Source organism: Stenotrophomonas sp. STEN018, from assembly GCF_056760235.1.
In genome coordinates, this window is the sequence record NZ_JBRREK010000040.1 from 1 (window position 1) to 42306 (window position 42306).

Genomic DNA, 42306 nt, shown 5'->3' on the forward strand with positions numbered 1-42306 from the left:
GGGCGGGGGGGGGGGGGTGGTTTTTTTGGGCGCGCCCCCCCCCCCCCACACCGCCTCCACCCCAATTTTTTTCCGGCTGGGGCCCACCCCCCGCTCCTACAACAGCCGGGTCTTGTTCAGGCAAAGTGACGCTGTCACGCCAGCCCGCCCTGCGTCGTCCTGCCCGTATGAACACCGAAACCATCTTCCATACCCATCGCCCGCGCCTGCTGGCCCTGGCCTATCGCATGCTGGGCAGTCGCGCGGACGCCGAGGACGTGCTGCAGGACGCCTGGCTGCGCTGGGCTGGCAGCGACACCAGCGACATCCGTGACGCTGAGGCCTGGCTGGTCACCGCCACCACCCGGCTCAGCCTGGACCGCCTGCGCGCGGCCAAGCGGGAGCGCCAGCGCTATGTAGGCCCATGGCTGCCAGAACCTTTGCAGGTCGAACTGACACCAGACACCGGAGCGGACCCAGCGCAGATCCATGCCGTCGCCAACGAAGTCTCCTTCGCTTTCCTGACCTTGTTGGAACAACTGAGCCCGGACGAACGCGCCGCCTTCGTACTGAAGGAGGCCTTCGACCATGATTACCGCCAGATCGGGAGCTTGATCGGTCACAGCGAGGCCAATTGCCGGCAACTGGTACGCCGCGCCAAGCAGCGCTTGCAGGCTGGCGCGGCGCGCTTCCAGCCTGAGCCGGCGCAGCACCGGCAGCTGCTGCAGCGCTTCATGGAAGCGGCGCAACGCGGCGACAGCAGCACCATCCAGGCCCTGCTGCATGCCAACGCCACTGCGGTCTCCGATGGCGGCGGGCTGGTTACCGCCACCGTTCGCCCCTTGCTTGGCGCCGAACGTATCGGTCGCCTGTACTGGGCTATCGCCCGTCGTGGCGCCGCGCTGCCCGCGCAGCTTGGCTACGTCAACGGCGAGCCGGCGATCCTGCGCTTCGCCAGAGGAAAACTTGCTTCATTCACCACCATCGAAGTGGTGGATGGACGCATCGCAGCGCTGTACAGCGTGCTCAATCCAGAAAAATTGCCAGCGCTTGTCACGAGCAACCCCGCTGGTGCGTCCTTGTAACGAAAGACGGCCGTGGTGGCCGCCTGGAGAAACCTGATGTCCGCAACCACCTTCCCCCGCGTGCCCTATACCCGTCTGGCCGCCGACGCCTTCAAGGGCCTACTGGCCACCAGCAAGGCCGTGCATGACAGCTCGATCGAGCAGGAACTGCAGGAACTGTTGTTCCTGCGCGTATCGCAGATCAATGGCTGCGGCTATTGCATGGACATGCACGCCACCGCCCTGCGCAAGGCCGGCATCGAGCCGCGCAAGCTCGACACGCTGCCAGCATGGCACGAGAGCCGCTTCTTCGATGAGCGCGAGCGCGCTGCCCTAGGCTGGGCCGAGGCCATGACCCGCCTGCCGGACGGCGCGCCTTCGCAGGCTGCTTTCGACGCATTGAGGCCGCATTTCGATGACAAGGGCATCAGCGACCTGAGCATGGCCGTGGCGGTGATTAACGCCTGGAACCGACTCGGTGCCAGCCTGCTGCCGCCGTTGCCCTGAGCAACCCGGCAGTTGAAGGCCAGCACTCCGAGACCGGACTGATGGCCGCAGCCCGCGCCACACCGCACAATACGGCGCATGGGAACCCTTGTACTGATCCTCGACCTTATCGGCACCTTCGTCTTCGCCCTGTCCGGGGCGACCATGGGGGTGCGTCGGCGGCTGGATATCTTCGGCGTGCTGGTGCTGTCTTTCGCGGCGGCACTGGCCGGCGGCATCACCCGCGACCTACTGATCGGCGCTACCCCGGTGGCGGCAATCAGCGATTGGCGCTACCCGGCGATCACCTTGGCCGCAGGCATCGTCACCTTCTTCTGGGCGCCACTGATCGAGCGCATGCAGTACCCGGTGCGGATGTTCGATGCGATGGGGTTGGCTCTGTTTGCCGTGGCCGGCACGCAGAAGGCGCTGGCCTATGGCATTGATCCGCCGATGGCGGCTGCGCTGGGCATGTTGACCGGCATTGGCGGCGGCATTGCCCGTGATGTGTTGCTGGCGCAGGTGCCGCTGGTATTGCAGGCCGAGTTGTATGCAGTTGCTGCCCTGGCCGGTGCTGCCGTGGTTGCGGTGGGCTATTGGCTGGGGTTGCCGCCATTGCCTTGTGCGCTGGTTGGTGCCGGACTATGTTTTGGCTTGCGGATGATGGCGATGCATTTTGGTTGGCATCTACCGGTGGCACTGCAGTCGTCTGAACCGCCTCCGCCGGAAGGGCCACGCAGTTGAGGTAGAGGACTGGCGGTTGGCGCCTGCCTTTTGCCTTTTGCCTCCCGCTCTTATGCCGTCATTCCCGCGAAGGCGGGAATCGCTCCTGCATTTGAATTTGCCGTTGCCGTTGCCGTTGCACTTTCCTGCGAGTCCCCGCCCATTGCCGGGATAGAAGCAGTGCAAGAGCGATTCCCGCCTTCGCGGGAATGACGGCACAAGCAGGAGCACAAGCCAAAGCCATAGCACCCCTCCCCGGCCCTCCCCTTGCCTTCGGCAAAGGGAGGGAGCGAAGCCAAGCCCCCGGTAACGCCAAACTCACACTGCATCGGCGATCTTGAGAGTCCCGCTTCAACAGGACCTAACCATGTCCGCAGAACGCTCCGATACCCTGATCGGCGATGAAGTCGTCCGTACCCTCGGCCAGCAGGCCCAGACGTCGCAGGTACTGGCTCAGGTCAAGGATGGCCAGGTGACCTTGTCCGGCGATGTTCCCAGCGCCGAGGTCAAGCACAAGGTCGAGACCGTTGTCGCTGCCATTGAAGGCGTGCGCAAAGTGACCAGCCACCTTCATGTAGACAGCGGCAAGCGTTCCTTCGGCGTGCCCGGCGAAGCAGTGCGCGACAACCCCGACGGCCGCGATGACGCGCAGATGGGCGATATCGATCTGGGCAAGGACGGTTGAGTACGCCAATACACCGGGGCCAGCGCATTTGCAGGTAACCTGAACCCGCATTTCGCCGCTTGAGTCATCCATGCCACACCCCGAGCCAGCTCCCGCCAAGAAACCCAGCTTCCGCGAGCGCGTGGACGCCATGCGCAACCTGCCTCCATTCCTGCGGCAGGTGTGGCAGACCAGCCGCTGGCTGACCATCACCAGCCTCGGCCTGCGCCTGATCCGCGCACTGATGCCGGTGGTGATGCTGTACGTGGGCAAGCTGATCATCGATGAAGCGGTGCGGCTTGCTGGCGCCGGTCCGATGCCGCCGCTGGGCGAGGCGTTCTCCAGCGGCCACCTCAATACCTTGCTTGAGCTGCTGTTGCTGGAACTGGCCATCGCGATTGGCTCTGATCTGCTTGGCCGGCTCATCAACTACGCCGATTCGCTGCTCTCCGAGCTGTTCACCAACGCCACCAGTGTGCGGTTGATGGAGCACGCCGCTGAACTCGATCTGGAGGACTTCGAAGACCCCGACCTGCAGGACAAACTGGACCGCGCCCGCCGCCAGACCATGGGCCGCATGAGCCTGATGAGTCAGCTGTTCGGCCAGGTGCAGGACACCATCACCGTCATCAGCTTTGCCGCAGGGTTGATCGTCTACGCACCGTGGCTGATCGTGCTGTTGGCGATTGCCTTGATCCCGGCCTTCATCGGCGAGTCGCACTTCAACACGCTGGGCTATTCGCTCAACTTCAGCTGGACGCCCGAGCGCCGCCAGCTCGACTACCTGCGTCAGGTCGGCGCCAGCGTGGAAACGGCCAAGGAGGTGAAGATATTCAACCTCAACCGTTTCCTGATCGACCGCTACAAGCTCCTGGCCGAGCGCTTCTACAAGGCCAACCGTGCGCTGGCCCGCAAGCGTGCGATCTGGGGCACGCTGCTGGCCGCGTTGGGCACCTTGGGCTATTACGCCGCCTATGGCTATATCGCCTGGCGAACCATCCGCGGTGACTTCAGCATCGGCGACCTGACCTTCCTGTCCGGCAGCTTCCTGCGCCTGCGCCAATTGCTGGAAGGTCTGCTCACCGGCTTCTCGCAGGTCGCCGGGCAGGCGCTGTACCTGGATGACCTGTTCTCGTTCTATGCCATCGAGCCGGAGATCCGCTCGCGTCCGGATGCCATCGCCATACCGCGGCCGATCCGCGAAGGCTTCGTGTTCGACAACGTCGGTTTCCGTTACCCCGATGCCGAGCGCTGGGCGGTACGCAATCTGAGTTTCCATCTGCAGGCTGGCGAAGTTATTGCACTAGTTGGCGAGAACGGCGCCGGCAAGACCACCCTGGTCAAGCTGCTGGCACGCCTGTACGACCCGGACGAAGGCCGCATCCTGCTCGATGGCCGCGACCTGCGCGACTACGACCTCGACGACCTGCGCGCCAACATGGGCGTGATCTTCCAGGACTTCGTGCGTTATCACCTGTCCGCTGGCGAGAACATCGGGGTCGGCCTGGTCGAGTCTATGTACGACAAGGAACGCATCCAGAATGCAGCGCGGCGCGCCCTGGCCGATGAAGTCATCGACGCACTACCCAATGGTTATGAGCAGCTGATCGGCCGTCGCTTCAAGACTGGTGTGGACCTGTCCGGGGGCCAGTGGCAGAAGATCGCCATCGCCCGCGCCTATATGCGCGATGCGCAGGTGATGATCCTCGACGAACCGACTGCCGCACTGGATGCGCGTGCCGAGTTCGAGGTATTCCAGCGTTTCAAGGAGCTCTCGGACAACCGCACTGCCGTGCTGATCTCGCATCGTTTCTCGTCGGTACGCATGGCCGATCGTATTCTGGTGCTGGCTGACGGCCGCATTGAAGCCAGCGGCACCCACGAAGAGCTGATGATCGAAGGCGGCCGCTATGCGGAGCTGTTCGAGCTGCAGGCAGCGGGATATAGGTAAGCAACTGTAGTGCCGAGCCATGCTCGGCAGGGGCTTTCCCAGCAAAAAGCCCCCCCTCCCCAGCCCTTCCCTTGGCCTGCGGCCAAAGGGAGGGAGCGTAGTGGGGGGGGGGGGGGGCCGGGGGGGCGGGCGCGGCAGGCACGACCCCCCCCCCCCCCCCCCCCCACCCCCCCCCCCCCCCCCCAAATACGACACCTCGGTCAAATGAGATTCATTCCCATCTAATGGAAATCGGCTAGAATAGTCGAGTCTCCAATCTACGAATCACGGCATGTCTTCCGCTTTTGGCGCCGAAACGGTGCTTGAAGTCCGTCATTGGACGGACGCCTACTTCAGCTTCTCCACCACCCGTGACAGCGGCTTCCGCTTCGAGAATGGCCAGTTCGTGATGATCGGGCTGGAAAACGAAAACGAAGGCGCCCGCCCGGTGTTGCGTGCCTATTCCATCGCCAGTGCCAACTGGGAAGAGCAACTGCACTTCTTCAGCATCAAGGTGCAGGAAGGTGCGCTGACCTCGCGTCTGCAGCACCTCAAGCCCGGCGACAAGGTATTGGTCGGCAAGAAGCCCACCGGCACCCTGCTGATCAGCGATCTGCACCCGGGCAAGAACCTCTATCTGTTGGGCACCGGTACCGGCCTGGCGCCGTGGTTGAGCGTGGTCAAGGACCCGGAAACCTACGAGCGCTTCGACAAGGTGATCGTCTGCCACGGCGTGCGCTACGAGAAGGACCTCGCCTACCGCGAGTACTTCGAGCAGGAGCTGCCGAACGACGAGATCCTCGGCGATATCGTCCGCGACAAGCTGCTGTATTACCCGGCCGTCACCCGCGAGCCTTTCCCCAACCAGGGCCGCCTGACCTCGCTGATGGAAAGCGGCCAGATGCAGGAGGCACTCGGCTTGCCGCAGCTGGACCCGGCCAACGACCGCTTCATGATCTGCGGCAGTCCGCAGATGCTGGCCGACCTGCGCACCGTGCTGGACGCGCGTGGCTTTGAGGTCTCCACGCGCATCGGTACCCCGGGCCACTATGTGTTCGAGCGCGCCTTCGTCGAGAAGTAAGACCTGTAGGGGTTTTACCGACCATTGGCCGCTATGAACCCTGACCCTGATGGCGTAGCGTAACGGCCGGATCGCACTGATCCGGCCGTTTTCAGTTCAGGGGAAAGGATTCATGGTTTCAAGTAGTTCCCGCAGCAGCTTCATCGACAACCAGCGCAGCGTGCTGCTCGACGAGCTGGCGCAATGCCAGCAACGTACCGAGACCGCAAAGCAGGCGATGGGCGCTGCCTACCCCGCCGCATGCCAGGCAGCGCAGACGATGCGCCCAGTGTTCGAAGAGGGTCTGGCGCAGGCGCGCCGCACTACCCTGCAACAAGGCCGCAAAGGCAGCTGGGGCCCAGCACTGAGTCTGCGCGCCACCTTGGGCACCGGCGGTATCCGCACCGTGGCCTGGTTGCTACTGCTCGGCAGCCTGGTGCTGTACGGGCCGGTGCGCAATTTCTGTGGCCAGCTGTCGCAGAGCCTGCCCTTCCCGGTCAGCCTGCTGTTCCTGTTGTTCGTCTTCATACCGCCGGGTTTGGTGCTGTACGCAGCGTTGGTCTGGCTGGGCCGCTACCGTGTATCCAAGCGCAATGCCGCAGCCGGCTTGGCCTCGATCGATGCACTGGGCAAGCGTCAGCTGCAGCTGCACGCCTTCGGCAAGAAGCACGACGATGGCCGAAGCCACCCCTACCCCGTCGTCCGCGCGCCTGCACCTTCGGTGGAAAAGATGGGCAACAAATGGCAACTCGGTGACAAGCACGACAACTCCAATGCGGTGATGGTCGGCATGAACACCGATATCGCCACCGATAAAGATCCGGACTTCTTCATACGCCTGCCGATCAACGGCCACCCCGCTGGTTTTGTGCGGGTGCGCGCCGACGTCGACGAGCACTTCAACACCTGGAGCCCGCTCGCTGCCGAGCTGGCACCGATGCTGACGCCGCTGGCCCAGCCCATCCTCGACCTGCAGGCACTGAGCGCGCCCTATGAGCGTGAGTTGCAACTGCAGCAGTCGCTGCTGACCCGGCTGGCCTCGCTGGACAAGCTGGAAGCCAACTGGAAGGACGTCGCCATCCCGGAGCAGACCCTGGAGCAGGTGATCAAACTGGTGGACCGCTTTGCTGCCGGCACCCCGCCGCTGCCCAAGGGCATGTTGCTGTGGGGACCACCCGGCACAGGTAAAACCCTGATCGCGCGCAAGCTGGCCGAGCACGTGGACTGCAACTTCGTCGCCGTGACCATCGCCGATCTGAAAGGCGAACACATCGGCCACACCGGTCCCAAGGTCAAGAAGATCTGGGAAGACGCGCGCAGCAAGGGCCCAACCATCCTGTTCGTGGACGAATGCGAAAGCGCCTTCGCCCGCCGCGGCAGCCGCGACACCGACAATTTCGGCAACGAACTGGTGCAGACCTTCATCGCCGAATGGGATGGTTTCAACCAGGGCAGCGGCAACGTGCTGGTGATTGGTGCCACCAATCGCCAGGAGTTGATCGATGATGCGGTGCTATCGCGCTTCACCGTCTCCATCGAGCTGGCCGCGCCCAATGCCGAGGCGCGCGAGCGCATCCTGCTGGCCGAGTTCGGCAAGGCCCAGCTGGCATTGCCGGTAACCGAAGCATTGGTGCGCGAAACCGCCGGCATGTCCGGCCGCGACCTGTCCACCCTGATCACCAGCGTGGTCTCCACCCACCCGGCCGGGCGCCCTGCGCAAAGCGACTTCAGCGCTGCCATCGCACGCCTGCGCGGCAAGAGCTCCACCTCGGTGCAGACTCTGGGCTGGGACGATGTGATCGTGCCAGCGAGCACCCGTGCCGAGTTCGAAAGCCTCGGCAAGGAACTGCTGCACGCCGAGGAATTGGCGCGGATGAACATCCCGGTGCCACGCGGCATCCTGCTGTACGGCCCACCCGGCACCGGCAAGACCCAGATCGCACGCGTACTGGCCAGCCAGTCCGGGCTGTCCTTCATCGCTGCCTCGTCGGCGGAGATCAAGGGCCAGTTCCTCGGCGACGGCGGCGCGCGGGTCAAGCAGCTGTTCGAGAAAGCCCGTGCACAGGCACCGTGCATCGTCTTCCTCGATGAGATCGACACCATCGCCCCGCCGCGTGGCAGCGGCAACTCGGACAAGTTGAACGCCGAGATCGTCGCCCAGTTGCTGCAGGAACTGGACGGCATCAGCACCAAGCAAGGACAGGTATTCCTGCTTGCCGCCAGCAACCACCTGGACGCCATCGACAGCGCCCTGCTGTCGCGGTTGGAGCGCAAGATCCAGATCGGCCTGCCCGATGTGGACGCACGCGCGGCAATCCTGCGCCTGCAGCTGGCCGGCAAGCCGCTGGATTTTGCCGTGGACGAGGTGCTGGGCACTCTGGCGGCCGCTACCGAAGGCAGCTCGGGCCGGGACCTGCAGTCACTGGTCACCGCCGCCACCCGCCGCGCCCTGCAACGGGCCATGGCCGAACATGGCGACCCAACCAAGGTGCAGCTGCAACAGAAGGACCTGTTGGACGAAGCGGAGACTGATCCGGTCTAATTACCATCGCCCGGCGCCAATCAGCGCCGGGCACTCTTTGACACCTCAGCAACAAGCCAAATGCCTTGTGCGCGATTTGAGATCGTCCATCTGTCAGCTGGGGTACGAGCATGAATCCGCGACTATTTCTGATCTTGCTTGGTTTATCCGCTACCAACACCTGCTTTGCGGAAGACCCTCCGCCTTTCGTCAGCGCACTGATCAAACAATTTGAGTCAGCCGCGCCCAGCGCGAGTCCCGGCTCGATCTGGCGCTATCAGTACGGTCGGCGCACGGTGTACTTCGTACCCATGGGGCGCTGCTGTGACTATCCGAGTGAGTTGTACGAGCGAAATGGGCAGCGAATCTGCTTCCCCAACGGCGATTTGTCAGGCAGCGGAGATGGTAAGTGCCGCGACTTCTTCCAGCAGCGAACTGCCGGCGCCAGGATCTGGCATGACCCACGAACAGTCCCGGTAAACGCAGCACCGGTGACGGTGCGCCCATGACTCGCCGCCCGGAAACCTCACCAAGCAAGGCCCGCTTCTCAACTCAAACTGATCCCGACACCATTCTTCAGCCCAGCGCTGCCCGGATATCGGCTTCCAGCGCCTCCGGGCGCGCAGTTGGTGCATAGCGGGCAATGACCTGGCCGTTGCGGCCAATCAGGAATTTGCTGAAATTCCATTTGATCGCGGCAATGCCAAGCGCGCCGCGCTTCTGCCGCTGCAGCCACTGCCATAGCGGATCAGCGTCGGCACCGTTGACCTTGAGCTTGGCCGACAACGGGAAGCTGACGCCGTAATTGATGCTGCAGAAATCCTGGATGGCGGCCGCATCGCCCGGCTCCTGATGGCCGAACTGGTCGCAGGGGCAACCCAGCACCACCAGCCCCTGCGGGCCCAACTGCTGCCACAGCTGCTCCAGCCCTTCGTACTGCGGGGTGAAACCGCACTTGGAAGCGGTATTGACGATCAGCAACGCCTTGCCGTCAAACGCAGCCAGCGGCAGCGGACGGCCGTCCAGCGCGGTCAGCTCGAAATCAAAGGCATTGGGCATGGCGCGACTCCTGACAGAAGCGTCAGCGTACGCCATCACGGCGTCAACGGCATGCAAGATGTGGCCTTTCAGCGCAACCATGCCATTCGACACACCCATGCGGGCGCGCCTGCAGGTACCCTGAAAGATCAGTCTTTTTTACCGGAGTTTCCGCCTTGAACACCCGTCTCGCCCTCGCCCTTGCCGCGACCCTGGGTCTTGCCCTGCCGGCTTACAGCCAGGCCGCAACCGCTGCGACCACCCAGTCGGCCCAGCAGGCCAATCCGTTCTTCGCTGAGAGCCCGCTGCCGCTGCACTACCCGCAGTTCGACAAGATCAAGGACGCCGACTTCGCGCCTGCTTTCGACGCCGGCATGGCGCAGCAGCTGCAGGAAGTGGAAGCGATCGCCAACAACCCGGCCGCGCCCACCTTTGAAAACACCCTGATCGCGCTGGAAAACAGCGGCGCCGTGCTCGACCGCGCCACCACTGTGTTCTTCTCGCTGATCGGCGCCGACACCAACGACGCACGCAAGAAGCTGCAGGGCGACTACTCGGCCAAGTTCGCCGCGCACAGCGACGCCATCAACCTCAACGGCAAGTTGTTCGCTCGCATCGAGACCCTGTACAACAACCGCGCCAAGCTGGGCCTGGATGCTGAGAGCCTGCGTCTGGTCGAGAAGTACCGCGACAACTTCGTCCGCGCCGGTGCCAAGCTGGGCGACGCCGACAAGGCCAAGCTCAAGGCGATGAACGCCGAGCTGGCCAACCTGGGCACCAAGTTCAGCCAGAACGTGCTGGCCGAGGTCAACGCTTCCTTCATCGTGGTTGATGACGTCAAGCAGCTGGACGGCCTGTCGGCCGAGCAGATCGCTGCCGCTGCCGAAGCCGCCAAGGCCCGCAAGCTGGATGGCAAGTACGTCATCGCCCTGCTCAACACCACCGGCCAGCCGCCGCTGACCAACCTGGCCAACCGCGAACTGCGCCAGAAGATCTACGAAGCCTCGGTCTCGCGTGGCAGCAAGGGTGGCGAGTACGACAACACCGCACTGGTGTCGCGCATCATGACCCTGCGCGCCGAGAAGGCCGCACTGATGGGCTTCCCGAACTTCGCTACTTATTCGCTGGGCAACCAGACCGCCAAGACCCCGGAAGCAGTCAACGCGATGCTGGGCCAGCTGGCTCCGGCCGCCGTCACCAACGCCAAGCGCGAAGCAGCTGACCTGCAGGCGATGATCGACAGCGAGCAGAAGGCCGCCGGCAAGCCGACGTTCGAACTGCAGCCGTGGGACTGGGCCTTCTACAGCGAGAAGGTGCGCCAGGCCAAGTACAACTTCGACGAATCGCAGCTCAAGCCCTACTTCGAGCTGAAGAACGTGCTGGAGAACGGCGTGTTCTTCGCCGCCGGCAAGGAATTCGGCCTGAGCTTCAAGCAGCGCACCGACCTGCCGGTCTACCACGACGACGTCACCGTCTATGACGTGTTCGATGCCGATGGCAGCCAGCTGGCCATCTTCATCTTCGATCCGTATGCACGCGAATCCAAGCGTGGCGGTGCATGGATGAATGCCTATGTGTCGCAGTCGGGCCTGACCGGCGACAAGCCGGTGGTTGCCAACCACCTCAACATCCCCAAGCCGCCGGCCGGCAAGCCGACCCTGCTGACCTGGGACGAAGTGACCACCACCTTCCACGAGTTCGGCCATGCGCTGCACGGCATGTTCTCGGACGTGAAGTACCCGTACTTCGCCGGCACCGCGGTGCCGCGTGACTTCGTCGAGTTCCCCTCGCAGGTGAACGAGATGTGGTCCGACGAGCCGACCATCCTGGCCAACTACGCCAAGCACTACCAGAACGGTTCGGCGATGCCGCAGGCGCTGCTGGACAAGGTGATTGCTGCGTCCAAGTTCAACCAGGGCTTTGCCACCACCGAATACCTGGGCGCCGCGATGCTGGACCAGAACTGGCACCAGATCGGTGTTGGCCAGATCCCGGCACCGAAGGACGTGATGAAGTTCGAGCATGAAGCGCTGGTCAAGGACGGCATCTATTACGCGCCGGTCCCGCCGCGTTACAAGACCCCGTACTTCAGCCACATCATGGGCGGCTACTCGGCTGGCTACTACGCCTACATCTGGTCGGAAGTACTGGATGCCAACACCCAGAAGTGGTTCCGCGAGAATGGTGGCCTGTCGCGCGCCAACGGCGACCACTTCCGCAAGACCCTGCTGTCCAAGGGCGGCAGCGTCGATGCGATGGAGCTGTTCCGCAACTTCGCCGGCCATGAGCCGCAGATCGAGCCGCTGCTGGAGAAGCGTGGTTTAACCACCGGTGCTGCAGCCAAGTAAGCGGTCGCTGGTTTTGATGGAAAGAAAACGCCCGGCTTTGCCGGGCGTTTTCTTTTGCTTCGTGCAACCAGATCAAGAGCTCCCCTCATCCGCCCTTCGGGCACCTTCTCCCGCACGCGGGAGAAGGGAGCATGCCGGTGCTGCGGGGCTCTGACGCATTGCTTGTGCTCACGCATTGCGCGGCGAGCCATCAGCGCAAGCAAAAGCCAGCAGTCCCTTCTCCCGCTTGCGGGAGAAGGTGCCCGGAGGGCGGATGAGGGGGCCTTGCGCTTCTGGCTTCTGGCTTCGTGCTTCTGCTTTGTGTTTCCAGCTTCCGGTCAGCATAAAGCCCCTGCCCAATCCCTACCGCCCACGCTCCACAATCACCGTAGCGGTCATGCCATTGGCCAACACAACACCCTTCGCAAGCGAACCCGCATCCAACTTGATCCGCACCGGAATCCGCTGCGCCAAGCGCACCCAGTTGTAGGTTGGATTTACATTCGCAAGCAGATCACTGCCGGTCGGACTATCCGCGTCGGTGATGCCGTGCGAAATGCTTTCGATATGCCCATGCAGCTCCTGCCCGCTCATCAGCTGCACGCGCGTACCGTCACCCACATGCAGCTGCGCCAGCTTGGTCTCTTCGAAATAGCCGTAGACCCAGAACGAATCGGTATCGATCACCGCCAGCTTGGCCGCACCAGCTGTGGCGTAATCACCCTGCCGCACTTCCAAATTGGTCACATAGCCATCCACCGGCGCACGCACCTGGGTGCGTTCGAGATTCAACTCGGCCGTATCCAAGGCCGCCTGCGCTTGCTCCACCGCGGCCAATGCCTGCTGCTGCGAGGCATTGGCTTGTTGGCGACTGGCCTGCGCCTGCGCCACACCGGCACGCGCAGCCTGTGCGGCACTAAGCGCATCGGTACGCGCTTCTTCGGAGATCAAACTGCCAGTGATGCGCTGACGACGTTCGTACTGCTGCTCGTAGCGACTGGCGTTGGCGCTTTGCTGCGCAGCACCGGCTGCTGCAACCTGGATGCTGGCACCCGCTGCGCGTGCTGATGCCTGCGCGGCAGCCAGATTGCCGCGTGCCTGATTCAAGGCGTTCAGGTAGCGCGCCGGGTCGATCTGGTACAGCACATCACCGTGCTTCACCAGTTGGTTGTCGCGCACCGCAACCGCGCTCACCGGCCCGGATACATCCGGCGCTACCCGCACCACTTCGGCACGCAGGCGGCCTTCGCGGGTCCACGGCGAATACATGTAATGACGCCACATCGCCATCGCGATCAGGGCGGCAATCACCACTGCAACCGCAGTGATGGAGAAACGAAGAATGGATTGGACTTTGGGGGTCATGGGAAGTTCTCAGAACAGCAGCAGGCCGAAGCCACCAAACAAGCAGATGAAGATCGCGGTACGGAACAAGGCCGGGTGCCAGACATTGCGATACCAGCCACGACGACCGGCCAGCGTGTCCAATACCCACAGCACGATGCAGACCACGGCGAACAACAACAGCAGGCCGGGAAACAGAGTTCCCGCGAACGCGATTTCAATGGGCATGACGCGGGGTCTCCTGGCTTGATTCAAGTGACGTGATATAGGTCGCCATCACCGAGCTGTCATCCACCATGGCCAGGCGCACCAAGCGCAGGTGCAGCAGCACGCGGGCTGCAACCCCGCCCTCCTTGGCCTCGCTGCGGGCTAGCTCGATGGCAGCAGTCAGTACACGGTCGGCGCGCTGCCATGCCTGTGCACTGGGCGCTGCAAAGAATCCAGACAGCGCCAGCACCACCTCGTCCACACGCTGATGCAGCTGTGTAGACACCGGCTCGTGGGCGACGTCCTGGCGCAGATGGATCACCGCACGACCAGTCTCATTGACCGCCAAGGCCCATGCCAGCTGGGCGCGTGATTCCTCGCTACCCGCAGCGGTGTGGGCGACGATCTGGTGCAACAGGTCGCTACTGATGCTTTCAAAGCGATGTTGCAGGCCCCGCAGCGGCGCCTGCGCAGCCATGCCTACCTGCGCGCGCAGACCGGCCATCTGTCGCCGCCGTAACCAGGCCGTGCCTACCAACGCCGGTATCAGCGCGAAACTCAGCACCGCCGCCCCCATCCCGATTATCAGTGAGGTTCCCTCATTGAAAAACCGCACCGGATCGAACACATGCACGCTACCAATGGCCAGGACGTTGACCAGGCCCATCGTGTAACCCAACCCGAATACCGCAAGCTTGGGGCGGCTGGTCATGTAGGGGCCAACCACGAAGAACGGCAACAAGCCGGCGACCAGCAGGGTGAAACCCTCCATCCGGGTCAACACCATGTAGTCGCAGAAATAGGCCGCCAGCACACCGACCAGAAACCCCCACGCCACCTTGCCAGTCATCTGCGCAGCATTGGGCATGGTCGCAAACAGGCCCGAGAATATGGTCGCCAAAAGCATTACATTCACCGCCATCGCCCAACCGCTGGCGGCCCACAACGCGCCCAGCACCAGCATGGTGATGGCAGTGCGGGTGAACGCCACCGCGGCACCGAGATAATCATTGCCACGGATGAAGTGCGCACGCGCATCTTCCTCGGTCGGCGCCACCTGTAGAGTCAGCTGCCGACGTGCATGCACGTACTGTTCAAGCTCCTTGACGAAGCGCCGCAACAACTGTGCACCTACATCGAAGTCCTCTACCGGTGCAGCACCGCTCAGTTCTCTGCGCAATTGGGCAGCACGCGCCGCCAGGCTTTTACGCACCTCGTGGATCTGCTCGGCCAGCTGCGCGGGCGACCGCTCGCTCGACTGCAGGGCCGCACCCAGCGGCTGGTACAACGTCTGCAAGGCCTGGCCGGCAGCTGGATCTGGTTGACGCAGCAGACGATTGATCAGATGGTGCAGTGACTGGAAGCTGGTCGATGCCGCCATGAAACGCTGGTTGAAGCGCTGTAGATGCGCACTGCGCGCTCGCGCTTCACCGTCCTCGAAGATCACCGAACTGCGCAGATCCTCCAGCGCCACAGCGTCACGCACCACACGTAGATGGGCCTGCTCCATGCGCTCACGCGGCACCTCGCCAAGCAGGGCGCCACGCATGAAACCCAGGAAATTCCCGTACTGATTGTTCACCGCTGTACGCAAGGTGTCGCGCAGGCGCACTGGAAACATCGTGTCACTGATCACCGCAGTCACCAGCAGGCCCAACAGCACTTCGCTGATGCGTGCCACCGCCGAATCGAAGACCTGCCCCGGATGGGTGGAGATCACCGGCAAGGCGACGATGGCCGCGGTGTAGCCTGCCAGCACGAAGGCATAGGATTTGAAGTTGCGATGCAAGGTGGCCCCGGCAGTACAGCCGGCAATCCACAGCGCCATCAGCAGCAGGAACGGCTCGCGCTGTTGTGGAAACAAGCCCACGATCAACAGCGCACCGGCCGCACCTACAAAGGTGCCAAGTACTCGGTAAAAGGCCTTTGCCAGCACCATGCCGCTTTGCCGGTGCATGACGATGACCGTGGTCATCATTGCCGTGCCCGGCTGCGGCAACTGCAGGCGCATCGCCAACCAACCGGTCAGGAAGAACGCCACGGTCGTGCGCAGCACGAACAGCCAGGTATCGGCCTCGCCCTTGAGGAAGCCGCGCATGCCTGCGTACCAAGGCTCTGCAAGCTGCGGGCTTGCTGATGTCGGGGTTGCTGACATGATGTATTCAGCCCGCCTCGATGCCGTCCAGCATCTTTTTCAGCAGGCGCTCGAGCTGGTGCTGCTCGCCCTCGTCCAGGCCTTGCACCTGCATGACCAGCAGCTCCGCCATCTTCGGCAACAGGTTCTGTATGCGGGCAAGACCGGCCGCGGTCAGGTGCAGGCCCAACTTGCGCCGGTCAGTGGTGTCGGGAATCCGCTCCAGCAGGCCCTTGTTGCACAGCTGATCGGTGAGCCGGGTGATGTTGGCCGACTTTTCGGTGGCGGCTTCGGCCAGTTCCGACGGCGTCAGCGGGTGATCCGGCGTGCCGTACAACATCATCAGGATGTTGTATTCGGCGTGACTGAGATCGAAATCACGCAGCACTGCATTGGCGCGATCGTGGACCGTCTTGTAGATACCCTTGACCAGACGCACCAGTACCGCCGGTTCACGCGGAAACCCGGGCCAGCGGGCGCAGGTGGCATCAATCCGGGTTTCGGTCGCGTCGAAGCTGCTCATGGGCTATCCGGCTCATCCAAGAATGAGGCAGATAATACACATGTGTAATATAAACTTATAAAACAGTTTTGCGGTTACAGCGTTCCATGTTCAGCGTGGCGCCAGATAACCCTCCCGAACCCCGCGCGGCGACAACAGCAATTGCCACAGCTGCGAGTGGCGGGTGCGGAAGGTCGCCATAGAGGCGGCCAGGTAGAAGCGCCACATGCGCCGAAAGCGCTCGTCGTAACGCGCGTCCAGCTGCTCCCAGGCTGCTTCGACGTTGTCACGCCAGGCACGCAGGGTGCGGTCGTAGTCGGTGCCGAAGTTATGCCAGTCCTCCAGCACGAACAGCCCTTCCATCGCATGGGTGATCTGCGCGGCCGAAGGCAGCATGGAGTTCGGGAAGATGTATTTGGCGATCCACGGGTCGGTGCGGTCGCGGCTGACGTTGGTGCCGATGCTGTGCAGCAGGAACAGGCCCTGTTCGCCCAGACAGCGCCGGGCAACCTCGAAGTAGCTGCGGTAGTTCTTGACCCCGACATGCTCGAACATACCCACCGAGAAGACGGCGTCGAAGTGCTCGTCCAGCTCGCGATAATCCTGCAGGCGTACCTCCACCGGCAACCCGGCACACAATTCGCGGGCAAACTCAGCCTGCTCCTGCGAGATGGTCACGCCCACGCCCTGCACACCGTAGCGCTCGGCCGCGAACTTCAGTGCCTCGCCCCAGCCACAGCCGATATCCAGCACGCGCATGCCCGGCTGCAGGCCAAGCTTGCGGCAGATCAGCTCGAGCTTGGCTTCCTGTGCGTCATCCAGATTGCCGGCATTGCGCCAGTACCCACAGCTGTAAACCAGCCGCTTGCCGAGCATGGCCCGGTACAGATCGTTGCCAAGGTCGTAATGACGCTTGCCGACCTCGTAGCTGCCCTGCCCGCTCTGCAGGTTGAACAGCTTGGCCTTGAGCGCATCCCAGACCTCGCCACCGCCATGCACGCGCTCATCAAGCCGCGCGTCGAGCAGGTGGGTGAGCAGGCCATCCAGCGAATGCGCCTGCCACCATCCTTCCATATAGCTCTCGCCCAGCCCGAGCGAGCCGTCGGCCAGCACCCGCGCATAAAAGCGCGGGTCGAGGATGTCCAGGTCCTGCGCCCTATCACCACCCGGGGTGATATCGGCCTCGTGCAGCAGTGCTTCCACACGTCGTTGCAGCCCTGCATCCATCACTGACCTCCTGTGTATCAGGGGTGTGCGAACAACCCCTGGTAAGCCGCCGCCACATGCGGCAACAACACCGCCGCTGGCACATCCACCGTCTGCGTGCCATCCGAATACGGCCCCACCTGATAGGGCGGGAACACGAAACGCAGCGCCGATATCTTGCCCGCCGCATCCAGCACCGGCTGGAACTGGCCGAAGTTGGTGGCGTCGGCGGTGGTGCCTTCGTCGATCATCTTGGACAGGTTGCGGACCTGGGCCTGCTGCTCTTCCGGCGACATGTCCTCGCCCTGGGCACGCACCGTAGCCTGCTCCAGCAGCTTGTCCTCGGTGAAATCACTGATCGCCTGCCAGCCCTTGGCCGAGGTGATCAGGTCTTCAGCCTTGAGCAACTGCTGCTGCTCGGGCAGCCATACAAAACGGGCCACCAGCGGCTGGCCGTGGGCGCCACCGGTATAGCTGCTGCCATCGGCGGAAACAGCGACCACCGCAGGCGATTCCACCAGCATGTCGAAGGCCAGTGACAGTTCATACGGTGCGGTCGGCTTGTCGTTGCCGAGCTCGGCAACCGACTTCAACAGGTCGGCCTTGGCGTGGCCGGCATAGTCACTCAACGCATTGGCCAGGCCCGGGTACTTGGCGGCAGCCGGCGGGTAGCTGATACCAATGACGTAGCTAGGGGTGTTTTCAATCACATCGCGCAGATCGGCTGCCGCAGGAGCGACCGCAACCGGTGCCTGCACCGGTTCCGCGGCCGGTGCGCCTGGCGCACCTTGCTCATCCTGCTTGCAACCAGCCAATGCCAACAGCAATACCGCTGCAGCAGACGATCCCCGTACCAACCTGTTCATGCCCTGTCATCCCTTGGATTTTGTGCGGCCGCCCGGTCGGGCTTGGCCATGCCAGCGGAATTATCCCAGCAGGTCCGCGTATTCGCCATGCCGTTGCATGAAAGTCGCGGCATAGGCGCAGGCCGGTATCACCTTCCAGCCAACTGCACGCGCATGCTCCAGCGCGAAGCGGGTCAATGCTGCGGCAATGCCGCGGCCGCCGATGGCCTCGGGCACCCCGGTATGGGTGATGACCATGACCCCATCGTCCAGCTCGTAATCCAGTACGGCGCGCTGGCCATCGACCAGGGTCTGGAACCGGCTTGCGGCTGCATCATGTTCGATGTCCGGGACTGACGGCGTGTTCAAGCTCATGGCTACTCCTGCGGAACGCGGTGGATTCGATGAAAGCGGCGTGATGACGCGGCCGATTAGTCAGAAGCGCCGCTTTACGTCACTTTCCGACATCGGCGCCGTCAGCGCCACCGCAATCACAGCATGGACTGCGTCTCAAAAGCTGGCACGGGTTTTGCTGTGTACATCTGCAAACAACAGACAGCAGCCGAGGTGTCCCATGTTCGACAACGACCGCACGATGCAGATCCCGTCCAACGACCATGACTCCACCCTGCTGGAAGGCCTGTTCCAGCTGGCTGTTGCCGGCGACACCAGCGGCTGGGAATTCAAGAAGATCGATAGCGAAGTCTATTCGCGCCTGCTCGACAGCTACGCCGCTTGAACCAGCTCCAAGCGTTGACGCGCGGCACGCCCACGGCGCAGCTGCCGTAAACGAAGCAGGGCCGCGACGACACAATGCGCGCGGCCCCAGGCCTGATGGGCAAACATTGCCCCGGCTCCCCCCCCCCGCCGATCAGAAGCGGAAAGTTGGATTCATCAGGCTCTGCAGGAAGTGCTGCAGCAGCTCCGGTTCCATGATCAGCATGAACATCACACCGAACGCGGCACCGGCCAGGTGGGCGCTGTGATTGACGTTGTCCTTGCCCTTTTTGTCCATCCAGATGCTGTAGCCGACATAGAACACGGCGTACAGAATGGCCGGCGCCGGGATGAACATGATCAGGATCAACTTCCACGGCGCGATCAGGATGTAGGCGAACAACACCGCCGACACCGCCCCTGAAGCACCCAGGCTCAGATAGTTCGGATTCTTCTGGTTCTTCAGATAGGTCGGCAGGATCGACACCACCAGCGCCGCCAGATAGAACAGCGGGTAGACCCACCACTGCCCGGTGATGCCGAGCATGATGACTTCGATCGAGCGGCCGAAGAAGTACAGGGTCACCATATTGAACAACAGATGGCCAAAATCGGCGTGGATGAACCCGTAGGTCACCAGCCGGTCGTACTGCTTGTGCTTGTCGATCGCCGGCGGCCACAGGATCAGCCGGTCAGCCAGCTTGCGGTTGTTGAACGCCATCCACGACACCAGCGCGGTGACGGCGATCAGGATCAGGGTTATCGGTCCTTGCATGTTCAAACCGCCCGGTAGTTGTCGACCATCTTGTAACGGCGCGCGTAGATGCCGAATGCCAGTGCCGCAATAAACGCAAAGCCGGCAAAGAAGAACATCAGGAACGCCGTCTCGCTCAAGCCGGTGCTGGCAATACGATCAGTCACCGCATGGTTGCGCACCGCTGCGTTGGACAGCAGCACCCACAGGTTACCGATGGTGGTGGTCAGGTTCCAGAAGCTCATCACCACGCCCTTCATCGATGCCGGTGCCTGGCTGTAGGCAAACTCCAGACCGGTTGCCGAGACCAGCACTTCACCGAAGGTCAGCAGCGCATACGGCAGCACCTGCCAGAAGATCGACATCGCATCGCCGCCGTCCATGACCACCTGGATGCCACCCACCACGATCCAGGCCAGGCCACTGAAAGCGATACCGGCGGTCATCCGTCGCAGCGCGGTCGGCTCGAAGCCGAAACGACGCAGCGCCGGGTACAGCACCAGGTTGTTGAACGGGATCAGGATCATCACCAGCAGCGGGTTGAGCGCCTGCATCTGCGAGGCGGTGAACCAGCTGGGCATGCTCATCTGCTGGCCTTGCAGCACCCAGGTCGAGGCTTTCTGGTCGAAAAGCGAGAAGAACGGCGTGGTCAGCGCGAAGATCACCAGCACCTTCATCACGGAGCGCACGCCTTCGACAGCAGCCTCCGGGTGCACGCCGCGGGCGCGGTCCAGCTGCAGCATGGTGCCGCCGCCAATACCGGCCAGCACCGAGACCAGCGCCAGACACAGGCAGATCACGATGCCCAGGCTGGGCACCAACGCGAACGAAGCCAGCGCCAGCAGCACGCCCAGCACCGCCACCACCAGACCCATACGGCCTTGGCCAGGCGCCTGCGCCAGCAGCGCGGTACGGATCACGTTGGCAAAAGAATGCGGGTCCTTGGGCGGCAGCGGCACCAGCACATAGCGCTTACGGCCCAGCCAGAACACGAAGGTGGCGACGAACATCAGGATGCCGGGGATGCCAAACGCCCACTGCGGGCCAAGGTTCTTCAGCGCCAGCGGGATCAGCAGCGAGGCGAACAGCGAGCCGAAATTGATGATCCAGTAGAAGGCGTCAAACACGATCTTGGCCAGGTGCTTGTTGCCCTGGTCGAACTGGTCGCCCATGAACGAAGCCACCAGCGGCTTGATGCCACCGGCACCCAACGCGATCAACCCCAAGCCCAGGAAGAAGCCCTCACGGCTACCCTCGAACAAAGCCAGGCACAGATGGCCGACGCAGTAGATCAGGCTGAACCACAGAATGGTGTGGTACTTACCGAAGAAACGGTCAGCCAGCCAACCACCGAGCAGCGGGAAGAAATACACGCCGATCATGAAGCTGTGCATGATGTCCTTGGCTTCGCCGGCACGGCCCTCGGCGGTGATCTCCTGCAACAGCAGCGAGGTGATCAGGAACTGCACCAGGATGTTGCGCATCCCGTAGAAGCTGAAACGTTCGCACGCCTCATTGCCGATGATGTAGCCGATCTGGCGCGGCATCTTTGCCTTGGGGTCCGGGGCTGCTGCCACGTCGTTGGTCGTCATCTGCGGGCGATCCGTGAATACAAAGGTTGCAAGCGTAACGCATCACGCCGCCAGCTAGACCGGTTCGGCCAGGCAAAACACCTACCGCCTACACCAGCAAAACCTTAGTACGTGCACCTGCACGCCCCTTCTACGCGGGAGGCATTAGGATGACAGTCCCTCATTTCGAGGCGTTGCAATGCTGCGCTGGGGTTGTTTTGGACTGCTGGTCCTGTCATTTGGCGTCATGGCCGAGCCGGTGCTGCCGGTCATCAAGGTAGCCAACCTGCGTCTCCCCGATAGTGGCGAGATCTGGAGCGGCCAGCGCGAGCGGATCGCCGCGCTGATGGATGAGCTGCGACCGGACGTGATCGTGGTACAGGGCGTGCGTCAGCAGGCCAATACCCCCAACCCGGCCTGCTGGCTGGGTACCCGCCTCAGATACAGCTGCGACTTCATCAGCGCCGACCGCCCCAGCCAGCCGCTACGCCGTGGCAATGCGGTGCTGACCCGCCTCAGCGCACAACAGGACGGCATCACCCTGCTGCATGGTGACACCGCACCTACCGCCGCCGGCATGCAGCGCCTGCAACTGCAACAGGCGCAACTGAACATCTACGCCGCCAGCATGTGCCCCAGCGATAACAGCCCGGTCGCACGCGGCCATCAGGCCGCTGATCTGCGCTCATGGATGGACGCCACCGCCGACGGCCTGCCGTCACTGATCATCGGCGAGTTTGCCGCGCCCACCGAGGAACTGGTACGGCAGCTGCCGGGCTACCAGCCGGCGCGCAGGAATCCATCCACCCGCCATGGCGAGGCCCGCCTGTCAGCCGATGCGCAGCACGGCATGGACGTGCTGTACCAGGTACGCAGTTTTGCCGATATCACCCAGCAGGCGATTCAGCTGCCTGCCAGCGACACGCAGCCAGCAACCGAGCCGCTGGGCATGATGGCGACGCTGCGTGTTACCCGGATTCCCGCGAGCGTTGACGCTGAGCAGCCCTGAAGCGGCATCCTGCCGACAGGTATTTGTGGGAGCGGCGTAAGCCGCGAAGCAGATACATCATCAGATAGCACAGCTGCCGAGGGTCTCAGCAACGTCAGCTTCGCGGCTTACGCCGCTCCCACAAACGGGGTCACGCTGCGGTCGAGCCGCCCTGAAACAACAAAGGCCGGGCAATGCCCGGCCTTTGCAACAGCGGCGGCCATCGCGGCCTTCGCCTCAAGTCACTGCACTCAGGCAATGGCTTCCTGGTAGCGACGCTCGACTTCCTTCCAATTGATCAGGCTGTAGAAGGTTTCGATGAACTCGGCGCGGCGGTTCTGGAACTTGAGGTAGTAGGCGTGCTCCCACACATCGATGGTCAGCACCGGGGTACGGCCTTCCATCAGCGGGCTTTCCTGGTTGGAGCTCTTTTCCACCAGCAGCTTCTTGTCGGCGGTGACGCTCAGCCACGCCCAGCCAGAGCCGAACTGGGTCAGTGCAGCCTTGGTGAAGGCTTCCTTGAACTTGTCGAAGCCACCCAGCTGCTCGTCGATGGCCTTGGCCAGCGCGCCGCTCGGGGTGCCACCGGCGTTCGGGCCGATCACGTCCCAGAACAGCGAATGGTTGCCATGGCCGCCGCCCTGGTTGCGCACGCCCTGCTGCAGGTTTTCCGGCAGGGTCTTGACCTTGCGCAGCAGCTCATCGATCGGCAGGCCGGCGTATTCGGTGCCTTCGACCAGCGCGTTGAGGTTGTTGACGTAGGTCTGGTGGTGCTTGGAGTAATGGATCTCGACCGTGGCCGCATCCATGTACGGTTCCAGCGCGTCGTAAGCGTAAGGCAGCTTGGGCAGGGTATAGGCCATCACAAATCTCCTTGGGTATATGCCTGGGGTCTGTGCCCGGAAAACCCGGGCGATGCAGATACAGCAGTGAATGGTAGGCAGGAACGGCCAACTTACCAAGACCGATGTAAAGGAAACTTTGTCCCGCAATCGGAATCGACACGATTTCAAGGCTGTGCGCTGTCATTGTTAGCGGCCTGTGAACCAACCTGCAGGCAGCACGCATCAATCGCCCGTTCAACAAAAACCGGCTGACGGCGTGATAATCATTCTCCTGTCCTCGATTGATCGCCTGTCCTGATGCGCAAGCCCTACCTTCTGGTTATAGCCGTAGTCCTGCTGGTTGCCGGCCTGTGGGGTATGCGCGTTGCGCAGCAACCACCGCCGCCACAGTTCGCGCCCTCGTTGGGTGCGGACATCGGTACTGGAAGCAACTCGCAAGCTGCAGCAGAAGCGCAAACCCGCGCAGCGACACCACGCGATCCGCTACCAGCCTTCTTGCCGCCAGAGGCACGCGAGACCATCGGCCTGATCCAGCGCGGCGGACCGTACCCGCATCGCCAGGACGGCAGCACCTTCGGCAACCGCGAACGCCAGTTGCCGCAGCGGCCGCGCGGTTACTACCGCGAATACACCGTGGATACACCTGGGCTGAGCCATCGTGGTGCCAAGCGCATCGTCACCGGCGGCGATCCGCCGGATGCCTGGTATTACACCGACGACCATTACGAAAGCTTCCGCAGCTTCGAAGTCCCCGCCCGGAGTACGCCATGAGTGACAGCGGTTTCGACATGGGACTGGAAGACGTCAGCCAGGCCGGCGTCTACGGTGTTGGCGACGGCGACCTCGGCGGTCTGGCGGCGGTAGCGCGCGATGCCGGGCTGCGCGTGTGCCGCATCGATCTGGAAGGCTGCGCCGACAAGCGCACCTTGTTGATGCGGCTTGGCACGCAGCTCGACTTCCCGACCGGCTGGAGCCGCAACTGGGATGCGCTGTCCGATGGCTTGCGTGACCTGTCCTGGCTGCCGGCCAACGGCTATGCCTTGTTGTTCAGCGATGCCAACGACCTGCGCCAAGGCAGCCCGGCTGACTTCGATACCTTGCTGGACGTGCTGTCAGAGGCCTCGGCCAGCTGGGCCGAGAACAACGTGGCGTTCTGGGCCTTTATGGAACTGCCGGGTGGTGGCGAAGAAGAAGCCGCCAACGAAGAGGAATAACGCACGCGGAAAGAGAAGCGCGTAGTGCCGAGCCATGCTCGGCAGAAGCTTTCCCCGCACCCCATCAGCGCTGCAGCTGCAAGCCGCAAAACCAGCAGATCAACAACTCAAAGCACCCCTCCCCAGCCCTCCCCTCCGCCTACGGCGCATGGGAGGGAGCAGATCGTCAGCGCACGTCCGCCGAAACCGGCCCCTTCAACTCGATGGTGTTGCCATCCGGGTCCTTGAAGTACAACGACAACCCATCCCCTTCAGCACCGAAGTTCACCTCGGCTGCCGCCAACGGCGTTGCGCCGTGCAGGGAGAGATACGCAACCAAGCCCACTTCATCGAAAGGCTCGACGCGCAGGCACAGATGATCAACGTTGCGCGCTTCCGGCCCCGGCCCGACGCCACCGCGCGCACCCAAGCTACCATCCAGACTGATCAGGTCGATCATCGACGCGCCGGCACGCAGATGCGCCAGGCCGAGATGGTCGCGCCGTCGCACCACCTCGCAGCCCAGCACCGTTGAATAGAAAGCAATGCTGCGCTCCAGGTCGCGGACCCGGAACACCACATGATCGATACGCTCAACCTCAAACGGTCTTTTCATCATCGCCTCGCAGCATCCATGGACACCATCCTGCCGTCCTCACTGAGGACGGCAGGTGAAGCAACACGCAGACCGTCAGAACCGGCTCAGGCGTCCAGTTCCTGCCAACGTGCGTAGGCGGCATCCAGCTCGGCCTGCACCTTGGTCAGCTTCTGCGTGTGTGCAGTGACTTCGGCACTGGTACGCGTATAGAACGACGGATCGTTCATCGCCGCGGTCAAGCCTTCCACGTCCAGCTCCAGCTGTTCGATCTTGGCCGGCAGCTGCTCCAGCTCGCGCGCGTCCTTGAAGCTCAGCTTGCGCTTGGGCGCGGCATCAGCCACCGGAGCTGCAGGCGCAGCAGCAGGTGCCGCCGTCACCGAGGCCTTGGCCACCGCCATCGCGGTCTGCGTAGGTGCTGGACGCTGGCGCAGCGAGTCGCTGTAGCCGCCGATGTAATCGCCCACCTTGCCCTCGCCTTCCAGCACCAACGTGGAGGTCACCACGTTATCGAGGAAGTCACGGTCATGGCTGACCAACAACAAGGTACCGGTGTAGTCACCCAGCAGCTCTTCCAGCAGCTCCAGGGTTTCCACGTCCAGGTCGTTGGTCGGTTCATCCATTACCAGCAGGTTGGACGGCTGTGCGAACAGCTTGGCCAATAGCAGGCGGTTGCGCTCACCACCGGACAAACGGGTGATCGGCGCACGCGCGCGTTCCGGGGTGAACAGGAAGTCCTGCAGGTAGGCATGCACGTGCTTGCGCTTGCCATTGATGTCGATGAAGTCCGCGCCTTCGGCGACGTTCTCGATCGCACTCCAATCTTCGCGCAGGGTGGCGCGGTACTGGTCGAAGTATGCGATCTGCAGGTTGGTGCCTTGACGCACTTCGCCACTGTCCGGCTGCAGTTCGCCCAGCAGCAGTTTCAGCAAGGTGGTCTTGCCGCTGCCGTTGGGGCCGATCAGGCCAATGCGGTCGCCACGCAGGATGACGGTTTCGAAATCCTTGATCATCACCCGCTCGCCAAAGGCGAAGTTGATGTTCTTGATGTCGATGACCTTCTTGCCGGAGTTCTCCGCACCGGAGGCCTCCAGCTTGACGTTGCCGCTCAACTCACGGCGCTGCACGCGCTCGTTGCGCATCGCCTTGAGCCGGCGCACGCGGCCTTCATCGCGGGTACGGCGGGCCTTGATGCCCTGCCGGATCCACACTTCTTCCTGTGCCAGCAGCTTATCGAAGCGGGCATTTTCCTGGGCCTGTGCATTGAGGCGCTCTTCGCGGCGGCGCTCGTAGTTTTCCCAGTCGCCCGGCCAGCTGGTTACCTGGCCACGATCGATTTCGACGATGCGGGTAGCCAGCGCACGCAGGAAGCGGCGGTCATGGGTGACGAACACCACACAGCCATTCCAGCCCTTGAGGAAGGATTCCAGCCAATCAATGGCTTCGATATCCAGATGGTTGGTCGGCTCATCGAGCAGCAGCACGTCCGGGCCGGCGACCAGCGCACGCGCCAGCAATACGCGGCGCTTCATGCCACCGGACAGACGGCCGAATTCGGCGTCGCCATCCAGGTCGAGCTTGGTCAGGGTTTCCTCGACGCGCTGGTCCAGACCCCAGCCATCGGCGGCATCGATCTTGGCCTGCACATTGCCCATGGCCTCACCATCGAAGACCTCGGCGTGGCTCAGTCGATGGAACTCTGCCAGCCAGTGGCCGAGCTCGCCGAGGCCATCGGCGACCACGTCGAACACGCTGCCGGCAGCGCCGTGCGGCACTTCCTGCTCGAGTCGGGTGACGCGCACGCCCTGCTGCACGCGCACCTCGCCGTCATCGGGCTTGAGCTCGCCAGCCATCAGCTTCATGAGAGTGGATTTGCCGGCGCCGTTGCGGCCGATCAAGGCGATACGCTCGCCAGTCTCGATCGACAGTTCGGCTTTTTCCAGCAACAACGGGCCGCCGACGCTGTAGTCGACGTTCTGCAAGGTAATCAAAGGCATGGGCGTATTGTACGGGCTATGGTGGCAGCCGCGCTCAATCGTCGCTAAACACATCCGCCGGCAGGCCCAGCAACTGGCGCAGGCTGGCTGGAATTCGCTTGCCGGGATGGCGCACCGCCCAGAGTTGACGCAGCAACGGCGGCAACGGCGTCGCCAGCACCTGCAGCTTGCCCAACGTCACCAGATCGGCCACCGCATGCCGCGACAGGCAGGCCAGGCCGAGCCCAGCGACCGCGCCCTGCTTGATCGCCTCGGTGCCGCCGAGCTGCAACACCTCGGCAAACCCATGCAGATGCGGCAACAAAGCCTGCTCGGCGGCCTCACGGGTACCTGAACCGGGCTCGCGCAGCAGCCAGCGCGCCTGCCGCAGCATCGCCAGATCGGCGCCTTTGCCGAACTGCACCGCAAGCGGATGGCGCTCACCGAACACCACCACCAGTTCGTCCTGCTGCCACAGCGCCACTTCCAGCCCCGGCTCGTGGCTGGGCCCTTCAATCAAGCCGACATCCACCTCCAGCCGCTGCACGGCGGTGGTGACCTCGCGGGTATTGCCGATCACCAGCTCAACATGGGCATGCGGATTGGAGGCCTGCAGGTCCGCGATCCGCGCCGGCATCAGGTAGTTGCCGATGGTGGTACTGGCACCCACCTGCCAACGCACGGCGGCGCCAGTCTGGCTATCGGCACGGAACCGACGCTCGATATCGGTCATACCCGCAAGCAAGGCGCGCGCCTGCGGCAGCAGAGCCCGGCCATGCCCGTTGAGCACCAGTCGGCGGCCAATCCGGTCGAACAAAGCCAGCCCGAGCAGGCCTTCCAGTTCAACCAGAGCGGCACTTACCGCTGACTGTGACAGGCCCAGCAACTCACCCGCCGCCGTGGTCGTACCGGCTTCGGCGATGCCGGAGAAGATCTGCAACTGGCGTAGGGAAAGATGCACGACCTATCTCCAAAATCGGTTGATTCAACCAATATTATCCGTTTTACAGGTAATAACCTTGGGTGCAGCATGGGCTATCTTCTAATAACCCAACGTTATGAACACCTCGACCCAAGGGCTTACCTCGATGCCCCTTTCCCGCCTCCCCGGCCTGCTGCTGACGGCCGCAGTTGCCGGCCTGTCGATCTGGCTGGGTACCCTGCCGTGGATGCAGAACCACGGCATCAGCGCGTTGACCCTGGCCATCGTCATCGGCATCGTGCTGGGTAATACGGTCTACCGCAGCCTGGCGACCCGCGCCGATGCTGGCGTTGGGTTCTCCAAGGCCACCCTGCTACGCGCCGGCATCATTCTGTATGGCCTGCGGCTGACCCTGCAGGATATCGGCCAGGTTGGCGTTGCTGGCGTGGCGATCGATGCGCTGGTGCTGTGCTCGACCTTCGGCCTGGCCTGGTGGCTGGGCACCAGGTTGCTGGGCATGGACCGCAACTCGGCGCTGTTGATCGGCGCTGGCAGTTCGATCTGTGGCGCCGCCGCGGTGATGGCTGCCGAACCGGTGATCAAGGGCCGCGCCGAACAGGTTGCGGTCGCCGTGGCCACAGTGGTGGTATTCGGCACCGTGGCGATGTTCCTGTACCCGCTGCTGTATCAGTGGGGCGTGTCGGCGGGTTGGATGCCGCTGGATGAAACTGCATTCGGCGTGTTTACCGGTTCCACCGTGCACGAGGTCGCTCAGGTGGTGGCTGCTGGCCGCGCGGTCAGTGAGCCTGCCGCCGATGCTGCGGTCATCACCAAGATGGTGCGGGTGATGATGCTGGCACCGTTTCTGGTCGGTCTGTCTGCTTTGCTGGCCCGTGGCCAGAGCCGCGCCAACGGAGAACGCTCGAAGATCACCATTCCGTGGTTTGCGTTTGGCTTCATCGCCATGGTCGGTTTCAACTCGCTGCAACTGCTGCCGGTTGAGCTGGTGAAGGTATTGGTGGATCTGGACACCGTGTTGCTGGCGATGGCGATGGCTGCGCTGGGCCTGACAACGCATGCTTCGGCGCTGCGTCAGGCTGGTGCCAAGCCGATGTTGTTGGCATTGTTGTTGTTCATGTGGTTGTTGGCTGGCGGCATGCTGATCAATCTGGGCGTGCGGGCTGTGCTGGGCTGAGGCGTTATTGGGAAGGCCTCTGCCGAGCATGGCTCGGCACTACATGCCCCTCTCCCGCTTGCGGGAGAGGGGTTGGGGTGAGGGCGGCTTTTCGCTGGTAACGCCCCTGCCGAGAATGGCTCGGCACTACATATCCCTCTCCCGCTTGCGGGAGAGGGGTTGGGGAGAGGGCTGCTTTTCGCTGGTAAGGCCCCTGCCGAGCATGGCTCGGCACTACATTGCAAAAACAGAAAGGCCTTCCCGGTTACGGGAAGGCCTTTGTTCTTTCGGCTGCAGCCGGATCGTGCTGGATCAGGCTTCCGGGCGCATGTACGGGAACAACAGCACGTCACGGATCGAGGCGCGGCCGGTCAGCATCATCACCAGGCGATCGATGCCGATGCCCAGGCCACCGGTCGGTGCCATGCCGTATTCCAGCGCACGGATGTAGTCGGCGTCGTAATGCATGGCCTCGTCATCGCCACCATCCTTGGCTTCCACCTGGGCCTGGAAACGTGCGGCCTGGTCTTCCGGGTCGTTCAACTCGGAGAAGCCATTGGCCAGCTCCTTGCCGTTGACGAACAGCTCGAAGCGGTCGGTGTAACCGGCGTCGTTGTCGCTGGCGCGGGCCAGCGGCGACACTTCGACCGGGTGATCGGTGATGAAGGTCGGCTGGATCAAGGTGTGTTCGACCGTGGCTTCGAAGATCTCCAGCAGCAGCTTGCCCCAGCCGTAGCTCGGCTTGACGCGGATCTTCAGGCGCTCGCAATGGCGCAGCAACGCATCACGATCGGTGCAGTCGGCGGCGGTGATTTCCGGGTTGTGGTGACGCACGGCTTCATCCATGCGCCAGCGACGGAAGGCCGGGGCCAGATCGATCTGCACGCCATCCCATTCCACCACGGTGGTGCCGAGCACGCTCTGCGCGACATCGCGGATCACGCCTTCGGTCAGGTCCATCACTTCGTTGTACGTGGCATAGGCCTCGTACAGCTCCATCATGGTGAATTCCGGGTTGTGGCGGGTGCTGACGCCTTCGTTGCGGAAGTTGCGGTTGATTTCGTAGACACGCTCAAGGCCGCCAACCACCAGACGCTTGAGGTACAACTCCGGTGCGACGCGCAGGTACAGCTGCATATCCAGCGCGTTGTGGTGGGTGGTGAACGGTTTGGCCGTCGCGCCGCCGGGGATGTAATGCATCATCGGCGTTTCGACTTCGAGGAAGTCGCGGTTGTCCAGCCATGCGCGCATGGCGCGGATGATCTTGGAGCGCTTGATGAAGACGTCGCGCGATTCCGGGGTGACGATCAGATCGACGTAACGCTGGCGGTAGCGCTGTTCAACGTCGGCCAAGCCATGCCACTTGTCCGGCAGCGGGCGCAGTGACTTGGTCAGCAGGCGGATGCTGGTCGCCTTGACCGACAGTTCGCCGGTCTTGGTGCGGGTCAGGCCGCCTTCGACGGCGATGATGTCGCCCACGTCCCAGCCCTTGAACGCGGCATAGATATCGCCCAGTGCGGTGGCCTGCAGGAACAGCTGGATACGGCCGCTCTCGTCCTGGATCTGCGCGAAGCTGGCCTTGCCCATGATGCGCTTGGCCATCAAACGGCCGGCCATCTTCACCGTGCGGCCGGTGGCTTCCAGCGCCTCGCTGGTCCACACCTCGGCGTCGGAGTATTCGTCCTGCAGCTTGCCGGCGAAGTCTTCGCGACGGAAGTCGTTCGGGTAGGCGATGCCCTGCCCGCGCAGCGCCGTGAGTTTCGCGCGGCGCTCGGCGATGAGGCTGTTCTCGTCGACGGGGAGCTGCTGCGTTTCAGGGGTCTGTTCGGTCATGGCTTTGATTTCTATTTGGGGGGGATAACCAGGCGCGGCCACCGACTGGTGAAACCGCACCGTACAACAAGGGAATGGCCCGTGCAGGGCCATTCCGGATCAAGCGTCGATGCGCTTGGCGCCGGCCTGCAGGCCGGACTTGAGGCTGGCCTCGATGAATTCATCAAGGTCGCCGTCCAGCACCTTCTGCGTGTCGGTACGTTCAACGCCGGTGCGCAGGTCCTTGATACGGCTCTGGTCGAGCACGTAGTTGCGGATCTGACTGCCCCAGCCGATGTCGGACTTGGTCGCTTCCAGCGCGTCACGCTCGGTGTTGCGCTTCTGCACTTCCAGCTCATAGAGCTTGGCGGCCAGCATCTTCATCGCGGTGTCGCGGTTCTGGTGCTGGCTGCGGCCGATCTGGCAGGCCACCACGGTATTGGTCGGGATGTGGGTGATACGCACCGCCGACTCTGTCTTGTTGACGTGCTGACCACCGGCACCGGAGGAACGGTACACGTCGGTGCGCAGGTCGGCCGGGTTGATGTCGATTTCGATGTTGTCATCGACTTCCGGCGACACGAATACCGAAGTGAAGCTGGTGTGGCGGCGGTTGTCCGAGTCGAACGGCGACTTGCGCACCAGCCGGTGCACGCCGATCTCGGTCTTCAGCCAGCCATAGGCGAACTCGCCTTCGACGCGGAAGGTAGCCGATTTGATGCCAGCGACGTCGCCGCCGGACACTTCCATCAGCTCGGTCTTCCAGCCACGCGATTCACACCAGCGCAGGTACATGCGCAGCATGATTTCCGCCCAGTCCTGGGCTTCGGTACCACCGGCACCGGCCTGGATGTCGACGAACGCGTTGCAGCTGTCCATTTCGCCGGAGAACATGCGCTGGAACTCGAGTTTCTCGATGTGCGCCTGGAACTTGTTCAGGTCAGCCACCACCGCCAGCGCGGTATCTTCGTCCTGCTCGCTTTCGGCAAGCTCAAGCAGTTCAGTGGCTTCGGACAGGCCGTCCAGTACGTTGGCAATACCGGTGACGGTCTTGTCCAGCATCGAGCGTTCACGGCCCAAGGTCTGGGCGTACTCCGGGTTGTTCCAGATGTCCGGGTTTTCGAGTTCGCGGGTTACTTCTTCGAGACGTTCTTTCTTGACGTCGTAGTCAAAGATACCCCCTGAGCGATAGCACGCGATCGGTCAGATCGGTGATTCGCTGGCGGATGGGATTGAGTTCGATCATGGTCGGTCTAATAAGGCAGACAAGCCGCCAATTCTAGCATCCAGCCGGGGCTGGCATTGGCTATTCAGACAGGCAGGCCCTTCTCGCTGAATAGACACGACTTAACGTTAGAATCGTACCCTGACCCGCGAAGACGGGAAAAGGAGACATTTCTGACCATGAAGGACCTAAGCTTGAACGCCAGACACGCTCGCCTGTTTGCTGCAATCACCATGACCTTGGCGCTGACCGCCTGCCAGAAGCTGGGCGGCATTGCCGCCACCGGCGCTGACAAGGCCCCGAACCTGACGGTCGGGGAAACGGTCTCCGGTGAAATCACCTCGTCCAGCAGCCTGAACTACAACGACGGCAGCCGCCACCAAGGCTACAAAGTGACCATGAAGAGCGGCGAAGCCGTTTCTCTGGAGCTGGGTGGCTCGCTCAGCGGCCAGCTGGCGGTGTTCGACGGCCAGAACATGATTGCCAATGCCTCCTCCTCGGGCATGAGTGACGGCGATTCCTCCAGCTCGGTCAACCTGGCCTTCCGCGCGCCCAAGGACGGCACTTATCTGGTCGCGGTCAACAGTGCCAGCGCCGACGCCTTTGGTCCGTTCAAGCTCAAGTCTGCCAAGGTCGTGCCCTACGACGGCAAGCCACTGGGCGCCGACAGCCAGGCAACCGATTGGCTGATGGGCGACAAGCAGGAGTACAAGCTCAAGGTAGACAAGGCCGGCCTTTACGCCATCACCCTGGAATCCAGCGCATTCGACTCCTACCTGCGCCTGAACGGTCGCAACGTGGAGCTGGAAGACGATGACAACGGCGGCAACCTCAACGCCCGCATCCGCACCTACCTGGAGCCGGGCGAGTACACCATTGCCGCCTCCTCGGTGAACGGCAATACCGGCTCATTCAAGCTCAGCGTCAAGCTGACCCCGACCGAAAATGGCCTGGTCACCCGTGACGGCACCGCGCTGACCATCGGCCAGACCGCGCAGTCGATGATGGATTCGCGCGGCCGCCGCACCTTCGTGCTTACCCTCGATGCACCCAAGCAGATCCAGTTCGACGCCATTGCCGATGGCTTCGACTCGGTGCTGCACATCACCGGCCCCGGGGTTGACGAAGAGAACGACGATGGCGGCAACGGCACCAATGCCCGATTGACCCTGGACCTGCGCGCAGGCCGTTACATCGTTGCGGTCACCAGTCTGGGCAGCCAGCAAGGCGTGTTCGAGCTGGAAACCACCGACCTCGGTGGCGGTAGCGATGTCGCCGCACCGGCCAACAGCAACCGCAAGGATGCTGCTGAAGAGGCTGCCAGCGCCGCTGCCGACGCAGCCGCCGCCGTCATCCACTAAGCCACATCGCCCATTGCGCCAGCCGGCCTGATGGACCCACGGCCACGCCGCCTGCCCCCGCAGGCAGCGTGGCCGTTTTTTACCTACCCCTGCTTCCCACCTAAAGGAGTTCAAGTGAAGCGACTTGCAGCCGGACTGCTGTCCCTTGCCATTGCCGCCGCCGTGCACGCCCCCGTGTATGCCGCCGGCCCGGCCCGCCCGCTCGCCATCAACGGCGATGTATCCGGCGAAATCACCTCTTCCAGCCCGGTCAATTACAGTGACGGCACCCGCAGCCAGTTGTTCTCGCTGCAGATGGGCGCCGGCCAGGCGGTAACGCTGAAGCTGGAAGGCGCACTCAATGGCGCACTGGCCGTGTTCAATCGCGACGTACTGGTGTCCCGCACCGAAGCTGGCCGCGAAGGCAGCGCCAGCCTGAGCATGCGCGCCGACAAGGCGGGCCAGTACCTGGTCGCCGTCAGCGGCGCCGATGCGCGCGCCTTCGGCCCGTTCCAGCTGTCTGCCGAACCCATCGTTGCCTATGACGGCAAGCCGCTTACCGCAGGCCGCCGGGTTACCGATTGGCTGCGTAGCGGCGACAAGACCTTCGTCCTGCAGGTCGACAAGCCGGGTCTGTACACGATCGATCTTGAATCAACCGAGTTCGACGTGCGCCTGGAACTGAGCGGCAACGGCCTCAATCTGGAAGACGATGACGGCGGCAGCAACCTCAACGCACGCTTGGTCGCACCGCTGCAGCCGGGCCGCTACACACTGACCGCCGGCGGCCTGGGCGAGGCTTCGGGCGCGTTCTATCTGGGCGTGGAGCAGGCTGATTTCCCTGAAGGCCTGGTCTTCAACGACGGCACCAGCCTGCCTCTCGAAGGCACCGTCAGCGGCTTCATCGGTGCTGACGACACCCGCAGTTTCATATTGAACCTGCCGGAGCGTCGCCGTGTGCAGCTCGATGCCAGCGGCAAGGATCTGGACACCATGCTCACCCTGCAGGGCGGCGATATCACCCTGAGCGACGATGATGGCGGCGGCGGAGTCAATTCGCGCATCAGCCAGGTGCTGGACGCAGGCGAGTACAACGTATCGGTGCGCTCGGTGAACAGCCGTGGCGGCGTGTTCCAGCTGGCTACCGGCAGCGTGGCCGCGCCTGATGGCCCAACCCGTCCCGAGCTCAAGATCGGCCGCGAAGTCTCGGGCCAGCTGCGCGCCGGCAACCGCGACCTGTACACCCTCGAGATTCCGCGCAAGGGCAAGTACGTAATCAGCATGACGGCTGGCAGCTCCAGCCTGGACGGCATGATCACGCTGATGCGCAATGGCGAAGAAATCGCCCGTCAGGATGACAGCGACTCCAGCCTGGACCCGAATCTGGAAATCGAGCTGGAAGCCGGCCGCTACATCGTGTTCGCACACAGCTTCGATCCGAACGCCACTGGCAGCTACCGCCTGCTGGCACGTCGCAAGTAAGCGAGTCTTGGCAAAACCCCGATGCCGGATCTCCGGCATCGGATTTTTTGTAGGAGCGGCATAAGCCGCGAAGCTGGCAATGTCAATCCCTCGTGCCGATGCATTGCTAGCTTCGCGGCTTACGCCGCTCCTACAAACAAACAGCAGATGGCTACAGCAACAGCCTCAGCGCACTTCGAACTCACCCACGAGCACGGTATCGGTGGCGTCCTGCAAACGCATGGTCACTGCCTGATCCTTCTGCTTTGGCGTACCCCAATGGGTACTCAAGCGCAGCATCAAAGTAGCCGCACCGGTCACCAGCTGCTGACGACTGCCAAAGTAATTGGCCTCCACCTTGTAGATGCCGGGCTTGGCATCGCGCAACGAGAACTGCTCAGGCCCGTAGCCGCCGGTGAAATCCTGCGACATCTGCCCACCCTGATAGGTCAAGCGATTGCCGTAGTACGCGCGCTCACCATTGGGGTCGGTCACCCACAGATCCATATCGCTGTTGTCCGCGTCCCACGCCAATACAACGCGCAGATCCAGCGGCATCGCCTTGCGCAGGCGTGGATCAACCTGCCTTGCATCCAGTGCCGGGCCACCGCGTGCGATCAGATTGGTCAGCTCGTCCAATGCGATCAACGCCACGCCATCGAAGCGCCTATCCCATGCCCGCTGCACAACCTGATACAGCGGATCAACCGCCTGCTGTGGCCGCCCTGCCGCCTCCAGCGCCAAGCCCAGATCGCGGAAACTCTGCGGCTCATCATCGGCCATTGCCAGCACCTGCTCGAACACCGGCACCGCCAGCGCTGGCTCACCGGCCTGCATCAGCCGATAACCCAGCACCCGCAGCAGATGCCGGTTATCCAGCTCCATTTCCGCCAGATTGGACAGCACCCGCAGCGCCAGCTCGCGTTGCCCGGCAGTCCGCAACATATCCGCAACATCCAGAAAGAACGCGCTGCTGTCGGCATTGGCTTCACGCTCGTCCAGATACCACGTGTACAACTCACTAGCCGGCGCTCTGCGCAGGCGCTGCGCGAACGGTGAATCCGGCTCCCATGCGGCCAGCTTGATCTGCACCGCGCCGGAGTTGACCTTGGCCTCATCTGCAACTGCAGCCACCTCAGCCGCTGCCTCGCGCCTGCTGCCGGTCACCGCCACCCTGTCCAAGCTTGACGACTCGGCCACCATTGCCGCAACCGGTGCGGGGGCAGGCGGCGGTGCCATCGCCAATACCGGCGGCGAGGGCGCTCCGCTTGCACGCTGTCGCGCCAACTTTGCAGCTTGTTCCACCTTCAACGGCGAGTCCTTCGGCCACCGCTTGTCCCACCACGCCTGGCGTTGCTGCCATTGCTCGGCCACCTGATCAAGATGGGTCTTGCGCGCGGCCTCACGGTCGGCAACCTGACGGGCAAAACGGCGGTCGTATTCGGCCCGCAGCGCTGCCGGCGGCCGGATCGCGTAGCGCAGGTAGTCCTCAATCGTGTCCAGTACAAGCAACGAACTGCCTTCACTGACCATGCCGAACTGCTGCGACAGCAACTGCATCGCCTCGCGATTGCCGCGCGGGTCGGCCGCCAACTGCTGCAAGCGTGCCTGCGCCCACAGCCCGGCCATCAGCGCGCCATCGGTGTTACCCGGCGCAACGCTCAACGCCTGCCACTGGTCACCATTGATCCGCAACCGCAGCTCGGCCGATGCAGCATCGGCGCGTGCATACAGCCACAACCAGCCCTGCTCCAGACTGCGGCGATCGATCACCACATCGTGCAGACCGGGAGCCGGTGCGAGTTCCACCGTAGTCGGCGTGGCCAGCAAGCGACTTGCCGCCGCGCTCACGTCGTCAGACTCGATCTGCACCAGACTGCCGCCGTTCGCCTCGCTCCAGCCACGCAGGCGTGCGGTATCGGAACCGGCCGCAGCACTATTGATTGCAAACAGACGTTGATCCGCCGCCAACGCCGGTAGCGTCGATGCGCCCCAGTTGGACAGGCCATCACTGATCAGCAGGTACTCACCGAGTTCCGCCCTGGGCGTCCACGACGCCAGGGCGCTCGCGCCATCGTTCGGCGTCTGCTCCAACACGCGACGCAACGCGCTCCAGTCACCCTTGCGGATACTGAAACGACGCTCCGCTTCCGGCTTGTCGCGCAGCACCGTCAGTACAACGCTGCCCTCGCCCATCGCCGCGAAATAACGATCCAGCAATGCAAACTCGCGTGCCCGGTTACGTTTACCCGCCGAGCCTGATGCATCCCAGAGCAGGCCGACCTTTGACGGCAAGCCGCGCGCAGCCGGCGCTGCTACCGGCAGCTGTGCCAATAGATAGTGTTGCCCGTCGTAGCGCGCCGTCTGCAGCGAGGGCTGAGGCTTTACGGGCAGCTGCCACTGCAGCTGTGCAGGCAATTGCCGGCCGCTGCCCTGCCACTCCAAACCACCAGCCATCAGCCGGAACGGTGCTTGGCCCAGCTTGTCAGCGCCCGGCGCGCGCAGGCGCAGGCTTACTTCAGCTGCCGCGGATGCGAACTGCAGCGGCAAGCGCCACTGCCACGCCAGACCCGACAAGGGCATCGCCTCACGGATGGTCAACTGCACCCGCCGGCTACCGCCGGCTGGCAGCGGATACACGCGAAGACGAAACTGATTACCAGCGGTCTGCTCCAGCAACGCTGGGTCCTGGCCCTGCCGGACGATAGCCTCGAACACCTGTCGGCCACGCTCCTTCGGCACCGGCACCGCGTCCCGTAATTGCCCATCGATGTCCAAGGCGAAGCCGCTGATCTGCTGGCCTTCGGCCAAGGGGAACTGCAGCTCGCCCTCCATCACCCGCCGATTGGGGTTATGGAAAACCAGATCGATCCGGGTCTGGGCGATTCCCGCCTGCACCTCGCCGTCAATGCTTGCCCGTCGCAGCTCGATTGGCTGCTCGTCCTTGGAAACGGCAATCAGCACCGGCGGCCGGGCCAGCTCCCTGCCCTGCTGCGCGGCTACTGGTGCCACCGCCACGCCCAACAGCAGACCTACCATCCAACAACGCCGCCAGATAACAAGGCTCATCGCAGCACTCCGTCCAAGGGTTGGAAGATCAAACGCACCAACAGCCACAACGGGGTCAGCGGATTTTCCGAGAAGCGCCGCGAGCGCAAATCAGCCCTGCTCAATAGAACCCAAGCCCCCCCTTGCTCCGTGCAGCATTGTGCCGTCTTTCAGCGCCGCTAAAAAGGCAGGGATCGTTGGTCTCGGCGATGCCACTTTACGGTTCTGTGTACCACCGAGGTTCACCTGGCGAACCAGTCCACAGCGACCAACAACACGAGGTTGATCACCAAAACGAAGTCTGGCAACTAGCCGGAAGCCGACGTTCGCAACGAATGAGATAAGCCGAGCCGCGGAGCAGGCTCGGCTCGAATACAGGTTAGGTGCCTGTCGTATCCGCTGCCGGCTTGGGCTGACTGCGTCCAGTAATGGCTGCTTTTTCCTCCTGCCCGTATGCGACCCACGCAGTGACTGAAGCCAATACTGCTAATCACCCTGCAAGAACCGACTCCTGCATCTTGTTTGCTCGACTGGCACCTGTTGTTCGCAATGTGCCGGGTTTCCCCTTCGGCCCGCCGCCCCCACCCCCTAGCGGGCTCAGACCGTGGCGGGATCTTCCGTGGTGCTGCTCAACTTCGACTTCAGCGCCGGCAGGTAGCGTCTACTGCAAGCGACCTGTTTGCCATCGGCCATATGCAACAGGGCCTCACCGCCTTCCAGCGGCTCGATCGACACCAGATGTGCCAGGTTGATCAACCAACTGCGATGGACCCGGACGAAACACGCGGCATCAAGCTTCTGTTCCAGCGCAGCCATGGTGATCCGCAGCGGGTAGTCGTGGCCGCGAAGATGCAGGTTGACGTAGTTGCCGGCGGCCTGCGCCCATTCGATATCGGCCGTTGCGATCAGGAAGTCCCGGCCCAGCTTGCGTACCAGCAGCCGTTCCGGATGATCGATGGGCTCCACCGGCGGCCCTTCATCAGGCTCGGCCAGCAACTGTGCCTCGCCTTGCAGACGGCGAAGCAGAAAGCGGTAACCATCGATGCAGAACAGGATGGCGGCATAGGTGCGCACGTCCTTGAGGTATTCGTAGAGCAGCTCGTCGACCCAGTCGCCGACCTGATAGCGCTCTCCCACCACGGCATAGGTGAGCATCCTGATCCCGAACATGGCCAGCACGTGCAGCAGCGAGATCGGCACACTGGCCAGCAGGTACCAAGGCAGGCGTCGCCGCCAGTTGTCCAGATGCAGCGGCCAGCGCCTGCTGAACCAGACGATGGCTGGCACAAGCAACAGCAACCAGACCAGTCCACTGGAGAATTCCCAGACCCAGGGTTCCCACCACTCCATGGAGGGTGCACCGGACCGGTTGGCATCCATCCAGGTGGTGATCGCATTGCCACTACAGTTGATCAACACCAGCAGCAACCAGAACAGCAGCTCCATGCTATGCCGCCAGGGCATGGAGCGATTCAACAAGGTCGGCGATGCGGCTTGGTTCATCAGCGCATTCTAGACGGCGTAGCCTCCGCAGCCCTCGCTGGCCGTCCCCTGATCGCCACCACTCGTCCCTTGGCGCCCGCAGGTCGGCCCTTCCGGCCCTACGGGATGCGCATCCCAGGCTTTAGTGACGACCTTCTCCATCCGCTGGACACGCAATGCACAGGCGCCACGATCTGGATTGGCTGCGGGTAATCGCCTTTGGTCTGTTGGTGATCTACCACGTCGGCATGTACTACGTGAGCTGGGACTGGCACGTCAAAAGCCCGGCCGCGAGCATCGCACCGGAGCCTTTCATGCTGCTGACTTCGCCCTGGCGGATGTCGCTGCTGTTCCTGATCTCCGGCGTCGCCACCGCCTTCATGTTCGAGCGCCAACCTGCCGGCCTGCTGCGCCGCCGCTCATGGCAGTTGCTGCTGCCGTTGCTGTTCGGGATGGCGGTGATCGTGCCACCGCAGGCCTACTACCAGGTGGTCGAGCAGCTACCAGGCGGATACAGCGAGTCCTACTGGGCGTTCTACGGCAAGTATCTCAGCGGTTACCAGGGCTTCTGTGACAGCGATGGCTGCCTGCGCGTCCCGACCTGGAACCACCTCTGGTTCTTGCCCTATCTGTGGAGCTATACCGTTCTGGCCTGGTTGTTGTGGCGGCTGCTGCCCGCGTCCACACTGCAGCGCCTGCGCCAATGGACCGGCAGCGCGCTGAACAGCTGGGGCGCGCTGGTTGTCCCGGTAGTCATCCTGGCGGCAGCGCGCCTGCTGCTGGTGAACCGCTTCGAGCAGACCCACGCGCTGACCGATGACTGGTACAACCATGCCCAGTACGCCAGCATCTTCCTGATCGGCTTCCTCGCCGCGTTCAACACCCGCTTCTGGGAATCACTGCAGCGCCTGCGCTGGCCGTCACTGGTTGCGGCTGGAATCAGCTACGCCGTGCTCATCCACGTCTGGTATTTTTCTGGCTACAACGACGCGCAACCGCCGCCGCTGGAATTGCGGCTTGCCCTTCGGGTTGTCTGGGCGGTGGACCAATGGTGCGCGATCGCCGCCTTGCTGGGCTTTGCCTATCGTTGGCGCGAGGCCGACAGTCCGGCCCTGCGCTATCTCACCCTGGCGGTATTCCCGCTGTACATCCTGCATCAGACGCTGATTGTGGTTCTTGCACACAACCTCAAGCCGCTGCAGCTGAATCCTGGCATCGAGGCCGTCATCCTTATCGTGGTCACGTTTGCTGCGTGTCTTGGCGCTTATGAACTGATCCGGCGCTGCGCCCCGCTGCGGCCCCTGTTTGGGCTACGCATGCAGCCTGCGACAACGCCCATCCAATCATTGGCCAAACCCGTGAGGGACTGAGCTCAGGGCCTCAATCAACCACGTGGCGTTGCAGTGCCGAGCAACAATCGCGCAACTTCGGCCAACTCACTTTCCATCGCTGAGCGCTCATCGTCCGATTGCAGCAGCATCAGGTCGTTGGCATAGCCCATCGCCAGAGCGAACAGTTGCCGGGCTACCCGCGTTGGCGACGCGCACCGGTAGCAGCCGGCTTCCACGCCGCGCTGCACTATCCCGGCCAAAAGGTCCTGCCATTGCTGGTTCACAGCCAGATAGGTTGCCGACAGCTTGGCGTCATGCATGGCCTCATCCCAGGCATCGAGCCACAACACCCAGGAGTCATCATCGGTCGCCGGCAAACAGTCGCTTAGAAAGAAAGCGAGTGCTTCGTCCGGTGCCAGGTGTTCGACCGCTACCTTCACCTGCTCAAGCTGATCGGTTGCGAAGCGAGCAAATGCTTCGCGACGGAGCTCGTTCCAGTCGGCGAAGTAGTGATAGATGTGGCTGCGGGAAATGCCCGCGTGGCTTGATATATCTCGAGTCGAGACATTGGCGAAGCCATTCGTTCGAAACAGATGCAATGCCGCTTCAATGATCTGATCTCGGCGGGAAGGAATGGCCAAACGACACCTATTGGGCAGAACTGAATGGAAAGCATATCGGCTCAAGCGTTTGAGCGGTCGCTCAAGTAGAATTGAGCGACCGCTCAATTCTACATCTCGACATGAAACGCATTCCATCTTCAGGGTCGCTGTCAGCTCCCGCCACCCAGATCGGGCAGCAGACTGCAGCAAGCACTCTGGTTGCTCTGGCAAAGGCCTATCCGGGCCAGATCAGCCTGACGCTCTCGCTCGTCGCGGCGGAGAACGCGCTTCTGCTCGCCTACCCGCTATTCGCCGGTTTCGCCGTGGACTCGATCATCAAGGGCGATGTGTACAAGGCCATCTGGTACGCGGGCGTGGTGCTGTCCTTCTGGCTGATAGGCGCGGCGCGCCGAGCGATGGACACCCGCGTATTCACCCGGATCTACGCGGATTTGGCGGTCGGCGTAGTGCTGGCGCAGCGGCAGCAGATGCAGGCAACCTCCACGGTGGCCGCGCGGGTCGTGCTGGCCCGGGAATTTGTCGACTTCTTCGAGAAGCACGTGCCGATCATCACCACCGCGTTGGTATCGATGGTGGGTGCAGCAATCATGCTGCTGGTGATCGAGCCGTGGGTCGGCATCGCCGCCCTGTCGGTGCTGCTGCTGGGAATGACGGTTCTTCCCCGCTACGCCCGCCGCAACGAGCACTTGCATGGACGTCTGAATGACCGGCTGGAGCATGAGATCCGGATGGTGGAGCGGGTCAACGCAGGGACCCTGCTTCGCCACTACACCGTTCTTTCCCGCTTGCGCATCTGGCTGTCTGATCGAGAAGCCGGCGCCTTCCTTGTTGTTGGGACCGCCGCTGCGGCCTTGTTCGCGCTGACAATGATGCAACTGGCCACGACTACTGACGTCACCCCAGGTCATGTCTATGCGGTAATGACCTACCTCTGGACCTTCGTTACCAGTCTGGATGACGGGCCAACAATGGTTGACCAGCTGGCCCGGCTGAAAGACATCGGTAAGCGCGTGAGTTCCGGCTTGGAAGAGCCTGCATCGGAGCAGGCCAATCGCTGAGCCCATGCGCTGCAGTCGTGCCCGAGAACGGAGTTGCGCGCTGCGGCGCGCAGCACAACGCCGAAACCAAAGCGGGGCCCCCCCCGGGGGGGGGGGCGGGCGCCGTTTAAGGGCAAAAACAACAAAAAAAGCACAGCCAGGGGAAAACCGCGGGGGGGCCA

The 42306-nt window shown here is 63.0% G+C and carries 37 protein-coding genes; 18 read left to right on the forward strand and 19 right to left on the reverse strand.

Translation table 11 applies throughout. The annotated features are described in order from the left end of the window. Positions 1-167 precede the first annotated feature (167 nt). The 8 genes from ACVOMB_RS14950 (at position 168) to ACVOMB_RS14985 (ending at position 8936) form a co-directional block, all read left to right on the forward strand. A complete protein-coding gene (locus tag ACVOMB_RS14950) occupies positions 168-1064 on the forward strand; it encodes an RNA polymerase sigma-70 factor (RefSeq protein ID WP_481531900.1) in 897 nt (298 codons plus the stop codon). Between the two features lie 36 nt (positions 1065-1100). Continuing rightward, on the forward strand, positions 1101-1550 hold the full coding sequence (locus tag ACVOMB_RS14955) for a carboxymuconolactone decarboxylase family protein (protein ID WP_481531901.1): 450 nt from the start codon (positions 1101-1103) through the stop codon (positions 1548-1550). 78 nt (positions 1551-1628) lie between these two features. After that, a complete protein-coding gene (locus ACVOMB_RS14960) occupies positions 1629-2273 on the forward strand; it encodes a trimeric intracellular cation channel family protein (protein WP_062166083.1) in 645 nt (214 codons plus the stop codon). Positions 2274-2619: 346 nt separating this feature from the next. Next, the gene (locus tag ACVOMB_RS14965; protein WP_481531902.1) at positions 2620-2937 is read left to right on the forward strand and encodes a BON domain-containing protein; all 318 of its coding nucleotides are present in this window, start codon (positions 2620-2622) and stop codon (positions 2935-2937) included. A 70-nt stretch (positions 2938-3007) separates the two neighbouring features. After that, positions 3008-4867, forward strand: a complete 1860-nt coding sequence (locus ACVOMB_RS14970; protein WP_481531903.1) for an ABC transporter ATP-binding protein — start codon at positions 3008-3010, stop codon at positions 4865-4867. A 271-nt stretch (positions 4868-5138) separates the two neighbouring features. Beyond that, complete coding sequence (locus ACVOMB_RS14975) at positions 5139-5927, forward strand: ferredoxin--NADP reductase (protein WP_303746558.1); 789 nt, start codon at positions 5139-5141, stop codon at positions 5925-5927. Between the two features lie 112 nt (positions 5928-6039). Further along, entirely contained in the window at positions 6040-8448 is a 2409-nt protein-coding gene (locus ACVOMB_RS14980; protein WP_481531904.1) for an AAA family ATPase, read from the forward strand. 110 nt (positions 8449-8558) lie between these two features. Further along, complete coding sequence (locus ACVOMB_RS14985) at positions 8559-8936, forward strand: DUF6970 domain-containing protein (protein WP_481531905.1); 378 nt, start codon at positions 8559-8561, stop codon at positions 8934-8936. A 67-nt stretch (positions 8937-9003) separates the two neighbouring features. On the opposite strand, the gene ACVOMB_RS14990 is transcribed toward ACVOMB_RS14985, so the two are convergent. Further along, on the reverse strand, positions 9004-9486 hold the full coding sequence (locus tag ACVOMB_RS14990; protein WP_481531906.1) for a glutathione peroxidase: 483 nt from the start codon (positions 9484-9486) through the stop codon (positions 9004-9006). Positions 9487-9641: 155 nt separating this feature from the next. Between ACVOMB_RS14990 and ACVOMB_RS14995 the strand changes: the two genes are divergently transcribed. Further along, positions 9642-11813, forward strand: a complete 2172-nt coding sequence (locus ACVOMB_RS14995) for a M3 family metallopeptidase (RefSeq protein ID WP_481531907.1) — start codon at positions 9642-9644, stop codon at positions 11811-11813. 342 nt (positions 11814-12155) lie between these two features. Here ACVOMB_RS14995 and ACVOMB_RS15000 read toward each other — a convergent pair whose 3' ends face one another. The 7 genes from ACVOMB_RS15000 to ACVOMB_RS15030 all read right to left on the reverse strand — a co-directional run bounded on the left by ACVOMB_RS15000 (position 12156) and on the right by ACVOMB_RS15030 (position 18405). Beyond that, positions 12156-13157 (reverse strand): HlyD family secretion protein, encoded by a 1002-nt coding sequence (locus ACVOMB_RS15000; protein WP_481531908.1) that lies wholly within the window; start codon positions 13155-13157, stop codon positions 12156-12158. 9 nt (positions 13158-13166) lie between these two features. Then, entirely contained in the window at positions 13167-13364 is a 198-nt protein-coding gene (locus ACVOMB_RS15005) for a DUF1656 domain-containing protein (protein WP_481531909.1), read from the reverse strand. After that, positions 13354-15498, reverse strand: coding sequence for an FUSC family protein (locus ACVOMB_RS15010; RefSeq protein ID WP_481531910.1), 2145 nt, complete (start codon positions 15496-15498; stop codon positions 13354-13356). The genes ACVOMB_RS15005 and ACVOMB_RS15010 overlap by 11 nt, the downstream gene beginning before the upstream one ends. Positions 15499-15505: 7 nt before the next feature. Beyond that, on the reverse strand, positions 15506-16000 hold the full coding sequence (locus ACVOMB_RS15015) for a MarR family winged helix-turn-helix transcriptional regulator (protein ID WP_481531911.1): 495 nt from the start codon (positions 15998-16000) through the stop codon (positions 15506-15508). A gap of 90 nt (positions 16001-16090) precedes the next feature. Further along, complete coding sequence (gene cfa / locus ACVOMB_RS15020) at positions 16091-17224, reverse strand: cyclopropane fatty acyl phospholipid synthase (RefSeq protein ID WP_481531933.1); 1134 nt, start codon at positions 17222-17224, stop codon at positions 16091-16093. Then, complete coding sequence (locus tag ACVOMB_RS15025; protein WP_481531912.1) at positions 17224-18051, reverse strand: DUF3298 and DUF4163 domain-containing protein; 828 nt, start codon at positions 18049-18051, stop codon at positions 17224-17226. The genes cfa and ACVOMB_RS15025 overlap by 1 nt, the downstream gene beginning before the upstream one ends. Positions 18052-18111: 60 nt before the next feature. Beyond that, positions 18112-18405 (reverse strand): GNAT family N-acetyltransferase, encoded by a 294-nt coding sequence (locus tag ACVOMB_RS15030; RefSeq protein ID WP_481531913.1) that lies wholly within the window; start codon positions 18403-18405, stop codon positions 18112-18114. A 199-nt stretch (positions 18406-18604) separates the two neighbouring features. On the opposite strand from ACVOMB_RS15030, the gene ACVOMB_RS15035 reads away from it, so the two are divergent. Continuing rightward, complete coding sequence (locus ACVOMB_RS15035; protein WP_481508433.1) at positions 18605-18769, forward strand: hypothetical protein; 165 nt, start codon at positions 18605-18607, stop codon at positions 18767-18769. Positions 18770-18901: 132 nt separating this feature from the next. Here ACVOMB_RS15035 and ACVOMB_RS15040 read toward each other — a convergent pair whose 3' ends face one another. Together ACVOMB_RS15040 and ACVOMB_RS15045 are read right to left on the reverse strand one after the other, a co-directional pair. After that, on the reverse strand, positions 18902-19522 hold the full coding sequence (locus ACVOMB_RS15040) for a rhomboid family intramembrane serine protease (protein ID WP_481531914.1): 621 nt from the start codon (positions 19520-19522) through the stop codon (positions 18902-18904). Between the two features lie 2 nt (positions 19523-19524). After that, positions 19525-21093 (reverse strand): POT-type proton-dependent oligopeptide transporter, encoded by a 1569-nt coding sequence (locus tag ACVOMB_RS15045; RefSeq protein ID WP_481531915.1) that lies wholly within the window; start codon positions 21091-21093, stop codon positions 19525-19527. Positions 21094-21271: 178 nt separating this feature from the next. Here ACVOMB_RS15045 and ACVOMB_RS15050 point away from each other — a divergent pair, with 178 nt between their 5' ends. Next, positions 21272-22081: an endonuclease/exonuclease/phosphatase family protein gene (locus ACVOMB_RS15050; protein ID WP_481531916.1), complete on the forward strand. Its 810-nt coding sequence runs from the start codon at positions 21272-21274 to the stop codon at positions 22079-22081. Between the two features lie 230 nt (positions 22082-22311). Here ACVOMB_RS15050 and ACVOMB_RS15055 read toward each other — a convergent pair whose 3' ends face one another. Continuing rightward, entirely contained in the window at positions 22312-22923 is a 612-nt protein-coding gene (locus ACVOMB_RS15055; protein WP_481531917.1) for a superoxide dismutase, read from the reverse strand. Positions 22924-23202: 279 nt separating this feature from the next. Here ACVOMB_RS15055 and ACVOMB_RS15060 point away from each other — a divergent pair, with 279 nt between their 5' ends. Further along, on the forward strand, positions 23203-23676 hold the full coding sequence (locus tag ACVOMB_RS15060) for a guanyl-specific ribonuclease (RefSeq protein ID WP_481531918.1): 474 nt from the start codon (positions 23203-23205) through the stop codon (positions 23674-23676). After that, a complete protein-coding gene (locus ACVOMB_RS15065; protein ID WP_481531919.1) occupies positions 23673-24119 on the forward strand; it encodes a barstar family protein in 447 nt (148 codons plus the stop codon). Before ACVOMB_RS15060 ends, ACVOMB_RS15065 begins: the two co-directional genes overlap by 4 nt. A gap of 166 nt (positions 24120-24285) precedes the next feature. Here ACVOMB_RS15065 and ACVOMB_RS15070 read toward each other — a convergent pair whose 3' ends face one another. The 3 genes from ACVOMB_RS15070 to ACVOMB_RS15080 all read right to left on the reverse strand — a co-directional run bounded on the left by ACVOMB_RS15070 (position 24286) and on the right by ACVOMB_RS15080 (position 27630). Continuing rightward, positions 24286-24714, reverse strand: coding sequence for a VOC family protein (locus tag ACVOMB_RS15070; protein WP_481531920.1), 429 nt, complete (start codon positions 24712-24714; stop codon positions 24286-24288). 86 nt (positions 24715-24800) lie between these two features. Further along, complete coding sequence (locus ACVOMB_RS15075) at positions 24801-26690, reverse strand: ATP-binding cassette domain-containing protein (protein ID WP_481531921.1); 1890 nt, start codon at positions 26688-26690, stop codon at positions 24801-24803. A gap of 34 nt (positions 26691-26724) precedes the next feature. Further along, entirely contained in the window at positions 26725-27630 is a 906-nt protein-coding gene (locus ACVOMB_RS15080) for a LysR family transcriptional regulator (RefSeq protein ID WP_481531922.1), read from the reverse strand. A 127-nt stretch (positions 27631-27757) separates the two neighbouring features. Between ACVOMB_RS15080 and ACVOMB_RS15085 the strand changes: the two genes are divergently transcribed. After that, a complete protein-coding gene (locus tag ACVOMB_RS15085) occupies positions 27758-28786 on the forward strand; it encodes a YeiH family protein (RefSeq protein WP_481531923.1) in 1029 nt (342 codons plus the stop codon). Positions 28787-29077: 291 nt separating this feature from the next. Here ACVOMB_RS15085 and lysS read toward each other — a convergent pair whose 3' ends face one another. Beyond that, positions 29078-30598: a lysine--tRNA ligase gene (lysS, locus tag ACVOMB_RS15090; protein ID WP_481531924.1), complete on the reverse strand. Its 1521-nt coding sequence runs from the start codon at positions 30596-30598 to the stop codon at positions 29078-29080. Positions 30599-30697: 99 nt separating this feature from the next. Then, a protein-coding gene (prfB, locus tag ACVOMB_RS15095; RefSeq protein WP_481531925.1) for a peptide chain release factor 2 occupies positions 30698-31823 on the reverse strand; the annotation gives its coding sequence in 2 pieces (ribosomal slippage) (positions 30698-31747 and positions 31749-31823; 1125 coding nt in all). Positions 31824-31981: 158 nt separating this feature from the next. Between prfB and ACVOMB_RS15100 the strand changes: the two genes are divergently transcribed. Further along, positions 31982-33163 (forward strand): pre-peptidase C-terminal domain-containing protein, encoded by a 1182-nt coding sequence (locus tag ACVOMB_RS15100; RefSeq protein WP_481531926.1) that lies wholly within the window; start codon positions 31982-31984, stop codon positions 33161-33163. A gap of 114 nt (positions 33164-33277) precedes the next feature. Continuing rightward, on the forward strand, positions 33278-34624 hold the full coding sequence (locus ACVOMB_RS15105; protein WP_481531927.1) for a hypothetical protein: 1347 nt from the start codon (positions 33278-33280) through the stop codon (positions 34622-34624). Between the two features lie 165 nt (positions 34625-34789). Here ACVOMB_RS15105 and ACVOMB_RS15110 read toward each other — a convergent pair whose 3' ends face one another. Together ACVOMB_RS15110 and ACVOMB_RS15115 are read right to left on the reverse strand one after the other, a co-directional pair. Further along, positions 34790-37672, reverse strand: a complete 2883-nt coding sequence (locus ACVOMB_RS15110; RefSeq protein WP_481531928.1) for a VIT domain-containing protein — start codon at positions 37670-37672, stop codon at positions 34790-34792. 576 nt (positions 37673-38248) lie between these two features. Then, on the reverse strand, positions 38249-39154 hold the full coding sequence (locus ACVOMB_RS15115) for a LytTR family DNA-binding domain-containing protein (RefSeq protein ID WP_481531929.1): 906 nt from the start codon (positions 39152-39154) through the stop codon (positions 38249-38251). A gap of 155 nt (positions 39155-39309) precedes the next feature. On the opposite strand from ACVOMB_RS15115, the gene ACVOMB_RS15120 reads away from it, so the two are divergent. Then, a complete protein-coding gene (locus tag ACVOMB_RS15120; RefSeq protein WP_481531930.1) occupies positions 39310-40503 on the forward strand; it encodes an acyltransferase family protein in 1194 nt (397 codons plus the stop codon). Between the two features lie 14 nt (positions 40504-40517). Here the strand turns inward: ACVOMB_RS15120 and ACVOMB_RS15125 are convergent, their stop codons facing one another. Continuing rightward, entirely contained in the window at positions 40518-41222 is a 705-nt protein-coding gene (locus ACVOMB_RS15125) for a TetR/AcrR family transcriptional regulator (protein WP_481531931.1), read from the reverse strand. Between ACVOMB_RS15125 and ACVOMB_RS15130 the strand changes: the two genes are divergently transcribed. Then, positions 41207-42145 carry an ABC transporter six-transmembrane domain-containing protein gene (locus tag ACVOMB_RS15130; protein WP_481531932.1) on the forward strand — a complete coding sequence of 313 codons (939 nt, stop codon included), beginning with the start codon at positions 41207-41209 and terminating at the stop codon, positions 42143-42145. The two genes, ACVOMB_RS15125 and ACVOMB_RS15130, sit on opposite strands and share 16 nt — an antisense overlap. Positions 42146-42306: the final 161 nt, after the last annotated feature.

Coding starts and splice junctions, on each gene's coding strand:
- ACVOMB_RS15050 (WP_481531916.1), top strand. CDS start 21,272: ATGCTGCGCTGGGGTTGTTTTGGACTGCTGGTCCTGTCATTTGGCGTC.
- ACVOMB_RS14955 (WP_481531901.1), top strand. CDS start 1,101: ATGTCCGCAACCACCTTCCCCCGCGTGCCCTATACCCGTCTGGCCGCC.
- ACVOMB_RS15110 (WP_481531928.1), bottom strand. CDS start 37,672: ATGAGCCTTGTTATCTGGCGGCGTTGTTGGATGGTAGGTCTGCTGTTG.
- ACVOMB_RS15030 (WP_481531913.1), bottom strand. CDS start 18,405: ATGAGCTTGAACACGCCGTCAGTCCCGGACATCGAACATGATGCAGCC.
- ACVOMB_RS14950 (WP_481531900.1), top strand. CDS start 168: ATGAACACCGAAACCATCTTCCATACCCATCGCCCGCGCCTGCTGGCC.
- ACVOMB_RS15000 (WP_481531908.1), bottom strand. CDS start 13,157: ATGACCCCCAAAGTCCAATCCATTCTTCGTTTCTCCATCACTGCGGTT.
- ACVOMB_RS15100 (WP_481531926.1), top strand. CDS start 31,982: ATGAAGGACCTAAGCTTGAACGCCAGACACGCTCGCCTGTTTGCTGCA.
- ACVOMB_RS14960 (WP_062166083.1), top strand. CDS start 1,629: ATGGGAACCCTTGTACTGATCCTCGACCTTATCGGCACCTTCGTCTTC.
- ACVOMB_RS15065 (WP_481531919.1), top strand. CDS start 23,673: ATGAGTGACAGCGGTTTCGACATGGGACTGGAAGACGTCAGCCAGGCC.
- ACVOMB_RS14965 (WP_481531902.1), top strand. CDS start 2,620: ATGTCCGCAGAACGCTCCGATACCCTGATCGGCGATGAAGTCGTCCGT.
- ACVOMB_RS15015 (WP_481531911.1), bottom strand. CDS start 16,000: ATGAGCAGCTTCGACGCGACCGAAACCCGGATTGATGCCACCTGCGCC.
- ACVOMB_RS15025 (WP_481531912.1), bottom strand. CDS start 18,051: ATGAACAGGTTGGTACGGGGATCGTCTGCTGCAGCGGTATTGCTGTTG.
- ACVOMB_RS15085 (WP_481531923.1), top strand. CDS start 27,758: ATGCCCCTTTCCCGCCTCCCCGGCCTGCTGCTGACGGCCGCAGTTGCC.
- ACVOMB_RS14985 (WP_481531905.1), top strand. CDS start 8,559: ATGAATCCGCGACTATTTCTGATCTTGCTTGGTTTATCCGCTACCAAC.
- ACVOMB_RS15070 (WP_481531920.1), bottom strand. CDS start 24,714: ATGAAAAGACCGTTTGAGGTTGAGCGTATCGATCATGTGGTGTTCCGG.
- ACVOMB_RS15120 (WP_481531930.1), top strand. CDS start 39,310: ATGCACAGGCGCCACGATCTGGATTGGCTGCGGGTAATCGCCTTTGGT.
- ACVOMB_RS15055 (WP_481531917.1), bottom strand. CDS start 22,923: ATGGCCTATACCCTGCCCAAGCTGCCTTACGCTTACGACGCGCTGGAA.
- ACVOMB_RS15040 (WP_481531914.1), bottom strand. CDS start 19,522: ATGCAAGGACCGATAACCCTGATCCTGATCGCCGTCACCGCGCTGGTG.
- ACVOMB_RS15010 (WP_481531910.1), bottom strand. CDS start 15,498: ATGTCAGCAACCCCGACATCAGCAAGCCCGCAGCTTGCAGAGCCTTGG.
- ACVOMB_RS15060 (WP_481531918.1), top strand. CDS start 23,203: ATGCGCAAGCCCTACCTTCTGGTTATAGCCGTAGTCCTGCTGGTTGCC.
- ACVOMB_RS15115 (WP_481531929.1), bottom strand. CDS start 39,154: ATGAACCAAGCCGCATCGCCGACCTTGTTGAATCGCTCCATGCCCTGG.
- ACVOMB_RS15045 (WP_481531915.1), bottom strand. CDS start 21,093: ATGACGACCAACGACGTGGCAGCAGCCCCGGACCCCAAGGCAAAGATG.
- ACVOMB_RS14975 (WP_303746558.1), top strand. CDS start 5,139: ATGTCTTCCGCTTTTGGCGCCGAAACGGTGCTTGAAGTCCGTCATTGG.
- ACVOMB_RS14970 (WP_481531903.1), top strand. CDS start 3,008: ATGCCACACCCCGAGCCAGCTCCCGCCAAGAAACCCAGCTTCCGCGAG.
- ACVOMB_RS15075 (WP_481531921.1), bottom strand. CDS start 26,690: ATGCCTTTGATTACCTTGCAGAACGTCGACTACAGCGTCGGCGGCCCG.
- ACVOMB_RS14980 (WP_481531904.1), top strand. CDS start 6,040: ATGGTTTCAAGTAGTTCCCGCAGCAGCTTCATCGACAACCAGCGCAGC.
- ACVOMB_RS15035 (WP_481508433.1), top strand. CDS start 18,605: ATGTTCGACAACGACCGCACGATGCAGATCCCGTCCAACGACCATGAC.
- lysS (WP_481531924.1), bottom strand. CDS start 30,598: ATGACCGAACAGACCCCTGAAACGCAGCAGCTCCCCGTCGACGAGAAC.
- ACVOMB_RS15130 (WP_481531932.1), top strand. CDS start 41,207: ATGAAACGCATTCCATCTTCAGGGTCGCTGTCAGCTCCCGCCACCCAG.
- ACVOMB_RS15005 (WP_481531909.1), bottom strand. CDS start 13,364: ATGCCCATTGAAATCGCGTTCGCGGGAACTCTGTTTCCCGGCCTGCTG.
- ACVOMB_RS15125 (WP_481531931.1), bottom strand. CDS start 41,222: ATGGAATGCGTTTCATGTCGAGATGTAGAATTGAGCGGTCGCTCAATT.
- ACVOMB_RS14990 (WP_481531906.1), bottom strand. CDS start 9,486: ATGCCCAATGCCTTTGATTTCGAGCTGACCGCGCTGGACGGCCGTCCG.